Genomic DNA, 53767 nt, shown 5'->3' on the forward strand with positions numbered 1-53767 from the left:
GGGTCGTTCGCGATCGCCATCGCGATCATCGCGCGCTGGCGCATGCCGCCCGAGAACTCGTGCGGGTACGACTTCGCGCGCAGCTTCGCGTTCGGGATCCCCACGGCGTCGAGCAGCTCGACCGCCCGCTTGTCGGCAGCCTCGCGCGATACTCCCTTGTGAATCATCACCGTCTCGGCGATCTGATCGCCGATGCGGTAGACCGGGGTGAGCGCCGAGAGCGGGTCTTGGAACACCATCGAGACGGTCTTGCCACGCAGCTTCGACAGCTCGACGTCGCTCTTCGTGAGGAGTTCTTCGCCCTTGAGCCGAATCGACCCCGACACCTTGGCGGAGCCCGGCAGCAGGCCCATGACCGCGAGGGACGAGACGGACTTGCCGGAGCCCGATTCGCCGACGATCGCGAGCGATTCGCCGCGGCGCACCGAGTAGCTGAGGTTGCGTACCGCCTGCACGGTGCCGGCCTCGCTCGGGAACGAAACCGACAGGTCGGCGACTTCAAGCACCGTGTCGGTGGCCGTCGTGGATTGCAGAGTTTGAGTCGTTGTCATGATTAGTGGCCCCGTCCGCTCGTCGGGTCAAGCGCATCCCGCAGTGACTCGCCGACCATGTTGATCGAGACGACGAGCAGTGCGAGCACGATCGCAGCTGGCACCCACGTGTGCGGGAACGCGATGTTGTAGCCCTGCAGCACGGAGCCGAGGGAGAAGTTCGGGTAAAGGATGCCGAAGCCCAGGAACGAGAGGCCGGTTTCGGCAAGGATCGCGCCGCCGACCCCGAGCGTGGTGTCGATGATCATCCACGACGAGATGTTGGGGATGATGTGGCGCATGATGATCTTGCGGTTCGGCACGCCCATGAACTTCGCGGCCTGCACGTACTCCATGTTCACGAGCCCCTGCGTGAGGGCTCGGAGCACACGGGCCGTGAGCATCCACGAGAAAATCGCGAGCAGCGGCACCATGAGAATCCAGTGCGCGCCCTGCAGGATGGGGCTGAGCAGCAGCATCATGAGCAGCGAGGGCACGACGAGCAGGAAGTTGATGAGGTTGACGACGCCCCAGTCGAGCGCGCCGCCGAAATAGCCCGCAAGCGTGCCGAAGAAGGCGGCGAGCACCGTCACGACGATTGCCGTGCCGAAGCCGACGACGAGCGAGATGCGCAGGCCGACCATGATCTGCGCGAAGAGGTCTTGCCCCTGCGCGTTCGTGCCGAGCCAGTGGTACTGACTCGGGCCCTTGAGCTGGTTCGCGTAGTCGTACTCGATCGGCGTGTACTGGTACACCATCGGCATGAAGATCGCCGCGAGCACCAGGAGCACCAGCACGCTGCCGCCGATCCAGAACGACGGCATGCGGCGCATGCGGCGCCACACGAGGGTGCTGCGGCCGACCGCGGTGCGGCGGGTCATCGGCTCGGTGAGAGCGCCGACCTCGGTGTCGGACTGGCCGAGGTTGATGACGTCGGTCTCGGAGTCGGTCGCGGTGACGTTCGGCACCGAGACGCCGGTCTGCGAGGGTCCGGAGCTGTTGCGCTTGCTACGTGCCATGTTGATCACCGGATCCTCGGGTCGAGTACGGCCTGGATGAAGTCGGCCAGCGTCGCCGCGAGCAGCGTGAGGATAGCGCTGTAGAGCACCACCGCGGCCGTGCCGTTGATGTCGGCGATCTGCATCTCGACGAGGGCCCAGTTGCCGATGCCCTGCCAGTTGAACAGGCGCTCGACGAAGAACGAACCGGTGAAGGCGCCCGCGAACGCGTAGGCGAAGTACTGCCCCATCGGGATCAGCGCCATGCGGAAGCCGTGGCGCCGCATCGCCTTGCCCTTCGTGAGACCCTTCGCGCGAGCGGTTCGGAGGTAGTCGGCGCCGAGCACGTCGAGTGTCGTCACCTTCATGTACCGCGAGTAGCTCGCGATACCCATGAGCGCGAGCGCGAGGGTCGGCAGCACGAGCGCCTTGAGCTGGAACGAGATGTCGTCCCAGCTGCCGGGCACCGCGTTCGGGTCGATCGCGTTCACCGAGGGGAACCCGAACCCGGTCACGCCGCGCATCGCCATGTTCGCGCCCTGGAAGCAGAGGATGATCACGGGAGTCGGCAGCGCGAGCACGACGAAGCTGAGGAGCGACACCGTGCGGTCAGTGAAGGTGCCGCGCTTGACCGCCGACCAGGCCCCGAGGGCGACGCCGGCGACGACGCCGAGGAGGGTGCCGAGCACGATGAGACGCAACGAGATGCCGACGCGGCTCACGATCTCGGGCATGACGAGCAGTGCCTTCTTGTCGGTGCCCGTCGTGACGCCGAACTTCTCATCCCACGGCTTCGTGAAGATGTCGGTCAGCCACGTGAGGTACCGCTGCCACACCGAGACATCGGGGTTGATGTTGCGGACATCGAAGTAGGCCTGTTGCACCTCGTGCGGCACCGGTTTGCCGCCGACCAGGTTGGGTGGGTACATCACTTCCTGCGGGTGCAGGAGCGACGAGGCCAAGATGTACGCAAGCGAGGTCGCGATGAACGCGAGGATTGCGTAATTGAGGAATCGTCGAACGATGAATTTCGTGAGCGCCATTGCGTACCGGTTTCGGGGTTGAATCGTGCGCCGCCGTCGTGCAGCGACTTCACATTGAAAGCTGAGTCGATTCCCACCTGGTGTAGAGGAAACTCTCAACCAACGTTCATGTGTGGTCAGGCTAGCGCATCATTTGCCCCGTTGCGACGCATCTGCCACACGCGTTGCCAATTCGCTACGAAGAATTTGTTCAAGGAACAGAACGCTTCCGTGGGAATCCGCCAAAGGTAGCGTCCAGTTGGGGTACTCGCGGAACGTGCCCGGCTGGTTGATCGGTCGGCGGTCGCCGGCGAGGTCGGCAAGCGACACGCCGAACAGCTTCGCGCGGCCGCCCGCGAGCCGCGCGTGCAGCGCGACCACGAGGTCATCGGTGTCGGCGTCATCGTCGACCCGGCCCTCGGCCACGAGCTGCTCGCGGTACGCCTCAACGAGCTCTGCCTCGGCCGCACGCTCCTCTTCTACCGGGCGCGTCAGCAGGCCGAGCTGGTCGCGAATGTCGACGTGACGCAGCTCGAGATATCCAGCGGTCGGCGGCAGGTCGTGCGTCGTCACGGTCGCGAGGCACTCCTCGCGATAGTGCTCGGGACGCTTCGGCGTGCCGTCGTCCTCGAACTCGAACCACATGATCTGCGTGCCGTAGACGTGCCGCGCGCGCATCGTCTCGCGCGTGAGGTCGCTGACGACGCCGAGGTCCTCGCCGATCACGAGCGCGCCCGCCCGCTCCGCTTCGAGCAGCAGCACGCTGATCATTGCCTCGTGGTTGTACGTCACGTACGTGCCGTCGACCGCGTCGCGGCCCTCGGGCACCCACCACTGGCGGAACATCCCGAGGATGTGATCGATGCGCAGCGCCCCGGCCCCGGCGACCGCCGCGCGCACGACGTCGCGCAGGGGCGCGTATCCGAGCCGCTCGAGCGCATCGGGCCGCAGCGGCGGCTGCGACCAGTTTTGGCCAAGCTGGTTGTACTGGTCGGGCGGCGCGCCCACCGAAACACCGCGCGCGAGCGACGACTCGAGCGCCCAGGCATCGGCGCCCGACGGATGCACGCCGACCGCGAGGTCGTGCATGACGCCAATGCGCATCCCGGCATCGCGCAGGCGCCGCTGCGCCTCATCACCCTGCTCGCGCGCAACGAACTGCACCCAGCAGTAGAACTCGACGCGCGCCGCGTGTTGCTGACGGAACTCGTCAACGGCGGGGCTCGTCGGCGAGCGGAGCTCCTCTGGCCAGTCGCGCCAGTTGCCGCCGTGTTGCTCGCAGAGGGCCGCCCACGTCGCGAAGTCGATGAGTCCCTCGCCCTCGTCTTCGCAGAACGCTCCGAACGCGCGCCAGCGCGCCGCGTCGCCGTGGCGCGCCGCCTCGAAACAGAGGCCGAGCGCCTCGCGCTTCGCGAGCCACGTGCCGTCGCGGTCAAGCACGTCACGATCGTTGTTCTGGCGGCAGAACTGCGCGAGCTGCGCGAGCCGCTGCGCGACCTCCTGGCTCACGGGCTCGGCGGCAACGAGGTCTTCGATGTGGATCAAGCTCGGGTCGAGAAACCGCCGGGTCGTCGGAAGGTACGGCGACGGCTCGATTGGAGTGACGGGTGACGGGGTGTGAAACGGATTCACGAGCACGAAGTCGGCATCGCGCTCGGCCGCCCACTCGCCGAGCGTCGTCAGGTCGGCGAGGTCGCCAAGGCCCCACGAGCCTTCGCTGCGCGCCTGGTAGAGCTGGGCCATCACGCCCCAGGTGGGTTCGGGCACGTCGAAGCCAGACGAGTCGGGCGCGGCGATCAGGGTGCTCCGCCCCTCGAGAATCGGCTCGGTGGCGCCGCGCTGCCGGCGGGCGATCACGTCGAGCACCTCGCGCGCCTCGGTCGAAACCTCCGCCGCGTCGAGCGTAGCGACGAGTTCGTGCCAGCCCGACGGAATCGTCGCCGGGAGCAGAAACTTCGCCTCGCCGATCGCGACGCCGTCAACCGTGGTGGGGGGCACGACGTGGTCGGCCTGCTGCAGGTCGAGCCGCTCCCCCGTTTCGAGCACCGCTTCGACGCGCACGCTCGCGCCGTCGGGCACGTGCACGAGCACCTCGCCCGGCGTACCAACTCGAACCACGACGGTTGGCGGCACGACCTGCCGCCAGGCGCGGGTTGCGGCGCGCTCGAGCGCGGCGCGGGCCGACTCGTCGGTCGACGCATCGATGTCGAGGGCGGCAAGTACCGCAACGAGTGTCTCGGGTGAGACCTCGAGTCGGTGGCCTTGCCAGTCGGTGAACTCGGTCGAAATGCCGAAGTGGCCGGCGAGTTCGGTCAGCACATCAGGAGATACCGCAGCAGTCACAAGGCTGAGTGTAGGCGGATTCGGGGCACACTCGCCTAGCTGACGCTGAGATCGTCGCCCTGCACCGTCACGGTGAGTTCGGGGAGCGGGTCACGCGCGGGGCCAGCGACCGGGTCGCCCGTCGCGATGTCGAAGTAGCTGTTGTGGCAGCCGCAGTGGGCGCCGCGGTCTTGCACGTCGGCGAGCACGCAGCCCTGGTGCGTGCACACGGCCGAAAACGCGCGGTACTCCCCCGCCGTGGGCTGGGTGACGAGGGCGGAATACTGGGCGAGCACGATGCCGCCGCCGACCGGCACCTCGGCGGCTGGCACGGTAAATGGCTCGGGCGAGGGCGCGGGCTCGGTGCGCTCGAGCGTGCACGAGCTCAGCAGCGCAGCCACGGCGGCGCTGCTGCCCGCGACGGCGGTCGTGCGCACGAGCGCGCGGCGGGTCAGCAGTGGCCCCTGATCAGTTGCAGCGGTCATGCCACAAGCCTACGCAGCCGCCGCTACCGCAGGCGACGTCCCCGCTGTTCGGGGAGGAAGAGCGCCGCCGACGCCGCGACCGCGAAGGCGATCGCGAAGATGGTGAACACCGGCACGATGCTCCCGCCGCCGAGGGCGACGAGCGCCGGCACGAGCAGCGGCGCGATGATCGACGCGATACGCCCGAACCCGGCGGCCGCGCCCGAGCCGGTGCCGCGGATGTTCGTCGGGTACAGCTCTGGGCCGATCGCGTAGAGCGCACCCCACGCGCCGAGGTTAAAGAACGACAGCAGGCAGCCGGCGACGATGATCCATCCCTCGCCAAGTCCCCCGGAGATGCCGTAGAAGGCCGCGGCGGCCGCCGAGCCCGCGAGGAACACCGCGAGCGTCGAGCGTCGGCCCCAGGCCTCGATGAGCCAGGCGGCTACGGCGTACCCGGGCAGCTGCGCGAGCGTGATGATGAGCGTGAATTGGAAGGACTTCACGAGCGTGAACCCGTCGGCGACGAGCAGGCTCGGAATCCACGTGAATGCCCCGTAGTAGCTGAGGTTGATGCAGAACCAGATCGTCCACAGCGCGATCGTGCGTCGGCGCAGCCCGCGCGACCAGATGTGCGTCGCGGGCGCCGCATCCGCCTCCCCTGTATCCCCCACCCCAATGGCCTCGGCCACGTCGCGCTCCGCGGCGCGGCGCGCCTCGGCCTCGCGGATGCGCGCGAGGGTGTCGCGCGTCGGCGCCGCGCGCTCGAACTCGCGCACGATGCGCTCGGCTTCCTCGTGCCGCCCCTTGCGTTCGAGGAATCGCACCGACTCCGGCAGCCCGAGGCGCACGACGATCGCATAGGCGGCGGGAACCATGCCGAGCGCGAGTGCCCAGCGCCACCCGTTGTCGCCCGCCGCGACGACGAACGTCCCGATGAGGGCCGCAAGAATCCAGCCGACGGCCCAGAACGCCTCGAGCCAAACGACGAGCCGCCCGCGGATGCGTACCGGCGCGAACTCCGACACGAGGGTTGACGCGACGGGCAGCTCCGCGCCGAGCCCGAGCCCCACGAAGAAGCGGAGCACCATGAGCAGGGCGGCGCCGCCCGCGAGTGCTGAGGCACCGGTCGCAAGCCCGTAGATGATGAGCGTGAGTGCGAACACTTGTCGCCGCCCGATGCGATCAGCCACGAGACCGCCGAGGGTCGCGCCGACCGCCATGCCGACGAACCCGATCGAGGCGATCAGGCTCGCCTCGCCGCTCGTGACGATCTGCTGTTCGATGAGCGCCGCGATGACGAACGAGATGAGCCCGACGTCCATCGCGTCGAGCGCCCAACCGATGCCGCTGCCGAACAGAAGTCGGCCGTGGCGCTTGTTGAAGGGGAGCTGATCGAGCCGCTCCGAGCGAGTGGGGTGGTCGAGGGCCGCATCCTGTGCGGCGATATCGGTCATTCGATCAGCATATTCGCGCGCCTCCGCGCTGCGGCGCGTGTTACGCCGCGCTTCGGGCGTGATGGAATGGATCGGCCACGCGGGCGGTTACTCCGTGGGCGCGGCAGGCAGCAGGACGCGGCATGCGCGCACGATGTGCGGCACGGCCGTGAACGAGAAGGAGTGGCATGGCGGGCAATTCGATCGGGTACTCGGCGGAGCAGCGGCGCCTGCTCCCGACGATCCTCGTGCCGGCGTTCATGTCGCTGCTGAGCGTCTCGATCGTCAACGTCACGCTCCCGGCGATCGACGATTCGCTCGACGCCGGCACTTCCGGGCTGCAGTGGGTCGTGTCGGGCTACGCGCTCGTGTTCGGCGTGCTGCTCGTCGCGGCTGGCCGCGCGGGCGACGTTTGGGGCCGCGGCCGCCTGTTCGTCATTGGGCTCGCCTGCTTCGCGCTCGGCTCGCTCTTGAGCGGCCTTGCCCCGAGCATCCTCGTGCTGAATCTCGCCCGCGTCGTCATGGGCATCGGGTCGGGCATTCTCAACCCGCAGGTGACCGGCATCATTCAGCAGTTCTTCCAGGGTGAGCTGCGCGGCCGCGCCTTCGGTGCCTTCGGCGGCATCGTCGGGGTCTCGGTTGCGATCGGCCCGATTCTCGGCGGCGGGCTCATCGCCGTGTTCGGCGAGGAGATCGGCTGGCGCGCCTCGTTCCTTGTCAACGTGCCGATCGCGATCGGGGCGATCATCGCGGCCCGCTCGACGCTGCCGGCATCGGCGTGGAGCCCCGTGCCCGCGAGTGACCCGAGCGCCACAACCGGCGGGATCCCCGTCGTGACGGAACGCACGGCACATCGCGGGCGTCGCACCGACTTCGACCCCGTCGGCATGGTGCTGCTCGCACTCGGCACCCTCCTCGTCATGCTCCCGTTCATGGAGGCGGGACTCGGCTGGTGGGTGTGGAGCCTGCTCGTGCTCGGCGTTGCGATCGTGGTCGCCTGGGTGCAGTGGGAGCGGCGCTATCGCGCGCGTGGCCGGGTTCCGATGGTAGACCTCGAGCTCTTTCGCACCCGCTCGTTCGCGAACGGTGCGCTGCTGATCGGCCTCTACTTCGTCGGCAACACGAGCATCTGGCTGCTCGTCGCGCAGTACATGCAACGGGGCCTCGGGCACGACGCACTTTCGGCTGGCCTCGTCGGGCTGCCCGCCGCGCTGTTGAGCGCGATGGCGGCGCCGATCGCCGGTCGCTTCGTCGTGCGCGTGGGCCGCGTGCTCGTGCTCTGGGGCCTCGTCATCGTCGCGATCGGGCTGTTGCTCAGCGCCGGGGTGTCGCTGCTGCACGGCAGCGCCGGCATCAGCGAGTGGTGGCTGCTGCTTACCCTCGGACTCACCGGTCTCGGCCAGGGTCTCGTCGTGTCACCGAACCAGACGCTCTCGCTCGCCGAGGTGCCCCTGCGCTACGCCGGCAGCGCCGGCGGCGTGCTCCAGACCGGGCAGCGCATTGGCACCGCGATCGGCATTGCCGTCATCACGAGCGTCGCGTTCGGCATGGCGGCAGCCCACGGCTGGGATCTCGCGATCGCGATCGGATTCGGCGTGATTATCGCCGTCATCGTGCTCACGATCGCCGTCGCGCTCGTCGACCTCGCGGCCACGCGCCGGGCTCGGGGCGAAGGCCGCGCCTAGGCGCGGGAGTCGAGGGCGGCGACGCAGCTCGAGGCGGCCTTGCCACCGAGCATGCCAACGTGCACCGCGAGCACCGAGCCGTCGCCGAAGACGATAACGATGCGGCCGGGCTCAAGGAACCGCGAACGCTTGAAGACCTTCTCGATGCCGCCGCGCTCGCTCGACCACTCGATCTCGGGTTCGTCGAGGTTGTTGATGTCGACGGCCATGAGGCGCTGGTCGGTGATGAGCAGCTGGCTCGTCGGCGGCTCGAGCGCCTTGCGCAGCTGCGACGCCTGGCTCCCCCGCCAGCCGTAATACGAACCGTCGTCAAGCAGTTCGAGCACCCGGCGCTGCCAGGCCTCGTCGTCGTCGCCGTTCGCGAAGGCCGCCGTGCGGTCAGTCGCGACGTCCTCGCCCGCACGCTCGTCGGAGTCGTCGAAGCGGAAATCAGTGAGTTCAGACTCACTCTCAACGCACCGGGCCGTGTGCATCACGAGCGGGTGCTCGTCTGCACGCATGAGCTCGGCCACGTGCGGAGCAAAAGTAGGGCTTGAAGTGGACACGATGCTCAATCGTGGCACTTTTTCAGCGCGCCCGCCAGCCACCCTCAGATTCGGCCAATTCCACGCGCTCGGCGACGTACTTCTTGAGCGGGATCGCCTGGGCGAGCTGGCAGCCGGGCGACCACCGCACCACGAGCTCGCCACCGCGCACGGCGACGGGGGTCGTCCCCTCGTCGAGCTGGCCGAGGGGCCGCGCGTCGTAGTGCACCACCGTGCCCTCGGCGAAGCCGCCACGAATCGCCGCGTGCCGCAGCTCGTCGCGCTCGCGGGCCGATTCCGACGTGTAGCCGAGGATCGGCGGCGGCTCGTGGGCGCGCAGGCTCGGCCCCGCGCCGAGTAGGGTCTCGTCGTCGGTGCGAAGCAGCAGCACGCCGAGGCGCCACACCGAGGCGATCTGCTCAATCCGCGCGGGCTTCGTTCGCAGGAAGGCGCGGCGCGGCGCGATGAACTCAGCGAGCGCCTCGGGCGCGATGTGCGCCTCGCGCAGTTGAGCCGCCGCGGCCGACGCGACTTGCGCCAGCTCGTTCGCGTGCTCGTGCATCCGTTCTCGCCGCCATTCCGTGCCGTTCGCGCGCCGCTCAATAACCGGTCGGCGCGTCGTGCCAAGATTTTCACATGTCTCAGGCTGGCGGCGAATCGACCCCTCTCACGACGAACGTGCACGACACGGCACTCATCATCGAGGGTGGTGGGATGCGCGCGAGCTACACCTCGGCGGTCATCGCGATGTTCATTCGCGAGGGCATCTGGTTCGACTGGGTGGGTGGCATCTCGGCCGGGTCGAGCTGCACCGCGAATTATCTCTCGCGCGACGAGTGGCGCACGCAGCACTCGTTCGTCGACTTTGTCGGCGACCCGAACTTCGGCTCGCTGCGCACGTGGGTCGAGGGCAAGGGCCTGTTCTCGTCGGAGTACATCTACGAGCAAACCGCGGCCCCCGACCAGGCGCTCCCCTACGACTACGCGACCTACCTCGCGAACCCGACGCAGTTCGCGATCGCCGCCTTCGAGATGCGGTCGGGCCGCACCCAGTACTGGGGCCGCGACGACATCCACGAAATGCACGACCTGCTCACGCGCGTGCGAGCCTCGTCGACCCTCCCGATTCTCATGCCGCCCGTCGAAATCGACGGCGAGGTGTTCGTCGATGGTGCGCTCGGCGGCACGGGCGGCATTGCGATCGACGCGGCCCGCGCCGCGGGGTACGAGAAGTACCTGGTGGTCTGCACGCGTCCGCGCGACTACGTTAAGCCGCCGGCGCGGGTGTCGGCCTTCTACAAGCGCGCGTTCCGCAAGTACCCCGCCGTCGTGAACGGCATTCTGCAGCGGCCCCGGCGTTACAACCACACGCGGGAGCAGCTGTTCGAGCTCGAGCGCCAGGGCCGCGCGTACCTGTTCTCGCCGACGAATCTCGGGGTGTCAAACAACGAGACGAACGTGAAGAAGCTCCGCCAGCAGTACGCCCTCGGCGAGGCGCAGGCCGGTCGCGAGCTCGACGCGATGCGCGCCTTCCTCGGGTTGTAGGGCGTCGCGCGGCGGATAGGCTCGTCGAATGACCGACCTCATCTCCCGCATGCGCCGATTCGGTACGACGATCTTCGCCGAAATGTCGGCGCTCGCGCACGAACACGACGCGATCAACCTCGGGCAGGGGTTCCCCGACACCGACGGTCCGCAGGAAGTGCTCGATGCGGCGGTCGCGGGCATCCGTGATGGCGACAACCAGTACCCACCGGGCCGCGGTATCCCCGAGCTGCTCGAGGCAATCGCCGCGCACCAGCGGAAGTACTACGGGCTCGACTACGACCCTGCGAGCGAGGTGCTCGTGACGGTCGGGGCAACCGAGGCGATCGCCGCGACGCTCCTCGCCCTGTGCGAACCGGGCGACGAGGTGATCGCGTTTGAGCCGTTCTACGACAGCTACGACGCCTCGGCCGCGCTCGCCGACGCGACGCTCGTGCCCGTGCGCCTGCACGAGCCCGAGTTCCGGTTCGACCCCGCCGAGCTCGAAGCGGCCGTGACCGCGAGCACCCGGGTGATCATGCTCAACACGCCACACAACCCCACCGGCCACGTGTTCCGCCGTGCCGAGCTCGAGCAGATCGCCGACGTCGCGAGGCGGCACGACCTCGTCGTCGTCACCGACGAGGTGTACGAGCATCTCGCCTACGACGGCCTCGCACACACGCCCATCGCGACCCTGCCGGGCATGCGCGAGCGCACCGTCACGATCTCATCGGGCGGCAAGACCTTTTCCACCACCGGATGGAAGGTCGGCTGGGTGTGCGCGCCGGCGCCGCTGCTCACCGCAGTCACGACGGTGAAGCAGTTCCTCACGTTCGTTGGCCCCGCGCCCATGCAGCGCGGCATCGCGGCCGGCCTGCGTTTGCCCGCCGAGCGCATCGACGAGATTCGCGCCGCACTCGCGGCCCAGCGCGACCTGCTCGTCGCCGCGCTCGAGCGCACCGGCATGCGCGTGCACGTGCCCGAGGGCGGCTACTTCGTTGTCGCCGATGTCGCGCCGCTCGGCGCCACCTCTGCCACCGAGTTCTGCCGCGAGCTTCCCGAACGCATCGGGGTCGCCGCCGTGCCGCTTTCGGTGTTCTACCGCGACCCGAGCGGGGTCGAAACGCTCGTACGCTTCGCCTTCAGCAAGCGACCCGATGTACTCATAGAGGCCTCGAGCCGGCTCGCAAACCTCGCCAAGTAGACTCGCGTTTCTCAGCTGTCGCGGCACCTACGCCGCCTTTCGGAAGGACCCCGATGTCGGTTGGCCTCGTCGCCCTACTCGATGACATTGCCGCGCTCGCGCGTGCGGCCGCCGCGAGCATCGATGATGTCGCCGGCATGGCGGCCAAGGCCTCCGCGAAGGCGGCGGGCGTGGTCATCGACGACGCAGCGGTGACCCCGCAGTACGTCGCCGGACTCAGCCCGAAGCGCGAACTGCCGATCATTTGGCGCATCGCCCGCAACTCGATGTTGAACAAGCTGTTCCTGATTCTGCCGATCGCCCTGCTGCTCGCCGAGTACCTCCCCGTCGCGTTGCCACCCCTGCTCATGCTCGGTGGCGCGTACCTCTGCTTCGAGGGCGCCGAGAAGCTCATCGAGCGCTTCGGTGGGCACGCCGCCGAGAAGGATGCGGCGGGGGCCGAACAGCGCCGGTCCACCGACGAGAAGGCGATCGTCGCGAGCGCGACGCGCACCGACATCATCCTGAGCGCCGAGATCATGGTGATCTCGATGAACGAGGTGCTCGATCAGACGTTCTGGGCCCGACTCGCGATCATGGTGATCGTCGCGGTGCTCATGACGGTCGTGGTCTACGGTGCCGTCGCGATTCTCGTGAAGCTCGACGACGTCGGGCTCGCGATGAGCAAGTCGCAGCGCACGGCGCGGGCGCGGTTCGGCCGCGGCCTCATGAACGTCATGCCGCACGTGTTCGACGTCATCGCGTGGGTCGGCACGATCGCGATGCTCTGGGTTGGCGGCCACCTCTGGCTCGTGAACCTCGCAGAGCTTGGAGTGCACGCGCCCTACGACTTCGTGCACCACCTCGAGGGCTTCGGCGCCGCGGTGCCGGGCATCGGCGCAGCCCTCGGCTGGCTCATCAACACGGCCTGCTCGTTCGTGTTCGGCGTCGTGCTCGGCTCGATCATCGTCGGCATCGTGCACGTGCTGCCGTTCGGCAAGTCGCATGCGAAGGATGCCGAGCACGGTACGCCGGAGGCTGGCGCTCCGAAGGCCGACGGCGCACCCAACGCCTAGACGGTTGCGGGTGCTGGGAGCGCGCGCCTACGCCGGCTGGTCGAGGAAGTACTTCAGGGTTGCGAGGAACCGCGCCGGCTGCTCGGAGTGCACCCAGTGGCCCGAGTCGCGGATCACGGCCTTCCGCACGCGCGGGAAGAGCGCCCGCATGACCGGGTCGTCATCGTCGCGGACGTAGTTCGAGCGCTCCCCCGCGATCCACACGACCGGGCCCTCGTAGGCTGCGGTGTCGACGTCGGGCCAGCCGAGAATCTCCGGCAGCGCGGCGTAAAGCAGCTCGAGGTTCGGCTGCCACTCGTAGCGGCCGGCCCCCGCGGGGCGAAGATTCTGCAGCAGAAACTGCCGCACGGTGGTGTCGGGAATCAGGTCGGCGAGCTGTGCCTCGGCGTCGCTGCGGCGCCGAACCCGCTCGAGGTCGACGCGTCGCAGGCTGCCGAGCAGGTGCTCGAACCCGCTCGGCGAGGTGCCCGACTCCCCGGGCCCGATGTCGACGACCGTGAGTCGCTCAACGAGGTCGGGATGCCGCAGCGTCAGCAGCATCGCCACCTTGCCGCCCATTGAGTGCCCGACGACGGCGGCCGGCTCCACTCGACCCGAGGCGTCGCTGAGCTCTTCGCGCATGACTCGCGCCACCGCATCCGCCATGTCGAAATAGCCGAACGATTCAGTCCAGGCCGAGTCGCCGTGGTTCGGCAGGTCGACGAGCAGGCTCGTGAACTCATCGCCGAGGCCCCTCGCAATTGCGCCGAAGTTGCGACCGCGGCCCATGAGCCCGTGCAAAAACACGACCCGCCGGGGGCCCTCACCAACCGTTTGCAACGCAAGTTCCGCCATGCCCTCGAGCCTAGCCGCGCGCGACGCGCCGATCCGCGCGACCGCTTGCGGTGGGCATCGCGCAAGAGGATGATCGTCGCTCGTGAATATCGCTGGTGGCGCCTCGCGCCCCGTCAATCTCAACCTACTCGCGCTCGGTGCCCTGGGAGTCGTCTTCGGTGACATCGGCACGAGCCCCCTCTATTCCCTGCAGACCGTGTTCAGCATTCACGACGGCGCAGTTCGGCCCACCGAGACCGACGTACTCGGTGTGATCTCCATGATTACGTGGTGCATCGTGCTGATCGTGCTCGTCGCGTACAGCGGGTTTCTGCTGCGCGCCGACAACGAGGGCGAGGGCCTCGAGACGGTGAACCCGCAGCTCGACGCGTGGGTCGTGCCGCTCGCGGCGGCGATTCTCACGTGCCTGTTCGCGGTGCAGCGCTGGGGCACAGGTGTGATCGGGCGCGCCTTCGGCCCGATCATGGTCGTCTGGTTTGTGGTACTCGCCGTGCTGGGCGCCACGCACCTCGGTGCGGATCCGAGCATTCTGCGCGCCCTCTCGCCCACGTATGCGGTGCAATTCGCCATCGCAAACCCCTTCATCGGGTTCATCGCGCTCGGTGCGGTTGTGCTGGCGGTGACCGGAGTCGAGGCGCTCTACGCCGACCTCGGCCACTTTGGCCGCAGGCCGATCGTGCGCGCCTGGTGCTGGCTCGTCATGCCGTCACTCCTGCTCAACTACTACGGGCAGGGCGCGATGATTCTTGCCGACCCCGACACCGCCGCGAGCCCGTTCTTCCAGCTCACACCCGCGTGGGCCCGCGTGCCGCTCGTTGTGCTCGCAACCCTCGCAACGGTGATCGCGTCGCAGGCCGTCATCTCGGGGGCGTTCTCCGTATCGCGCCAGGCGGTGCGCCGCTCGCTCCTCCCGAGGCTCCGCGTGCGGCAGACCTCTCGGAACAGCGCGGGCCAGATCTATTTGCCCGCGGTGAACGGCATCCTCTTCGTCGGGGTGCTCTCGCTCGTACTGATCTTCGGTAGCTCGAGCGAGCTTGCCGCGGCCTACGGGCTCTCGGTGACCGGCACGATGCTGCTCGAGCTCTCGCTCTTCCTGCTGCTCGCCCTCGCGGTCTGGCAGTGGCCGCTGTGGCGCGTCGTCGCGTTTGCCGTCGTCATCGGCGGGCTCGAGCTCCTGCTGTTCGGGGCGAACGCCGTGAAGATTGCGTCGGGCGGCTGGGTGCCGATCGCCATCGCGGTCGTGCTCGTGACGGTCATGCTCACCTGGCATCGTGGCGCCGGCATTCTCTTCGGCAACCGCGCGCGGCTCGAGGGCCCGGTGCCCGACTACCTCGATGCCCTGCACGCACAGTCGCTGCGCCGGGTGCCGGGCGTCGCCGTGTATCCGCATGGCAACACCGACACCGTGCCGCTCGCGCTGCGCAGCAACGTGCGCTTCAACCGCGTACTCCACGAGCACGTCGTGATCATCACGATGGTGCACGTCGGGGTGCCATACGTGCCTAAGGCCGAAAGAGTCGTCGTCTCGTCGCTCGGCGACCCGGCCGACGGCATCGTGCAGGTGCGCTACCGCATCGGGTTCAACGATCACCAAGACGTGCCGAAGGCCCTGCGGCAGGCCATCGGCCATGCGCCCGAGCTCGACTTCGACCCGGACGAGGCGATGTACGTGCTGTCGGTGTTTCGCATCGAGCCAGGCCGCTCCCGCGTCATGCCGGCGTGGCGAAAGCGGCTGTTCCGCGCCCTCGAGAAGGCCTCGGCGAACCGCACGCACGTGCTGCGGCTCCCGCCCGAGCGCACGATTGTGGTCGGCGCCGAGGTCGAGTTCTAGGCGCCGCGCCGGATACGCGGGGTTAGTCGACCGGCCGGCGCACGAACCACGCCAGGCCGAACACGATCACCTGCACGATGGCCGCGAAGAGGAACGCCGTGTGCGCGCCCGCGAGCATCGCGGCGCCGTCGCTCATGCCAGCGGCGGTCGCCGACGCGATGCCGATGGACATGATCGACACGAAGCCCGAGTTTCCCGCGGCGCCCGCGACCTGCTGCGCCGTACTCAGCGACGCCGAACCGTGGCCGTACTGGTGATGCGGGAGCGAGCCGAGTGCCGAGGTAAAGGTCGGCGAGAACGTCAGCGCAAGCCCAATGCTGAGGAGGATGTGGAACATCAGGAAGTACCACGTCGGCGTTTCGGCGGTCACGAAGAACAGCAGCCCGAATGCGGCGGCGGCAACGGCCGTGCCTGGAATGACGAGCGGACGCGGGCCGATGCGGTCATACGCGTTGCCGACCACCGGGCCGAGCAGACCAGTGAGGAGCGACCCCGGCAGCATGAGTAGCCCGACCTCGAGTGGCGCCATCCCGAACGATCGCTGCAGCAGCAGCGGCAGCATGATGAGCACCCCGAACATGCCCATCATCGCGAGCATCATGAGCACGACCGGCACCGTGAAGCGGCCGTTGCGGAACACCCGCACGTCAAGCAGCGGCTCGCCTGTGCGGGCGAGCCGCAGCTGCCGAATCACGAACACGATAAGGCCGATACCGCCCGCGACGAGCGCTGCGGGTAGCACCCACGACGGGAGGTCGCTGTTGCCGATCGAGGAAAGCCCGTAGACGGTGCCGCCGAAGCCGACCGCCGCGAGCGGCAGCGAGAGGATGTCGAGGCGCGGGCGCTCGCCGAGCTCGTTGACGTTCGGGATCCACTTCGCACCGACGAGCACGACCGCGAGGCCGATCGGGATCATGATGCCGAAGAGCGCCCGCCACGACATGGTCTCGAGTACGAGGCCCGAGACGACGGGGCCGAGGGCCGGCGCGACCGAGATCACCATCGACACGAGCCCCATCATGCGACCGCGACGGTGTGCCGGTACGACCTCCATGACCGTCGACATGAGCAGTGGCATCGCGATCGCCGTGCCGAAGGCCTGCACGACGCGTCCGACGACGAGCACAGCGAAGCCGGGCGACAAGAACGCGATGACGGCACCGATGGTGAACGACACCGTCGACAGGCCGAACAGCTGCCGGGTCGTAAAGCGCTGCTGGAGCCAACCGGTACTCGGAATCACGACCGCCATCGTGAGCAGGAACGCGGTCGTGAGCCACGCTGCCCCGCGCTGATCGATGCCGAGGTCGGGGTCGTTGATCATGACCTCGACCGCCATGTTCATCGTCGTCTCGTTGAGCAAGACGACGAACACCGCGAAGAGCAAAATGATGATCGCCCGCAGGTGGTGCGGGCGAATGCGGTCGTCGGCGGGGTGGCCATCGGCCGGGTTGGTTTCGACCGGTTGGGTGGTCGGCTTCGTCATGTGTCCTGCTTCTTCTCATCTCGCGCCCATGCGCGCTGCGTAGCTTCGAACGCGGCCGAGTCGGGAAGTATTCCCGCGCCACGCCGCCGATCGAGCAAAGGAACATCATGCCGCATCTCACCACCCCCGAAGTGATCGATTTCCCCGGCACCCCAACTGTCGTCGTGCGCGGTATCGATGTGCCGACCGACGACCTTGCCGCGTTCATGGATGCCGCGTTCAGCGCACTCGGCGCGGCGATCGGCGCCGGCGTCTTCACGCCGTCGGGCCCAGCCTTCTCCCGCTATGAGGATGCGCCCGGTGCGACGGCGACCCTCGAGGCGGGCTTCCCTGTCGCCCACGCCATCGACGAGCCCGGCGAGCACGGCGGTCAGCAGCTCGCGGCATCGGAGCTGCCTGCCGGACGCATCGCGATCGCGAAGCATCACGGCGCGTATGACGCCCTCGGCGACTCGTGGGGCGAGCTGCTCACCTGGGTCGGCGAGCAGGGGCTCACACCAGGCGTGCCGTTCTGGGAGGCCTACGACACCGAACCGACGCCCGAGATGAACCCCGATGACCTCGTAACCGGGCTCGCGGTGCCCATCCCGTAACCGGCCGCGCGCCTACTTGGCGACAGCATCCTCGTGGGCCCCGCCGCAGGTGCACTCCACCTGCAGCGCGCGAAGCATCGCCCGCACGTCGTTGTCTTGATCGCTGTCGGTCGCCTCGGCATTCGCGGCCGCCTCGAGCGGGAACTCCCGGCCGGACTCGGCCTCGACCTCGGCTCGTTGACGCTCGCGCCACTCGGGTTCGAGCGTGCGTTGGCGCAGCAGCGAGGCTCGCCCGGCCAACCAAGCCAGGATGAGGTTGCGAGCGCTGTGCGAGGGCATTGGCGATGACTTCGTGAGTTCAAGAATTGTCTCGGAGAACCGGAACGACATCTCACCGAGGTAGGCCTGGCGCTGGTAGAGCTCGAGCAGCGCCGGGTCGCCCGTATAGGTCACGCGGCGGATGAGCTCGCGCAGCCCACAGAAGTCACAGTCGCCGGCCGTGAAGTCTTCTTGCAAGAGGTGCGCGAGTACGAGCTCGCGTGCCTGATTCCAGACGACGTCCATCGACGGGAAGTACGTGTAGATCGCGTTGGGCGCCACGCCGATTTCGCGCGCAACCTTGCGCAGTGATACGCCCTCGATGCTCTGCTCACGCTCGAGCACGCGCATCGCGGCGTCAAGAATCACTCGCTGATCGATGTCGCCCCGGGGGCCCCGTCTCGCCATAGTGACTCAACCATACTCATGCGCGCGCATGAATGCGGGCATCGGCGCCACGATCGAATTGATGAATCAGATATGAAAATGTGCTGATCTACGCGGATTCCGTCGCGGTAGAAATCGCCCACATGACGCCGAACCGGTCGAACACCTGCCCGTACCAGTCGCCCCAGGGCGCCTGCTCGAACGGCATGCCCACCTCGCCACCGGCGGCGACGAAGGCGTCGATGATCTCCCGGCCGCGATCGACCGATTCGACGGTGTAGAGGAGCGAGTAGGCGCTCCCCCGCACGTTGTAGGTGTCGCCTGGCATCGCGTCGCCGCCGGCGAGGGACCCGGCGGGAGTGGTCAGCGTGGCGTGCGCGACCGCGTTCGGGTCGGGCTCGAACGGCATCCCCTCCATTGGGGTGTCGCCGTACATGAGAATGGTGAGTTCGCCACCGAGCACCTCGTGCCAGTGGGTGAAAGCGTCGGCGGTTTGTCCGGGCAGTGCGATGTACGTCGCCAGTGACTCGTTCATGTGTTCAGCCTAGGTTTCTTGCGGCCGAGCGGGCACGACTCTGCGTGGATTGCCAGCGACGTTCAGACCCCGGCGGCGATCCCGACCTCGTCGCCGCGAAGCAGCGCGAGCCGGCTCTCGGCACGAAACAGGTCGACCGGCGGATCCGCAATGTCGACGAGCGCATCCCGCGGCACCTCCGCGAGCACCGTGAGCTGGCAGTCGCGGTCAACGAGCACGTCGAGCAGGGTCACGAGGCGCTGGCGCGCGGCCCGACTCGCGCCAGACAGCGGTGGCACACCGGTCAGCACCCAGCTGTCGAAGTCGTCGGCGAGTCGCAAAAAGTCCTCGCTCACGGCGGTCGCCTCGAGCAGATCGCCGAACGTAAACCACACCTCGCGGTCGCGCACCGCCCGAGCCCGCAGCGCGTGGTGCGCCTCGAGTACGGTTGCCGCCTCCCCCGCCTCCGGCAGCGCGAGCCCCGCCGCCCGCGCGGCGCTCGCCTCATCGGGTGACGCAACGAGCCATCGCCCCGTCGCGAAGCGCGTTGCTCGCCCCGACTCGCCGCGGCGGTAGTCGGTACCGGCGTCGAGCGTGCGCACCGCGAATCGCTCACGAATGATGCGGATGCCCGGCTCGAACACGTGGTGATACACGGGATTCGGCAGGAGCCCCTCGGGCGCATAGTTCGACGTGATGAGGCTCGGCACCCCGCGCGCGGCAAGCTCGTCGAGCAGGCGATTCAGCAGCGCCGCGCCGCCCGGATCGTGCACGTGGAGCTCATCGAAGAAGAAGAGTCGGGCGCCGTCGAGCAGCTCCGCAATCGTCGCCTCAATCGCCTCGCGGCCGCTCACGCGCATCCCGAACCGCTGCTGGAGCGTTCGGAAGAAGGCGTGGAAGTGCACGCGACGCTTCGCCGAGTCGGGCACCGGCGCGAGCGCAAACAGCTCCGACATGAGCCAGGTCTTGCCGCGGCCCGCCGGGCCGTGCACGTACATCCCGACCGACGCATCCGCGGGCGACGGCACCGCCCCGAGCTTCCCGGCGAGGAGTTCGGCCCCCTCGCTGACGACCTCGCGCTGCGCCGCGTCGAGGGTCGCGCCGGTCGATGCCTCGATGTCCGCGACCACCTTCGCGGCGTCGAAGGTGCGAAGAGTCTCGGTCGGCGCTGTCTGTTCGTGCACGATCCTCGACTTTACTCACGCGCACCCCGCATGAAGCGACCACCCACACTTCCCTACCGACCATATGGTCTGTAGAATCAACCACATGTTCGAGCTTCGTCCTCCCTCGCCCCGTGCTGGCGCCCGTGAATGGGCCTCGCTTGCCGTGCTCGTGCTCGCGGTGACCCTGCTCGCGGTCGACGCGACGGTGCTCTCGCTCGCGATTCCGTCGCTGAGCGAGTCGCTCGCCCCGAGCGCAAACCAGATCCTCTGGATCGGCGACATCTACTCGTTTGCGATCGCCGGACTGCTCATCACGATGGGCAACGTCGCCGACCGCGTCGGACGCAAGAAACTCCTGCTCACCGGCTCCATCGCCTTCGGCATCTCGTCGGCAATCGCGGCTTTCGCGCCGACCGCCGAGGTGCTCATCGCCGCCCGAGCGCTCCTCGGCATCAGCGGCGCGACCCTCATGCCCTCGACGCTGTCGATCATCCGCCACATGTTCCGCGTGCCCGCGCAGCGCACCCGCGCCATCGCGATCTGGTCGGCAGGCGCGGCCGGCGGCGCCGCGCTCGGCCCGCTCGTCGGCGGTGTGCTGCTCGAGCACTTCTGGTGGGGCTCGGTGTTCCTCATCAATATCCCCGTCATCGTCGTGCTCGTCGTGGCCGGGTTGCTCCTCCTCCCCGAATCACGCAACCCGAACGCGCAATCGATCGACTGGTTCTCGTCGGCGCTCTCGATCGCCGCGATCGTTCCGCTCATCTACGCAGTGAAGAGCGCGTTCTCGGGCGACTTCGGCGTCGTCATGCACGCTGCCGCCGCCCTCGGTATCGTCGCCGGCTGGTGGTTCGTCCGCCGCCAGCGTCGGCTCACGACGCCACTGTTCGACCTCGAGCTGTTCGCGCTTCCCGCGTTCCGCGGTGCTGTGATCTCGAACGGCATGGCGATCTTCGCGCTGAGCGGCCTGCTCTTCTTCTTCTCGCAGTACCTTCAGCTCGTGCGCGGACTCAGCCCCCTCCAGGCTGGCCTGACCGAGCTCCCCGCAACCCTCGCATCGATGGTGGTCGTGCTGCTCATCGGCGCTGTCGTCGGTCGCCTCGGCATGGGCGGCACGATCGGCATCGGCCTCATCGTCGCGGGCATCGGACTCGCCGGGCTTGCGCTCGCCGAGAGCCTCCCGGGCTACGTCGCGATCATCGCCACGCTGCTCGTCGTGGGGTTCGGTATTGGCCTCGCGATCACGGTGTCGACGGATGCGGTGGTCGGGTCGGTGCCCAGGGCGCGGGCCGGCGCGGCGTCGGGCATCTCCGAGACCGCGTACGAGCTCGGCACGGCACTCGGCATCGCGATCCTCGGTTCGATCATGACCGCGCTGTACCGGGTCTTCCTTCCCGGCCTCGAGTCACTGCCGGAGGCGGCACAGGTCGATGCGCGGGAGTCGCTCGCCGCCGGCCTTGAGACCGTCGCCGAGCCGTATCCCGCCGTCGCCGAGGGGCTGCGACTCGCTTTCACCCACGGCATGCAGGTCACCGCACTGATTGCGGCCGGTATTCTCGTCGTCACGGGCATCTTCGCCTGGCGCACGATTCCGCGCCGGTTCGAGGTGAGTGAAGATACCGGCATGCTTGAGGTGATCGAACAGTGACCAGCGGCGACAATTCGCGCAACGCCGAGCGCACTCGGCTCGAGATTCTCGCGGCCGCGCGCGACGTGCTCGCCGAGCGGGGGACGGCGACCTCGCTGCAGCACGTCGCGACCGCGGCCGGCATCTCCAAGGGTGGACTGCTGCACCACTTCGCGAGCAAAGACGACCTCCTGTTCGCCGTCGTCGAGACCTACTTCGAGAGCATCCAGCGCGGCGTGCGCGACCGCATCGATCTCTCAGAGAACCGGCCCGGCAAGGCGCTGCGAGCGTACGTGCGTGCGCTCTGTGAGGTCGACTCCCCCATTCGTCAGGAGTTCGCGCGGTTCGCCGACTTCTGGTCGTATCTCTGCAGCATCCCCGGCGTGCAGGAGCTCTCCGACGCCGACACGGCCCACTGGCACGAATTTCTCGCGGGCGACGGCCTCGACCCCGACCGCATCCTGCTCGTGCGATATGCCGCCGAAGGGCTCGCGACGGCGAGCAGTTACGACAACGCCGTGCTGCACGACGGCCTCGATCGCGCCCGCCCCATGCTGCTTGCCTTGTGTGAGCCAGCCCCGGCCCGTACGGTAGCGGAATGATCCGTCGACTCCTTGCCCGCCTCTTTTGGGCGTGCAGCCGCTGGAAGCTCGTCTCCGAACCCGCACCGACACGGCCCACCGTGCTTCTCGGCGCCCCGCACACGTCGAACTGGGACTTCGTGATCATGCTCGCGATCGCGTGGCGGCTCGGCATCGACGTGCGATGGATGGGCAAGATCAGCCTGTTCAAGGGCTGGCGCGGGCCGATCATGCGGCGCCTCGGCGGTATCGGCGTCGATCGAGCGAACCCGGGCCGAGTCGTCGGCGAGGTCGTCGAGCGGGTGCACTCGGGCGAGGTATTCGGACTCGTGATCACGCCCGACGGCACGCGCAGCGGTCACACCCACTGGAAGTCCGGGTTTTACCGCATTGCCCGCGAGACCGGGATGCCCGTCACGCTTGGCTACGTCGACCGCACGACGATGTCGGCGGGACTTGGCCCCACGATGCAGCTCACGGGGAGCGTCGCCGACGACATGGACCGCATCCGCGAGTTCTATGCCGACAAGGCGGGCGTGAAGCCCGAGCACCGGGTCGAGCCACGCCTGCGCGAGGAGTCGCGCGGCGAGTAGTCCGCGGAATGCGGCACACTGGTGGCCGTGGACGACCTGCGAATACCAGCCGGCCCGGGAGCACCCGGCGGCATTCGCGTGCCCGCAGCCGAACTTGCCGAACAGTTTTCCCACGCGTCGGGGCCCGGCGGGCAGGGCGTGAACACGAGCGACTCGCGCGTGCAGCTCAGCCTCGACCTCGGAGTGACAAGTGCACTGACCGAATCGCAGCGCACCCGGGTGCTTGCGGCGCTCGCACCCCGACTGACCGGAACCACCCTGACGGTGACCGCCGCCGAGTTCCGCTCACAGCGCCGCAATCGCGCCGCCGCGCGCGAACGGCTCGGCGAGCTCATCCGGCAGGCCGTCGCCCCGCCCGTACTACGCCGCGCCACGAAGCCAACGAAGGGCTCGCAGCGGCGCCGCGCCGACGCGAAGCAGCGGCGGTCTGAGCTCAAGCGGCAGCGACGGCGGCCGAGCGACGACTAACGGCCGACGCCCGCCTACGCCTCGCCGTCGGCGAAGACGCGGTGCACCTTGTGCGGCGCTGCCTGGGCGACGGGCTTCAGCACCATGAGGTCGATGTTCACGTGCGTCGGGCGGGTGAGCGCCCAGCCGATTGCGTCGGCGATGTCATAGGCCGTGAGCGGTTCGTCGACGCCCGCGTACACGGCGTCGGCCTGCTCCTGGTCGCCGCCGAGGCGCCGCAGCGAGAACTCCTCGGTCTGCACCATGCCGGGCGCGATCTCAATCACCCGCACCGGCTCGCCGTTGAGTTCGAGCCGCAGCGCCTCGCCAACGACCCGCTCGCCCGCCTTCGCGGCGCAGTAGCCGGCACCGCCCTCGTAGGTCGTGTGTGCCGCGATCGAAGTGAGCAGCACGACGTCGGCGCGGCCCGTCGCGAGCATGTTCGGCAGCAGCGCCTTCGTGACTCGCACGGTGCCGAGCACGTTCGTCTCGTACATCCAGCGGTAGTTGTCGAGGTCGGCCTCGGCGACGCGGTCGACGCCGCGCGCGCCACCCGCGTTATTCACGAGGGCGTGGATGGGGCCGGCCGCCTCGACGATCCGCGCCACGTCGTCATCGCTCGTGATGTCGGCGACGACATAGTCGCAACCGGTTGCGGCGGCCAGCTCGGCGAGTCGATCTTCACGGCGCGCGACCGCGAGCACCGACCATCCGGCCTCCATCAACCAGCCCACGGTCGCGGCGCCGATGCCGGTGCTCGCGCCGGTCACGACGGCCCGCAGGCGCGATTCGGTAGCTGATTGCTGGGTGCTGCTGGGGTTTGTCATATTTCCAGTCTCTCGCGCGACCGCGGTGCGGGAAAGCACTGCGCGGGTGTGTCCTCGTGAGGAGGACACACCCGCGCAGTGGTGTTAATGAGGACTAGAGGGCACGAATGTTCGTTGCCTGCAGGCCCTTCTGGCCGGGTTCGGTGTCGAACTCCACCTGCTGATTTTCCTGGAGGTCACGGCGACCAGTACCAACGATCGCGCTGAAGTGCGCAAACACGTCGGCCGAGCCGTCGTCGGGGGCGATGAAGCCGTATCCCTTTTCGGAGTTGAACCATTTGACGATGCCAGTGGCCATTACGTCATTCCTTTTTCTTGCTGTTGAATGACAAGCTGTCATTCAGTTGACCGCAGCGTAATTGCCGCTACGGAGCGATTCGGGACGATCGCCGTCCCTCCGATCAACCCTACCCGACGATGGAGGGCTCGCAGTATGGAAACGGTGAGGCGCGCCTCCCCCGCCGGCACGCTCGCGGTGCTGCTGACCGCCGTGCTCTGGGGCACGACCGGCACGGCCGCGACGTTCGCGCCCGAGGTCGGGCCGCTCGCCATGGGCGCCGCCGCCCTCGGCATCGGCGGCCTGCTGCAGGCGGCGATCGCGCTCCCCGCGCTCCGCAGCGCACGTGGGCAACTTGCTCAGCACCGTGGTGCCGTGCTCGCGGGCGCCATTGCCGTGTTTGCGTATCCACTCGCGTTCTACAGCTCGATGCACCTCGCGGGCGTCGCGATCGGCACCGTCGTGTCGCTCGGTTCGGCGCCCCTCGCGTCAGGCGTGCTCGAGCGGCTCGTGGATGGGCGCAGGCTCAGCGCGTGGTGGTCGCTCGCGGCGGCGCTCGGCATCGCCGGAAGCGCGCTCCTATGCGTCGCGGAGCTCCACTCGGCACCGACCGAGACGCTCCCCACGATTGGCGGCGTTGCGCTCGGGCTCGTCGCGGGCGTGACCTACGCGCTCTACTCGTGGTCGGTACATCGACTCATTGGCCGCGGCATCAGCCGTGCCGCGGCGATGGGTGCGGTGTTCGGGATCGGCGGCGCCGCGCTCATGCCGGTGCTCGCCATCACGGGGGCACCGTTTCTCGCGACGCCGAACAACCTCACGGTCGGGGCATATATGGCGCTCGTGCCGATGTTTCTCGGCTACCTACTGTTCGGCTACGGCCTGTCGCGCGTACCGGCGAGCACCGCGACGACCCTCACGCTCGCCGAGCCAGCGGTCGCGGCGGTGCTCGCCGTCACGATCGTCGGCGAACGACTCTCGCCGCTCGGCTGGGTTGGGATTGCCGCCATCGCCGTCGCGCTCATCGTGCTCACGCTCGCGCCGACGACCCGACGGCCCGACCCATCGAAGCTTGCGAAGTCGCCAATCTCTATGTAAAGCTTCATTTACATGTCAAGCACGCTTTACCCGGAGGTGGAGATGACTTCGCACGCCAACCCGAACGGCCGCACCCGCTGGCGACGCACCAAGTTTGCCAGAGGCCGCTTTACCGCCATGGGCGTCGCGATCCCGGCCGGGCTCGTGCTCGCCGCCGCATTCGGGAGCGTCACGCTCCTCACCGGGGTCGCGAGTGGCGACCGCGCGGCACTCTTCGCCGTCATCATGGCCGCGGCCACCGCATCCGGCTTCGTCGCGCTGATCTGGGCGCTCGTCGTCGACCGCACGACCCTGCGGGGCGCGCTCGACAAGCCCGAGGAGTCGATCGAATCGACGTGGCTCGACGCGGCACAGGCGGGCGCCCTGCGCGACACGGTGCTGCTGACCGGCCTCACGCTGATGGTGCTCGCGGTCACGCGCGTCCAGCTCGACACGGTATGGACGCTCGTGGGCGTGATTCTGCTCGCGGGCTTCAGCGTTGTCGTGCGGTATCTCGTCGCGAAGCGGCGGGGCTAGGCATGGAGAATACGCTGCGGGAGCATCGACAGACCCGCGAATGGTCGCAGCAGCGTCTCGCCGATGAGCTGGGGGTGTCGCGGCAGACGATCATTTCGCTCGAACGCGGGCGCTTTGACCCGTCGCTCCCGCTCGCGTTTCGCCTCGCCGAGGTGTTTGACTGCCGCATCGAAGACCTCTTCACACCCGACCGCGAGTCGCCGCTGTAGTCCCGCGGCGGCACACTGCGGCGGGCGGGTGCGACTGCAGGCGGATGCTCGCAGCGGCCCCGCTGTGATGGGATCGTCGGCATGATTATTTGGCGTGGCTGGGGTGTGCTCGCGGCCGTTTATGTCGGCTTGGCGATGATTCTGTTTCTCGGAGTTGGCAGCACTTTCCTCGACGATTCCGCACTTCCCTTCTCGGCCGCGATCGGCCTGATCATTGCGGGGGCCGCAACCTGGTTCACCGGCCAGGCGCTCAACGTGACCGGCCCGCTGCGCAAGGTCGAGGAGTGGCGCGTGCACCGGGAGCTGCAGCTCGCGGAGCTCGTCGAGTCAGGCCAGTTCTCGCTCGGCCCCGGCCAGCCACAGCCGCGCTCCTACGAAGAGGCGCAGCAGATGAGCGAGGCGCTCCTGCAAGAGGAGGTCAAGGTCGCGCAGCGAGTGAAGAACGTCCACACGCTGTTCTTCATCCCCATGCAGTTCTGGGCCTTTATCTTCGCCGGCATCGCCGTGTTTGCCATCGTCTCGTGCATCATCGGCATCGCGTCGTAGCCCGATGAACCTCTAAATAGGCGTGCGGGGAGTCGATATTTCGATTCCCCGCACGCCTTTTACTCAGTCGGCCTCGATCTTGTAGACGCCGGAGTCGTCGTCGAACCGCGCGGTCTCGCCAACGCGCGCCAGGCCGAGGAACCCCTCGATGAAAGGGAACCGCTCGACGAACTTACTCAAGGGCCAGATCTCGTGGTTCGAGCTGTCGTCCATGTACGCCTCCGATTCGTAGCCGGTGACCGACTGCAAAGATCGGCCGGCGTAGGTCACCCACCGTGGCGGATGCTCAGCGTGCATCTTCGACAGGATGACCGGGGTGTTGTCCGGGACGCCGCTCGGCGCGACGTCGTCGTCGCGCTCCACGTCGAGGAGCGCCTCGACTGAGCCGACCTGCGCGCGCAGCGCGTCGAATCCCTCCGTCGCGACAACGCCGGCTTCGGCATCGGTAAGCAGCCGAAGCGTCCGCACGTGGCCGACCACCGTGCCATCTTCGGCACGAACCTCGTCAAACGACGCACCCCACCGCGACCCGGTCGCGACAATCGCCGAAATCGCGGTACCGGTGAGGAACGGCTCTGAGTTGCGCCACGGCGCACCAACTGGAGGCACGCGCCGATTCTGCGCGATGTCATCACAGACGATCCGCAGCGCGATGAACCCCGCACCCTGCTGGCCGTCGAGCACCTCGACGGCGAGTTCGACCGCCTCGCCGGAGTGGGTCGGCAGGTTCGAGACGCCGGCAGTCATGAGGGTGATCGGCCCGCCCTCAGGACGCTTCTCGATAACGGTGACCGCTCCCCCGATTTTCTTCTCGAAGATGTGGGGCGGCACTCCGAGGGCGTGGAAGACATGGTCGGGGAATGCGTCGTTTCCGCTCATACCGGCAGCCTTCCAGACTGCCCTGACCGCGACATTGGAGTACTCGACATGGTCGCGACTTCGCCGCAAATGTCCGGACAAAAACGACGACTCCACTAGGCTCAAATTTTGGCTTGCGCCGCGTTCTGAATTCGCGACCTCGGGAGACCCGCTTCATGTCCACTGCGACCACCGCCGACAACCGGCGCCGCTACCGCGCGCACCCCTCAGTACTGACGGCGCTGCGGACCCCGCGCATCCTCACCCGCGAGGTGCTGGGCGGACTCGTGGTGGCGTTGGCACTCATTCCCGAGGCGATCAGCTTCTCGATCATTGCGGGCGTGGACCCCAAGGTTGGGCTGTTCTCGTCGTTCATCATGGCGGTCACGATCGCGTTCGTGGGTGGACGGCCCGCCATGATTTCGGCCGCCACCGGCGCCGTCGCCCTCGTCATCGCTCCCGTCATGCGCGACTACGGGATGGACTACCTCATCGCGACCGTGCTGCTCGCGGGCCTGCTCCAGATTGTGCTGGCCGTGTGCGGCGTGGCGAAGTTGATGCGGTTCATTCCCCGCAGCGTCATGGTCGGCTTCGTCAATGCGCTCGCGATCCTCATCTTCATGGCGCAAGTTCCCGAGCTCATCGGCGTTCCGTGGTTGGTGTATCCCCTCGTCGCTGTCGGGCTGATCATCATGATTTTCTTGCCGAAGCTCACGAAGGCCATCCCCGCCCCGCTCGTATCGATCGTGCTCATCACCGCCATCGTGGTTATCTTCGCAATCAACGTGCCGACAGTCGGCGACAAGGGTGAACTCCCCCGAAGCCTTCCCGAGCTGTTCATCCCGAACGTGCCGATCGCCTGGGAGACCCTCGGCGTCATCGCCCCGTACGCACTCGCGATGGCGATCGTGGGGCTCATGGAGTCGCTCATGACGGCGAAGCTCGTCGACGACATCACCGACACGCACTCGAATAAGACCCGCGAGTCGTGGGGGCAGGGCGTCGCAAACCTCGCGTCGGGCATCTTCGGCGGCATGGGCGGATGCGCGATGATCGGGCAGACCATGATCAACGTGAAGGCGTCGGGGTCGCGCACGCGAATCTCGACGTTTCTCGCGGGCGTTCTCCTGCTCATCCTCATCGTGGTGCTTGGCGACGCGGTCGCGATCATCCCGATGGCGGCGCTCGTCGCGGTCATGGTCATGGTGTCGGTCGGCACCTTTGATTGGCACTCGATTGCTCCGGCCACGCTCCGTCGCCTGCCGAAGAGCGAGACCGCGGTCATGCTCATCACCGTCGCGGTGGTCGTCGCCACGCACAACCTCGCGATTGGCGTCGTTACCGGCGTGTTCGTCGCGTCGGTCATGTTTGTGCGCCGCGTCGCACACCTCATCACCGTGTACCGCAGCATCATCGAACGCGACGGCGTGCAGGTCGCGCACTACACCGTCGAAGGTCAGCTGCTCTTCGCCTCAAGCAACGACCTCACCACCATGTTCGAGTATGCCGACGACCCCGACCGCATCGTGATCAACCTGACGAAGTCGCACATTTGGGACGCGTCGACCGTCGCCGCTCTCGATGCGATCGAGACGAAGTATGCCCGGCGCGGCAAGGTCGTGGAGTTCACCGGCATGAACGAGTTCACGACGACGTTCCACGCCCGGCTCACCGGCGGTCTCGGCAGCGCCCACTAGGCTCGACGCAGAACCGCAGCGCCGCCACCTCGAAGGATTCCCCGCATGACGCAGCCCGTCTTCGACGCCCACCTGCACATCACCGACCCCGCGCATCCCCTCGTGGAAAACAACGGCTTCCTGCCCGAAGCGTTCACGGTCGATGCCTACCGCGAGCGCATTCAGGGCCTCGGCATCGCCGGCGGTGCCATCGTCTCAGGCTCGTTCCAGGCGTTCGACCAGGGCTATCTCATTGACGCGCTCAAGGCGCTCGGGCCCACGTATGTCGGCGTCACGCAGATCCCCAGCGACACGAGCGACGAGGCGATCCGCGACCTGCACGAGGCGGGCGTGCGCGCGGTGCGGTTCAACGTCGCGCGTGGCGGCTCGGCTGCGCTCGACGATCTCGAGTGGCTCGCCAGGCGCGTGCACGACCTCGTCGGCTGGCACGCGGAGCTGTACATCGACACGCGGACCATCGACGAGGATCTCTCCCGGCGAATCGCCGCCCTCCCGGCCGCGAGCATCGATCACCTCGGCATGCACGAGGATGGGCTCCCGAACCTGCTGCGCCTCGTCGAGCAGGGAGTGAAGGTCAAGGCCACGGGCTTCGGCCGCGTCGAGCTTGACCCAGCCGCGGTCATTGAGGCGATCATGCACGTTGATCCGACCGCGCTCATGGTCGGTACCGACCTCCCCTCGACGCGCGCCCGCCGCCCGTTCCAGAGCGATGACTTCGACCGCATCGCGCAGGCAGTCGCGCCGGAGCACGCATCGGCTGTGTTCTGGGACAACGCCGCCGCGTTCTATCTCGGGCAGTAGCCGTCGCACGCCCCTCGCCCATCGCTAGGGTGAAGCAATGGAGGCCGCCGAGTTCTATACCGGGATCGTCCCCGACGTCTACCGCGCGCTCAGGGCGAGCCACTTCAGTGCAGATCGCTACCGAGCCTTCATCGAGGAGCACGGTCAGCCTGCGCTCGAGTTGGGCTGCGGTGACGATGGCCCGTTCTTTGAGCTAGCGGTGGCCGGGTACGAACTCGTCGGTGTCGATTCCTCGACCGACATGGTCGACCGCGGGCTCGAGCGGCTGAGGCGAGACGGAGTCACCGCTCAGATCCATCACCAGCGGATGGAACGGCTCGAGTTGGGGATGACGTTCGGCAGCATCTATCTTGCTGGTCCAACGTTTAACCTCCTCCCCGATGACGAATCCGCCCTCGACGCCCTCCGCGCCATTGCGAGGCACCTTCGAGAAGACGGCGCGGCGCTTGTCCCGCTGTGGAGTCCCACTCCCACGCCACCGGAGCGCATTGGCGTCACGTCGGTGTCCGCATCAGCGACGGCACGGGCGAAGTACACGGTCATCGGCGAAACCTATGACCTGGCGCAGCGAACGCGGACGACACAGGTTCGATACGAGCTCGTCACCGACCATGAGTCACAGACCGCCGACCGCGAGTGGATCATCCACTGGTTTTCCGACGACGTGTTCCGCGGCCTGGCCGCCATCGCGGGCCTTCGCGTCGAGTTCACGAACCGGAGCGACGACCAAGTGGATGCGGTGCTTCGCCTGGCCTGAGACCTGCTGCCCCGTACATTCAAGCCGTCCCACTCACGACGCATTCCACGGATTGAGGATCGGCACACCGAGCGACTCGAAATCTTTGACGTTCCGCGTCACAACGGTGAGCCCATGGACCGCAGCAGTCGCGGCAATGAGGGCATCGCGTTCGGGCCGAGGGTCCGGCACATGAAGGTGGGCTGCTCGGCGAGCGACTGGCACGTCAACAGGCAAGATTCGACCGGCGAACGCGTCCAGCAGCTCCTCGTCGAGCCAAGCCTGCAGCCGATCGCCCTGAGCAGGATCGCGACGCGCAATTCGGACTATGCCGACTTCTACCTCGAGCACGGTGATCGCCGAAAGATAGAGATCCGTCGGCGCACGGTTCGCAACCCACTGGCGAACGCCAACATCGGCCCGCTTCGCCGATTTGCGCAACTCGCTGATGACGTTCGTGTCGAGCAAATGGCTCACAGGTCAGGCACCTGCAGCACGATGTCAGCCGGTTCGAACTCGATATCGAGATCATCTTCCATACTCAGCCGCTCGATCAACGACGCCCCTCGTTCCCCCATCCGCCGATAGTCGTCAATAGAAAGGAGCACGTAGGCCGGCTTTCCTCGATCGGTAATCACGACCGGCTGACGACTGGCTTCGCGCTTGGCGGCGCTTACGTCACGGTTGAACTCTCGCGCGCTCATCATCGTCATCATGACCCCCTGAATCTGGGTAGGTACGTACCTACTTTATCGATCGAAGACTCCGACGACAAGGACCAGGCCTGGCGCTGACCTCGCCGGGCCTTACCGCGACGTGATGCGGTAGTCACGACGGATCGCGGCGGTGGTGCGGCCCCAATCGCTGGCTTTCACGCGTTTTTGATGGACCTCGAACGCCTCACGGCTCGCGAATAGCTCTTCCACTTCCCAGACGAGCGGATCGCGTGTTGCCCGCACCTCGAACAGCACACAGCCCGGCTCGGCCTTCGTAAGCCGCACGTGGCCTGGTAAATGCTGCGCAACGATCGCCGCTTCGGCCTCGTTCACACACACGAGGCGACCAGAAAGCGTCACTCGACTCATCGTTCCCCACCTCAACGTCGCGATTGCGGGCCAGCGTACGTTGCGCCGCTCCGCCTCACCGTGCCCACCAACAATGATGATGATGCGGTGTCGCCAGTATCGTTGATCCGATGAGTGACGACAGCAGCGAGCTCCGCAGACGCTGAACCCGCGCAAGGAGTGTTGCGCGCTCGCGGTCAGCGGTCACGCGAGTCCGAGACCGTCACACGCGTCGCCGGCAACTCTCGCCAGGTCAGCCGAACCTCGCCGGGCGTCGCCCGGAGCGCGTCGACGAGGTCGCCGGCCGCACCCTCGACGGAGTCGAAGCCATCCTCTCCCGCCGAGGCCAGGATGATCTGCCACCCGTTCCCGTCGGCCGCGAGCGCGGACTCGACGGTGAACCCGCCCCGGTAGTGGGCTCGAGCCTCACCCGCTCCGTCCGAATCCGGGGACTGCATGAGTGGCGCCAGGAACGCCTCCACCGCGTTGTCAGCCGCGGCACCGGTAACGTGCGCCTCGACTTGAACGGAGGTGTCCACGTCGAATGGCCAGTCCTCGTACCACTCGCGGCTGGGTTGGAAGAATGGGATCTCGGTCGCCTCAAACATGTGCCGCTCCCCGTTCCTGTCGGTGATGATCATCGTCGATGCCGTGGGACGCACCGCACGGCGCGGGGTCGCGCCCTGCGGCGATGGTCGTCGGCATGTCCCTGCCTTCACGACACTATCCGCCCGATGGGCATCGTACTCATGGGTCGGAGTCCCCTGCGTGACAGAGTGGGCTCCATGAATGAAGCCATCAACGAGTGGGAAGCGTCGATCCAAGCGCTCTGGGACAGATTCGATTCCCTCGGACGCGATGATGGTGTCACCGCGATGCGGACACTGGTTGCTGCGTGCCCCGCCACCGACGGCCGTGCCGCGTTCGAGCTGGCTGGCATGTACGACTCGATGGGCTTCGAAGCTGAAGCCTGTGCAGAGTACGAGCGCGCGCTCGATCTTGGTCTCGACGATGCTCGACATGCGCGGCTCGCGGTGCAGTACGGGTCAACGCTGCGCAACCTTGGCCGATTCGACGAAGCCATTAGCGTCCTGAGCGCCGCACCGACACATGAGTCGACGGGTTCCGCGCCCCGTGTCGTATTGGCCCTCGCACTCCACAGTGCGGGCCGGAAGGACGAGGCCCTGCGGGTCGCGATCGAGGCGCAGATCGAGTCGTTGCCCCGATACCAGCGCTCCATGCGCAATTACGCCGCCGCCCTCACCGACCCGGCCAGGTCAGACGCCCCCACTAGACGGTGACCCGGTTCTCCCCCCACCTCTGATTCTGCGTCGGCGCCGCGCAGCGTCATGTGAAGGATCGGATACGGGCGACCCTGATCGTCCAACTCACTCCTGCCGATGACGCTGAAGCCACGGCGGCGATAGAACGCAACCGCATGCGGATTCTGCTCGTTGACATCCACAGTTCGCGCGCCGCATTCGGCCCCGACCCGCGCCAGCAGTGCGGTTCCAATTCCCTTACCTCGCTCGCGTGATTCCACGAACAGCATCTCCAGGTTCGCTCCAGAGACACCCGCGAACCCGACTACCGCTCCGCCGGACTCGGCAACGTGCAGGTCAACCTGCGGCAGATAGCCCGACGCCAAGTGCGATTCGATGTCATCGCGGTCGGCCTTTGCGAGGAAGTCGTGCGTTGCGTCGACCGCACTGCGCCAGATCTCCACAAGGCGCGGGTACTCCGCGGGACCAGTCACCCGGCGGACAGTTAGTTGAGTTTCAGCCTCCGAGGCTGCCATTGCTTTCCTTCCTGCGCGTGGAAGCAGAACTCGGCCTATTACGTCCGTGTGAGCGCTCTCGCGCCTTCCTGCACCCGAAATCTGGTCAATTGGATTCGCATTCGACCATCCAACCAGGCAGTCGAAGGCGCCTACGACAATAGGAAGGGGAGCAAGGACTTCGTTGACCAGTTGACGGCGATCGAGATGAGTCGCTGCGAGACGTCTACGAGCCGACGTTGCAAAGGCAATTTGGCTCAGTAATGGTAGCGGGCCTGAAGAATCACGAGGTCCGCGTCGTCCACGAGGTAAACCAGTCGGTGCTCATCGGTGATGCGCCGCGACCACGAGCCCTGCGCTCCGTACTTCAGCTGTTCGGGCTTGCCGATCCCGGAGAATGGTTCGCGCAGGCATGCGTCGATGAGCGTGTTGATGCGTTTAAGGATCTTCCGGTCGGCCGTCTGCCAGTGCTTGTAGTCTTCCCAGGCCGACTCGTCCCAGACCAGACGCACTCAGGCTTCTTCGTCCGAGCGATCGAGGCCGTGGACCTCGACCTTTCCACCGCGGGCACGTTCATAGGAATCGAGCAGGCGGCGGGCGTTGGCCGGTGAGCGGAACAGGTAGGCGGTCTCCTGCCACGCGGCGTACTCGTCAGCTGGCATCAGAACAGCATTGCCGTTACGAGAGACAATCTCGACCGCATCACGATCCTCATTCACTCGCTGAATGAGAGGGAACAGGGTCTTGCGCGCCTCGCTTGCACTGATGGACATGATGAGCGCCTCCGCATTTCGACGAGTGGTACGAGCTAATGGTACCACTCGCCGTCGTCGACTCACATCACCTGCCACAGTCGCCCAGGCAGACGTCGCCGTCGCAGGCGTCGACCCGCATCAACCATCAGTCGCCTCCGCTCAGCAGAACCGGAACTCCACCGCATTCCGGTATAGACCAACCTCTGGCCGCGCGTCGCGACTAATGCCCCGTAAGACGAAACCCACCACGACCATTCCGAGTTCGGCTGAAGCTCACGCCATCAGCGGGCAGGTGCCGCTGCCCCCTCACCCAGGTGCTCCCGCCGCAGATCATCGATCCGAGATGCGAAGCCGCCGCCCTGCTGCAGGAACAACGGGAGCTGCCGCGCAGTCTCAGGATCGAAGGCCGCCCCGAACCTTGCGAGCTCCACCATCACCGGAACGGTACTGATGCCAAGTTCGGTGAGCGAGTACCGACCTTGCTTGCCCCGCGGCGAATCCACCCGCGTCAGCAGGCCAGCATCAGTTAGATCCGACAGACGCCGGGACAGGACCGGCGCACTGATGCCCTCGTCATTGGCCGTCAACAGCTCACGGAAACTGCGGCGACCGTAGGCCGCAATGTCACGAAGAATCACAAGGGTCCATCGGTCGCCCAGGACTTCCAGAGCGCGATTGACCGGGCACCCCGACCGTGGTGATGAGATCATGCCTACCTCTCACTGGTTGCATTGTGTTATCACTTCTGAGTATGGTCACTGGTAACAGTTTAGAACCACCTTGCTCGTCGGCGGAAGTGTTGCGCGAGCAGGCACAGACAGGATCACCATGAAGGCCTTCGTTCTCGAAAAGTACCGATCGCCCCTGCGGCAGATCGACATGCCAGAACCCGTCCCACGGGACCATGAGGTGCTGGTCCGGATGGCCGCCGCTGGCGTCAACCATGCCGACGAGCGCGTCCGGTCGGGCGAGTTCGCGCAGATCTTCCCCTTCACTCTGCCCATGGTGATGGGCAGCGAGCTCGCTGGCGAGGTCATCGCCACGGGCAAGAACGTCGAGGGCTTCCCGCCGGGGACGCCGGTCTTCGCTTATGTGGATCTCGCTCGAATGGGCACCTTCGCGGAGGTCGTGGCCATCGACCAGCAGTATCTGGCCCCCGCTCCGCGATCGACGACCCTCGTTCAAGCCGCCTCACTTCCCGTCGTTGCCCTGACCGCCTGGCAGGCATTCGTCAACATGGGTCGGCTGCGTGAAGGACAGACGGTTCTGATCCATGGCGGTTCTGGAGGTGTCGGAGCCGCCGCCATCCAGCTTGCCAAACATCTGGGCGCAACCGTCGCGACGACGGTCAGCGCTGCGAACGCCGATTTCGTCCGAAGCCTCGGTGCCGACATCAGCATCGACTACCGTGACGAGGACTTCACCGACAAGGTCTCCGACGTCGACCTGGTTCTGGACACCCAGGGCGGCGACGTCTTGAAGAAGTCACTCGGGGCAGTCCGGCACGGCGGGACGGTCATCGGAATCACTGGCCCACCCGACCCAGACTTCGCCGATCGGGCAGGAGTCAAGGCTCTGGTGAAGGTCGCCGTCACTGCACTCAGCAGCGGCATCCGCCGCCGTGCCCGCCGCTTGGGCGTCACCTACCGCTTCCTGTTCATCGAGCCCAACGGTGAGGAACTGCGCCGCGTCGCTGACCTCGTCGACCAGGGCGTGATTCGTCCCATCGTCGATCACGTCGAACCCTTCACACACACCCCGCAGGCTCTGGAAGCGGTTCTCGCCGGAGGGCACCGCGGCAAGGTCGTCGTGAGCAACCAGTCCGGAGACGTCGACAATGGCTGAGTAAGGACCATCGACCGCGCGCGCAAACACATGGTCGACCGCCACAACCCGGCATCTCCAAGCAGGCGGCGAGACTCTCACCTATCGCGAGCTTGGCCCATCGGGCGGCACGCCTGTTTTCCTGCTCGCGCACTTGGGCGCGACTCTGGATGAATGGGACCCGAGGTTCATCGATGCCCTCGCCCGCGCCCATGACGTCATCGCGATGGACCTGCCCGGGGTGGGCTCGTCGTCAGGACAAGTACCAGCCACCATCGAAGCGATGGCCGAAGCCACCATCGGCTTCATCGATGCCCAGGGTGTCAGCGAGTTCGACCTCTTCGGCTTCTCCTTGGGCGGGTTCATTGCACAACAGATCGCCCTCGACCACCCCGAGCGAGTCCGTCGCCTGGTCCTCGCTGGAACCGGACCCGCAGGCGGTCACGGCATCGACCGCCCCACCGGAGCGGCATACGTCTACTGGGACATGATCCGCGGTGACCTGGCCCGCTCAGATGCGAAGGAATTCCTGTTCTTCCACCGAGACAGAGAGGGAAGAGCGGCAGCGCGGGAGTATCTGCGGCGACTCAGGAAACGCGTCATGGACCGAGACGCGCCGATCTCCGTGGCAGGGTTCAAAACTCAGCTGAAGGCCATACAGACATGGGGCAGCCGTTCACCCCATAACCTCTCAGGAATTATGGCACCGACCCTCATCGCCAACGGCGACCATGATCGAATGGTCCCCACCGTGCTGTCCGAAGACGTGCACCACCGCATCCCGAACAGCACGCTCACGATCTACCCGAACTCCGGCCATGCCGGCGTATTCCAGCACGGGTGGCACTTCAACACTGAGGTACTCCGGCATCTGTCGTAGCGCACGATGCTCACGGCTTCCCGGGCGCGCAACCGCACTCGGGCTGGCCCGGAGCATCCGGACTGATCAGTCCACTCATCTCCACTCCCCTCCTCAGCCTCTGACTGCGCCCAGCCAGACACAGTCAGAGGTTAAAGTGCAAAACGAAATTCCACCGCATTCCGGTACGTACAGCCATCTGTCTGCCACCAGCGCCATTCGCTATGCATCCCTTCCCGCAGGACCTGCACGGCTCACCGCCCTTCATCAGGTCTCAGTATCCCGACTCGCGGTCCACCTCCGCGGCGCGCCTATCGTGGGGCCACGCCCCCGCCGAGCTGATAGCGTGAACGTCCATGTGCGCGATCAATCTCTGGGTGGTGAACGCCGCGGCCTTCACCACCGAGTTCCAGCGATTCACCACGGAACGGCTCAGCGTCGCGCCCGTCGCCGAAGAGATGAGCATCGGCTCAAGCCGTGTGCGCGGCTCTTCGCGCGTCTTCACCCTGACAACACGCATGTGCGACTGCGACTCGCTGATCGGCCGGCGGGCCGATCCTGCGCGCGAGGACGAGATCAGCGCGGAACGCTGGCTCGGCTGGCTTCGCGAACTGCCCGATCATGTCCCGCACGTCTCCCGCATCGCCGTCCTCCGCGCGTGGAGCCCCGGAAACGATGTCATCACGCCGCAGCGATCGCGCGGCATCCGGATCGGCGAACTCGATGAGACGATCCTGCGCGACATCCGCGACGACATGCTGCTGACGCTCGACTACCCACGAACCTGGTAGAAGACGAACGCCCCGGCCGTCATCGACGACCGGGGCAATGCACGCAGAAGCGGCAGGTCACACGTTGAAGCGGAACTCCACCAGGCTACGTCACCGTTAGCGGTGTGGCCCGGCTGCTTGCCTACTCAGAGAGCGTCCACGTGAGCGCTTCAACGGTATCAGCGAGATCAGCCACCGGCAGGCAGCCGTCCAATTCCATAGTCGCTCCTCGCCGAAGAACAGGTTCGACGTCCCGGACGTACCGGCGGACTTCAGCCTGCTGCTCCTGTGTATGCCCATACGGATTGTTCTTCCGCGCCGCGATGCGCCTGATCAGTACGTCGACGGGTGCGCTCAGGAGAACAACGTGCTCGAACCGGTCATAGAACCGTCCCTGATTCTCGACCGTTCCAGACACGACGACATCGACGTTCTCAGCAAGAAGTGCACCCATCCGAGGTTCGTCCCACAAGCCTCCGGGTAACTCCCAATCGCCGTAATCCGTATCGACGGTGAGATGTCCCCGACGCTCCAACTCGGCGAGCAGCGTGGACTTCCCCGCGCCAGACATTCCCGTGACGAGGATACGAGGCACGCTTCAGCTCCCGGGCTGGTTGGCACGGAGCGCCTTCGCGAGACGAGATAGATGAGTCTCTACGACATCGCGCACGATCTCGATACCGACGCCGAAGTACTGGTGCACGAGGATGTTGCGAAACCCGCGTATCTGAGGCCAGGCAATGTCGGGATGGGCATCCGTGATCGCAGCGGGCAAATGATTCGCTGCCTCCCCGATGATCTGGAGATTGCGTTCAATCGCATCCTCGGCCATCTCGACCAGGCTGTCATCACCATCGAGACAGCCCAAGTAGCCGAACGCGAGGCGACCGCGATCGCGCATCGATTGCGCTGCCCAGCTCATGAGTTCGCGCCCGAGACGCATCCCTCTTGCGTCAGCGGAGATCAAGACACCGCCGACTCCCGCGATCGCGAGGGTCTCCGTACCGACAGCGATCTCGCGGTGCGCCCATCCCACGTGGCCAATGACGCGGCCTTCGATCCGCGCCATGATGTGGACATCATGTGACGCGTAGCCGTATGGCTCTTGTGGATCCCACTCTCCGAACTCCTTGAGGTACTCGTTGTCGAAGAGCAGCCGAAGTTCACCCAGATCGGCCTCAGTGAGTTCCTGGTGGGCGAGGACCTCGATCGAATGACGCTTCACGCGTCCACCTTCCATGGGTCCACCAGTTCGACGCCGGTGTGCTGGAAGTCCTTCGCATTGCGCGTAGCGCAGGTGGCCCCGTGCGCCAGGCAGATCGCGGCGATCTGGGCGTCGGCGGTACTGACCGGCGCGCCTGCTGCCTCACGCGACGCCAGCACCTCCGCGTATCGCTCCGCCGCGTCAGCATCGAAGGCGAGCACCGACCGGCTCCCCCGATACGGCGCTACCGCTTCATCGATCCTCTGCGCCAGCTCGTCTTTGCGTTGGCCGTTCGGAAGCCTGCGCACACCGGCAAGCAACTCCGCGAGAGTGATGGAAGTGATCGCGACGTCGCCCGTCAAGGACACAAGCCACTCGACGACACGAGGCTCCGGAGAGGGCCGAAAGATCTCCGAGATGACGTTCGTGTCGAGGACGATCATTCGAAGTCCGCCGCCCTTGCGACATCATCGCGCATCGGAATCGGCAACTCGTCAACCCCTTCGACATCCCGTGCCGCAGACAGAAGAGCCATGCCGATGTGCGGCCGTCGAGCGGCCTTCGTGAGGATGTCGCGGACCTCGGCCTCCATGGACCGCCCGTGCTCCTTCGCCTGCGATGCGAGCTGCTGCTTCACGTGGTCATCGAGACCGCGCACGATGATGGATGACATCCGGACCACCTCCTTCTGCTATCAACCATGATAGCGCAGATGGCTGGATGCGGACAGCCCAGAACATGCCAACGAAGCCCCGCTGATCACGAAGATCGACGGGGCCCGCGGAGCAGGATCGGCTCACATCACACGTTAAACCGGAACTCCACCGAGTTCCGGCACGGACAACCATCACGGCAGGCGGAACAGGAATCGTCCGGAACGTCTGCACGTGCCCATCAGCTGCTCGCCTCGAGTCGCTCGAAACCGAGCCTCCGTCGTCGGCGCAACTCGGCCGAGCGCGAAGAAGCGGACCGCCGAGTCATCCGGCCCGGGCATCAGTTCCGTCGCCGCCCATTCGAGGACGACCCCTCCACTGCGGTCGGCTCCTCAGTGTCCGATGTGCCTCCGCTGCGCCCTCCGGGATCGGAAGCAGCCGGCATCGCCGCCGAGATGAGCAGCATCAGCTTCTGGGCGTCGTCGCTCGCAGGTTCGGGATGGTAGATGACCAGCATCTGGCCGTCCGCTCCGCTGATCGGCAGCTTCTCGCGATACAGGGTCAGGTCTCCGACTTCGGGATGGGCGAGCGTGACGACCGCGCCCTCGCGACGCACGACGTCCTGTCGCGCCCAGAGCGTGCGAAACCGCGGGCTGGCGATCGACAGGCTCCCGACGAGTTCCACGAATCGTTCATCCTCGACATCGAGTCCCACCGATGATCGGAACCCTGCGACCATCGCAGCGGTGACCAGCTCGGCAGGCCCGTAGAGCTCGCGTTCGCCGGGATCGAGGAACACGTCGCGCAGCCGGTTGCGTCCGGCGACCAGGCACGGAGACAGCGCCGCAGCTGCCGAGTTCGCCGCGAGAACATCGAGGTAGCGGCCTTCCACGAAGGCAGGGAGGTCGAGGGTGGAGATCAGCGCGTGGATCCCCCGCGGCACGACCTCGGGCCGCGACCGTTTCCGCGTGCGGTGCGGTCGCGGATCTGCGAGCGAATGCAGATACGCCGTCCCCTCGTCGTCGAGGTGGAGAACGCGCGCAAGCGCATCGAGCACCTGACGCGAAGGGCTGCGATCGCGCCCCTGCTCCAGCCGCAGGTAGTAGTCGGCGCTGATGCCGGCGAGCAACGCAACCTCCTCGCGACGCAGTCCCGGCACACGGCGGATTCCGACGGGCGCGATCCCGACCTGCTCAGGGGAGACGAGCTCGCGCCTGGCGCGCAGATACGCACCGAGCAGGTTCTGATCGTCCATGCTCACCAGGCTACGCACGACCACGACGGTGCGGGGTGGCCCTGGCACCCCCAGGAACATCGGGGTACTGCCGCTGCAGCGCGCATCGGCGAAGACTCGAAGCATCCCGGAAAACGGGCACCGCTTCGAAAGGAGAACTCAGATGAGCAAGATCGCACTTGTCACCGGCGCGACCTCCGGAATCGGTCGGGCGTTCGCCGATCGACTGGCTTCTGATGGGCACGACCTGATCGCGGTCGGCCGCGACGACGTCCGCCTCGGTGAACTCGCCACGGCATACCCCGAGGTCGCCGTGCGCACGGTTGCCTCGGACCTGTCGACAGCACACGGAGTCGAGTCGGTCATCTCGTCGATCGGCGACGTTCCGATCGACCTGCTGATCAACAATGCTGGTGTCGCCCACTACGGCTCGCTTGCCAATCTCCTCCCACGACAGGTGTCGGAGGTGCTCGGCGTGAAGGCGATCGCCCCCGTCATGCTCACCCATGCCGTCGTCGGGGGCATGATCGCGCGGGGCCGCGGCTCGATCGTCAATGTCGGCGGCATGATCGCCTTCAGCGGGCCCGCCCCCTCATCCGTCCGGCCGAACCGTTCCGTGTACGGCGGCACGCTCGCCCATCTCCTCGCGTTCTCGCAGCTCATGTCAACGGAACTGCAGGGAACGGGCGTGCACGTGCAGGCGCTCCTGCCCGGTGTCGTCGCGACGGAGTTCCACACCCGACAGGGGATGGATCTCAGCGGAATCCCGCGCATGTCCGCCGCCGATGTTGTGACTGCGAGCCTGCGCGGCCTCGAGCTCGGCGAAACCGTCACCGCTCCGGGCGTCGAGGACGCATCCCGACTCGATGCGGTGTTTCGAGCGGATCTGGACGCCTTCGCCTCCCAGTCCGTCGAGCTCGCTTCCCGATACCGCTCGTGATCGACCACGGGAGAAGCGATCTCGCTCTCGTGACGGCGGCTCCGTCGCACGTGTGCCCAGCTACACGTTGAACCGGAACTCCACCGCATTCCGGCACATACCAACCTGAGGTTGCGTGTCTGGCTGGCATCGCCTCGGCCCCCACCTCGCCCCTTCCGGAGACGCAGAAGGTGGGGCAGCGGGGGCACGCGACCCGATCTCGCGTCCGCCTCTGTCGGCAGCCCCTGATAGGACATAATGACAGGTGACTGCGACCCACAGGGAGGTGACTTGGTGCTGCCTGCACTTGACGAGCAGACGGGCCTGCTTCCGCTGGGCCGATTCGGCGCGTCGTTGGAAGAGATCAAATCCCACTACGTTGACGATCCCCGGTTCGCGAAGTCGGCGACCCGCGCCGAGATCTGGCAGCACTTCGAGTCCGCTACCGACGGCATCCGCTCTGTCGTCCCCGTGGTGTGCGTATGGGTGGGTGGCAGCTTCCTTACCGACAAGATCGATCCTGACGACATCGACCTCGTCTACTGGTGCGAAGACGTGCTCGTTGACCAGGTGACCGACCCCAAGGATCGGTACATCCTGCAGATGTTCGGGATGAACCAGGTCCGGCCAGCGACGGGCCTGCGCGTTGATACTCGATACTGCCTATGGCACGTGTTCCCCGAGGCGGACCGCGCCCACTCAGTCGAGCACCAGTCATATGCGTTGAATCGTGGCTACTAGGATGACTTCTGGATGCGCAAGCGCAACGGCGCGAAGGAAGATCCTCCGCAACGGCCGGATGCCCTACCGCAGCGCGGCTACTTCGAAGTGACTCTGGACGGTTTCCATGGCGTTTGACTGGGAGCAGTTCAAGGCCAACGTCCAAGGCGAAGCTGAGTGGCAGGACGCAGATGATCTTGCGCGCATGAGCATCGAGACTCTGCGCGCTGAGCACGGCTTGCTGCGGCGCGACGCTTCTTCAGGGTCTCTGCGCCTGACTGGGCCAGGAATCACGATCCACTCGGGAGCGATCGACGGGATTGCTGACACGCTTCGCAATTTTCAGCGCCTGGTGCTTGCGACAGGCCTCGCGGTGAAGGGGCACAAGTCGTTGCGTGGGCAACCGCCCGCCGACGTCGTCTCGAAGACCCGACTGAACCTCAACGGTTCACCACTGCCGGGAAGCCTCATCCTGCAGATCGTGCCGACGACTTCGCCAGCGGACGAGATCTCACCCGATGGCCAAGTCGGGCTGTTCGGAGACGACAATGCAGAGCCCCAGTTGATCGACACCGCCATGAAGCGAGCACTGGGACTGCTCGAGGACGGACGTCGTCTCGGCCCAGATGCCGACACCAGTGACTTCTTGGCGCGCATCCGCGAGTACGGACCGCGCGTCGCCACGACGTTGCGCGACTTCTCGACAGGTCTGGTGAAATCAGGGTTCGAGCCTGATCTCACTTGGTCCCAGCCTCGCCAGGCGCGCCTGCGCACGCGCCTCTCCACGGCTGAACTCGCTCACATTGGAGAGCTCATCGCTTCTCGGGAACTCGAGCTCGAGCCGACCACCATCCGCGGCATCTTGCGGACTGTCAGCGAGATCAGCGCTTGACAGCTGGAGATCGAGGACGGCGAGATCGTCAAGATCGACGCGAAGAAGATCCCTGCGGCGAACACTGCAACGCTGCGCACCGGCATGTCAGTTTCAGTCGATGTGTCAGTCACGGAAGAAACCGGCCCTGCCGACGAAGTTAAGCCCAAGTACACGGCGACGTCGTTCACAGTGCTGAGCAACCCGTAAGGCCGAGTCGTTACACCACATCTAGTCCAACGGCTGGATCCGGAGGTTGGTCCGCGGCGGCAAATCCCAGCCGTGACGCGCATGAATTTCCCTAACCAACTCTTCCGCGTTGACCTGGAGCTTGGCAAGTGCAGCCGCGTCGTGGCCGACTGATCGTAAATGGCGCAGGTTGCTGCTCAGCGCGTGCGCCCAACTCATCAGCGGGTCGAGGTTCGCCACCCGCCGCTCAACGGTGTCGCCGGGCTTGGCGGCCTCCATCACCTGGCGGCCGATGGTCGCGCCCAGCGTGCGCTCGGCCTCCAGCCACGAGTCGATACCATCCCAGCCGTCGAGCTGGTCGACGAGCGCGATCGACGTGATGCGCAGGTTGGCGAGCCGCTCCCCCACCGGCTCGGCCGTCGGATCGAACCCGATTAGGCGCTGCACGGCTTCCTGCACCGCGAACCAGCGTGCGTCCTCGGCCGCCTTGCGCGACTCGGCGAGTGCCTCGTTCGCGCGCTTGTTCGCTTGGTAAGTGCCGACGCCGGCGATCAGCAGCGACAGGGCCGAGATCACCAGCGCGAGGACATCCATGGCTCGATCCTGCCACTACAAGAAACAGTTCCTGAAGCACTTCCGGCTATTGCTTGCCCGAGGCGCGTCAGCCGACTAACCCGCGCTCACTACGATGCTCCGCGCGGCGACCAATCCCTACAGCGCGAATCTCCACTCCACCGATTTCCGGTACATACCACCCTCTTGAGGTGTGCAGTGAAGCGCTCGGCCCCGCGTCCGGGACCGACAGCTTGCGTTCGACGTCAACGATAGGTCTCGTGCAACGCCTCCTCGATCTGAGACGGAGTCGGTGCACCGGCGTACCCGCGCTCAGTCGCGTAGACCCGGCACGCGAGCGAGCGAACCGGTTGCGTCGGAAACAGGTCGACGCCGTCGACGAGGATCGTGGGCGAGCCTCCGAATCGGGTGTTCACCGCTTCGGTCTCGGTGTGGATCGTTACCAGCTCGATGGGCACTTCCGCGAGCTCGGCGGCATCCAGCGCGGCGCGCGCGTTTGCTTCGGCGATGGCCGTGTTCGGGCAGTCGACGATGTGCAGCAGTTCGACCTTCATACGATCTGCTCCTTCCGGGTCCGGGCCGCGCGCAAGCCATTGAGGATCACGATGACCTCCGCGATCTCGTGCACGAGCACCACGGCAGCGAGTCCCAGGACGCCGAAGAGGGCGAGCGGGAGCAGGGCGGTGATGATCAGCAGGGACAGGATGATGTTCTGGTTGATGATGTGCCTGCCGCGGCGGGCGTGGTCGAACGCCCGCGGGAGGAGCCGCAGGTCGTGGCCGGTGAAGGCGACGTCGGCGGACTCGATCGCGGCATCGGAGCCGGTCGCGCCCATCGCGATGCCGATGTCCGCGGCCGCCAGGGCGGGGGCGTCGTTGATGCCGTCGCCGATCATCGCGACCGAGCCGTGCCTGCCCAGCTCGCTGATCGCGGCGGCCTTGTCCTCGGGACGCAGCTCGGCGCGCACGTCCCCGATCCCGGCCTGCGCGGCCAGCGCGCGGGCGGTGCGGGCGTTGTCGCCGGTGAGCATGGTCATCCCGACGCCCTGGGCCGCGAGGGTGCGCACGACCTCTGGGACCTCGGGGCGCAGCTCGTCGCGGACCCCGATCGCGGCGACCGGGACCCCGTCGAGGTGCACAATGACGACGGTCATGCCCTGCTCCTCCAGGCCCGCGACCTGGTCCTTGAGCGTCCCCGAGTCCAGCCAGCGAGGGCTGCCGACGGTGACCCGGGCCCCGTCGAGGGTGCCTTCGATGCCGTGCCCGGCCTGCTCGGTGACGTCCAGGGCGGCGGGGGCTCCGGGTGCGGCGGCGGTGATCGCGGCGGCCAGCGGGTGGGTGCTGTGCTGCTCCAGGGATGCCGCCCAGGCCAGGGCCTGCGCCTCGGTCACGCCGTCGGCGGTGAGGACGGCGGTGACGGCGGGCTCGTTGCGGGTGAGGGTGCCGGTCTTGTCGACGGCGACGTGGCGGATCACGCCGAAGCGCTCGAACACGGCACCGGACTTGATGATCACGCCGAACCGGCTCGCCGAGCCGATCGCGGCGACGACGGTGAGCGGGACGGAGATCGCCAGCGCGCACGGCGACGCGGCGACGAGCACCACGAGGGCGCGGGTGATCCACAGCTCCGGGTCGCCGAGCAGCGAGCCGATGATCGCGACGAGAGCGGCGAGGATCAGCACGCCGGGCACGAGGGGTCGGGCGATCCGGTCGGCCAGCCGAGCGCGGTCTCCCTTCTCGGCCTGCGCCTGCTCGACCAGCTCCACGATCGTGGTCAGCGAGTTGTCCGTACCCGCCGCGGTCGCCTCGACCTCCAGGGCACCGGCGGTGTTGATCGCCCCGGCCGACACCGCGTCGCCGGGCTCGACCTCGACCGGGATCGACTCGCCGGTGATCGCGGAGGTATCCAGGCTCGACCGACCTGTGCGGACGATGCCGTCGGTCGCGATCCGCTCACCGGGGCGCACCAGCATGAGCTGCCCGACCTGGAGGTCTTTCGCGGCGACCTCGACCGTCGCGCCGTCGCGGCGGATGGTCGCTGTCTCAGGGACGAGCTTGAGCAGCGCCCGGAGCCCGCCGCGGGCGCGGTCCATCGCCTTGTCCTCCAGCGCCTCAGCGATCGAGTACAGGAACGCCAGGGCCGCGGCCTCCTCGACGTAGCCGAGGATCACCGCGCCAATGGCGCTGATCGTCATCAGCAGGCTGATGCCGAGCTTGCGCTTGAACAGTTTGCGGATCGCGCCCGGGGTGAACGTCGACGCTCCCAGCAGCAGACCGAGCCAGAACAGCACCAGCGCCAGGATCTCGAGCCCGGACCACTCCAGGACGAGACCGGTCAGGAAAGCGACGCCGGAGAGGACCGGGACCATGATCCCGCGGTCCCGCCACCAGGGTCGCTCCTGCACCTCCTCAACTGCTTCGCCGACCGTGGTCTCGGGCTCGTCGCAGCCGCACGCCGCGCTCATGCGCCTGCCCCCGTCCCGCAGCAGCCCGGCACCGGGCACTGGTCATCAACGCATGGCGCGTGCTCGTCGACGGCCAGCGTCACATCCACGAGCGCCGTGAGCGCCGCAGCGAGGTGCGGGTCGGCGATCTCGTAGCGCGTCTGCCGTCCCTCGGGCTCGGCGGCCACGATGCCACAGTCGCGCAGACAGGTCAGGTGGTTCGACACGTTCGACCGGGTCAGCTCCAGCTCGCGCGACAGCACCGCCGGATAGCTCGGGCCGTCGAGCAGGGTCATCAGGATCCGGGATCGCGTCGGGTCCGCCATGGCTCGGCCGAGCCGGTACATGACGTCGAGGCGTGAAGCAATGGTCAGCATGCACTGAACTATACAGTGACTGCTGACCTATTTTGGTCATCGCATCGGCAGGTCAGACCGCTCAATCGACGCGAGAGGTTATACGGCGAAACGAAATTCCACCACGTCGCCACACGTACCAACCTCATGACGCAGCACTCTTAGCCAAAGACTGCGTCCACCTCTGCGACGGTGGCGTGCTGACTCCAGCGCCGCCGTGACGGAACCCGTCGAGCACGTATTCGGCGAACCGCCTCCATCCGTCGGGTGCGACGCGCTGGGTGCCCTGCAGCACACCGCGGTTGGCGTTGGTGAGCAGGTACAGGTCGCTGTGATGGAAGCCGGGCCGGAGCGCCCCGGCCTCGCGAGCACGCTCGACGAGCACCACGGACGCGCGGAAGGCCCGCTCGTTGTGCTCGTGGAAGAGCTCGCTCATCCCGCGCGGGGAGACGATCAGGTCGCTGAAGGCGAGGTCGTCGGCCTGCTGTTCGAGGATGAACATCACGTAGTCGCGGAACGCCTCCCAGGGCTCGGTCCGTGCCTGCTCGGCGGCTTCTTCGCTGCGGTCGGCGTAGCGGCGCATCTTCTCTTCGAGCACGACGGCCACGAGCTCGTCGACGGAGGCGAAACGGCGGTAGATCGTGCCGACTCCAACACCTGCGGCCTCGGCGATGCGCTCCAGGGTGACGTCCGTGCCCTCCTCGGCGAAGACGGTTCCTGCGGCGCAGATGATCGCCTGCCGGTTGCGCTCGGCGTCGGCGCGCAGGGGTCGGGGCTGGTTCGTCATGACTCCATCCTACCGAACTGGAATAGATCCTCCACTTATGTGGTTGACTGTATGTGGAGCGACTGCTCCGCTTACTTTCGATCTTGGAGGAGACACGATGACGATGCAGGCTCTCGCGCTCGGCGCGTTCGACCAGACCCCGGCCCTGACCCAGGTGGCCACGCCCGAACCGGCAACCGGCGAGGTGCGTGTGCGGGTGCACGCGGCGTCGGTGAACGGCTTCGACCTCTCGGTGGGCAAGGGCATGCTGCAGGGCATGATGGAGCACCGCTTCCCCGTGGTGCTCGGCAAGGACTTCGCCGGCACTGTCGACGCCGTCGGCGAAGGCGTCGAGGACTACGCGATCGGTGACCGGGTGTTCGGCGTGGTGACCAAGGACTTCCTCGGCGACGGCTCGTTCGGCGAGTACGTGACGGTCCCCGCCCAGGTGGGGATCGCGAGGTTGCCGGAGGACGTCGACTTCGAGCGCGGCGGCGCGCTGGGGCTGGCCGGCACGGCCGCGCTCAACGCGTTCGACGCCGCCGGCATCGAGGCCGGGCAGACGGTGCTGGTCGTCGGCGCGACGGGCGGCGTGGGCCAGCAGGCCCTCCAGCTCGCCGCCCGCACCGGGGCGACGGTCATCGCGACTGCGCACACAGAAGCCGAGATCACCGTCATCACCGATCTCGGCGCGGCGCGCACGGTCGATCACACCGCCGATCTGCCGGCGCAGGTGCGCGAGATCGCCCCGGACGGGGTGGACGCCGTGCTGCACTTCGCCGGTTCCCCCGACACCGTCGCCGCACTGGTCAAGCCGGGAGGCGTGTTCGCCTCCACGATGCTGCGCAGCCCCCAGGACGTGCAGGCCGAGGGCGTCCGGGTGGAGTCGATCTACGCCCACCCCGCCCCGGAGACCCTGGAGCGCGCCGCGGCCAACGAGGCGAGCGGGCACACCCGCGTGACCGTGCAGGAGGTGTTCGAGCTCGCAGAGGCCCCCGCTGCCTTCGAGCGCTTCGCGCAGGGCACGCTCGGCAAGATCGTCGTCCGCATCGCCTGACCACACGGCAACCGGCTTGAGGCGGGACAGGGCCACGGCCCCGTCCCGCCAGATGCCTATGAAAGGAAAGACCTCATGGAACTCGGTGTCTTCTCGCTCACCGACATCTACCCCGGCAGCGGCGACACGGCCCAGTCGCGGATGGACGACATCATCGGCTACGGGATCGAGGCCGAGCGGCGCGGCCTGGACGTGTTCGGCATCGGCGAGCACCACTCCCGCCAGTTCGCCGTCTCCTCCCCAGCGGTCGTCCATGCCGCGATCGCGCATGCGACCAGCCGGATCACGCTGACCACCACCGCGACCGTGCTCAGCGTCCTCGACCCGGTCCGGGTCTACCAGGACTTCGCGACCCTCGACCTGATCAGCCACGGCCGCGCCGAGATCATCGCCGGGCGCAGCGCCTTCGCCGAGCCCTTCGCGCTCTTCGGCGAGGACCCCGCCACGCTCGACGACCTCTTCGCCGAGAAGCTCGATCTGCTGCTGCGCCTCCGTGACGAGGACGCCGTGACCTGGGAGGGTCGGTTCCGGCCCGCCCTGCGCGAGGCCGCGCCGAACCCGCGGCACATCGGCGCGCTCCCGGTGTGGGTCGCAGTCGGCGGGACGCCGGCCAGCGCCGCCCGCGCCGGACGCCTCGGCCTGCCGATGGCGCTCGGCCTCATCGGCGGCACCCTCGACCACGCCAAGCAGCTCGTCGACCTCTACCGCCGCTCCGGCCGCGACGCCGGGCACCCGGACGAGCGGCTGCAGGTCGGCATCACGAGCCACTTCTACGTCGGCGAGACCCACGAGCAGGCGCTGGAGGAGTTCTTTCCCTACTACCGGCGCTACCTCGCACCGGAGACCAACAACGGACGCGGCTGGCGCGTCGACGAGGCATCGATGCGACAGATGGCCGCGCGCCGCGGCGCGCTCATGGTCGGCGGGCCCCGCGAGGTCGTCGAGAAGATCCTCGACCTCGCCGGCGAACTCGGAGCCGACCGCTTCCTCGGACAGGTCGACCCGGGCGGCATACCCGCCGACATGGTCCGGGCCTCGATCGCCCGCTTCGGCGACACCGTCGCCCCCGCCGTCCGCCACATCCTCAACTGAACCCAACAGGAGAACCATGAACGTCACCGTCTTCGGCGCGACCGGAGCCATCGGCCGCCTCACCGTCGCCGAGCTCCAGGACCGCGGCCACACGGTCACCGCCTACGTCCGCAACCCGAACAAGATCCCCGATACGTGGGGCGATGACGTGCGCGTCGTGGTCGGCGAGATGTCCGACGCCGCAGCCATCGATGCTGCTGTCCAGGGTGCGAACGCTGTCGTGAGCGCGCTCGGCCCGAGCATGGACCGCAAGGCCACCGGCACGCCGCTGGTCGCCGGCACCCGGCACATCCTCGACGCGATGGACCGCCACGGCGTCCGCCGCTACATCGGCCACGCCACCCCGGCGATCCTCGACCCGCAGGAGAAGCCGACCCCCGTCACCAGGCTGATCCGCTTCATGCCGCGCACCTTCATGCCCCGCGCCTACGAGGAGATCGTCGGCATGACCGACCCGGTCAAGGCCTCCAACCTCGACTGGACCATCGTGCGCTTCATCCGCCCCACCGACAGACCGAGGACCGGCACGGTGCGCTCCGGGTTCTTCGGAACCGACAAGCTCGGGTTCGCTGTCTCGCGCGCCGACATCGCCGCCTTCACCGCCGCGCAGGTCGACGACACCCGCTACATCGGCCGCGCGCCCGCGATCAGCAGCTGACCGGGAGGCCCATCATGGACATCGCGCTCTGGATCGTCTCCGGCGTCCTCGCCGCCGCCTACGTGCTGGCCGGGACGATGAAGACCTTCCGCCCCCAGGAAAAGCTCGCTGATCTGCCGTGGACGCAGCACTACAGCGCAGGCACGGTCAAGTTCATCGGCATCGCGGAGCTCCTCGGCGGCATCGGACTGATCCTTCCCTGGCTGACCGGCATCGCTCCCGTGCTGACGCCGCTCGCCGCCAGCGGCCTGGCCCTCGTCCAGGCGCTGGCGATCATCCACCACCTCCGACACGGCGAGCGGAAGCCCCTGCCGATGAACGCAGGTCTCCTGCTGGCAGCCCTCTTCGTCGCGGTCTTCCGATTCGCATCCCTCTGACCCCAGCACACCGCTACAGGAAGAAGACCATCATGACCATCGCCATCATCGGAGCCACCGGTAAGTACGGCGGCCACGTCATCGACGCCCTCCTCGAGCGCGGCGTCACACCTTCGGACATCCTCGCCCTCGGCCGCGACGGCGGCCGCCTGGAAGCTCTGGCCTCCCGCGGCCTGCGCACCGCACCACTCGACCTCGACGACGCAGCAGGCACCGCCGAGACCCTCCGGGGAGCAGACAAGCTGCTGCTCGTGTCGATCGGAGCACCCGGTGCGGCCCTCGCACCCCGCACCGCAGCCATCGACGCCGCGACCGCTGCCGGAGTGCCCCACATCGTCTACACCTCCGCGCTCGGCGCGCCCACCACGACCTTCGCGCTGGCCGCCGAGCACAAGGCCACCGAGGACGTCATCACCGCCTCGGGCATGTCGGCGACGTTCCTGCGCAACGGCTGGTGGACCGAGAACCTGCAGCAGGACTTCGAGACCGCCCGCGCCCGCGGCGTCATCGCCAACAGCATCGGAGACGGCCGCCTGGCCACCGCGACCCGCCGCGACACGGCCGAGGCCGCCGCCGTCGTCCTCACCACGCCCGGGCACGAGGGGCACGCGTACGAACTCTCCGGCGACACTGCTTGGAACTATGCGGAGTTCGCGCAGACCGCTCAGGACGTCCTCGGAACGCCGGTGCGCTACGAGCCGCTCACCCCCGAGCAGGAGCGCGACATGCTCCTCGGGGCCGGCCTGGACGAGGCGACCGTCGGATTCCTCGGCGTGCTCCACCAGGGGATGCGCGAGGGAAGTCAGGCCATGACAACCGGGGAGCTGTCTCGACTGATCGGGCGGCCCACTACATCAATGGCCGATACCCTCAGCGCCTGGAACTAATCAGGTCAATCCGATGTGCCGCGCCGGCTTACTCGGCGCGGCACACCGCACCGCAGACGTTAAAGCGCAAAACGAAATTCCACGACGTCGCCGTCCTGCATGACGTAGTCCTTGCCCTCCATGCGCACCTTGCCAGCTGCCTTCGCATCCTGCATCGAGCCGGCGGCAATGAGGTCGTCGAACGACACGATCTCGGCCTTGATGAAGCCGCGCTCGAAGTCGGTGTGGATGACCCCGGCGGCCTGCGGCGCCTTGTCACCCTTGCGAATGGTCCAGGCGCGGGCCTCCTTCGGCCCGGCCGTGAGGTACGTCTGCAGCCCAAGCGTGTCAAAGCCGACGCGCGCGAGCTGGTCGAGCCCCGACTCATCTTGGCCGAGCGCCTCGAGCAGTTCGGCAGCCTCGTCGGCGGGCAGGTCGATGAGCTCCGACTCCGTCTTGGCGTCGAGGAACACCGCCTTCGCGGGCGCGACCAGCGCGGCGAGCTCGTCGAGCTTCGCCTGGTCGCCGAGCACGTCTTCGTCGACGTTGAAGACGTAAATGAAAGGCTTCGCGCTGAGCAGCCCGAGCTCGCGAATCGGCGAGAGGTCGAGGTCGCTGCTCGACAGGAGCTTGCCCTCGTTGAGCACCTCGACGGCCTCCTTCGCGGCAGTGAGCACGGCCGCGTCGAGCTTCTTGCCCTTCACTTCCTTCTCGTAGCGAGGCAGCGCCTTCTCGAGCGTCTGCAGGTCGGCCAAAATCAGCTCGGTGTTGATCGTCTCCATGTCGCTCGCGGGCGACACCTCACCGTCGACGTGCACGACGTCGGGGTCGGCGAAGCCGCGCACGACCTGCGTGATCGCGTCGGCCTCGCGGATGTTCGCGAGGAATTGGTTCCCGAGACCCTCGCCCTCGCTCGCGCCCTTGACGATGCCGGCGATGTCAACGAACGACACGGTCGCGGGCAGGAGTCGCTGCGAACCAAAGATTTCGGCAAGCTTCGCGAGCCGCGCATCGGGCAGCTCGACGACGCCGACGTTCGGTTCGATCGTCGCGAAGGGATAGTTCGCGGCGAGCACCGTATTCTTCGTGAGTGCGTTGAAGAGGGTGGACTTGCCGACGTTGGGCAGTCCGACGATTCCGAGAGTAAGAGCCACGGCAGGCAAGTCTACCGGGCGGCCACGGTACGGCCGGTGTCAGGGGTGCGTGCGACCATTGACGGGTTATGACTGTGAGTTTCACCGCCGTCGACTTCGAGACCGCCAACCGCTCCCCCGCATCCGCCTGTGCGGTCGGGGTCGTGCGCGTCCGCGACGGTGAATTCGTCGAGCGTGACACCTGGCTGATCCATCCACCGGCCGGTCACGACGAGTTCGAGCCGTTCAATATCCAGCTGCACGGCGTGAGCCCCGAACGGGTCTCGGCGGCGCCCGAGTGGCCCGAGAGCCTGCAGCGCCTCATCGACTTCATCGGCGACGACGTCGTGGTGGCGCACAACGCCGGGTTCGACATCGGCGTCATCGTGGCGGCCACACGCGCCAGCCTGCTCGCGGTGCCGGGGCTTCGCTACTTCTGCTCCCTCCGGCTCGCGCGCCGCAGCTACACGCTGCCGTCCTACAAACTTCCGAGCGCCGCAGCCGCCGCGGGCTACACCCTCGATCGGCACCACGACCCGCTCGCCGACGCCGAGGCGTGTGCGGCGATCGTCGTCGATGTCGCCCGCACGGGTGGGTTCACGACGATGGACGACCTCGCGAGCTCGAGCAGCGTGCAGATCCGCGAACTCGAGCCCGAAGACGCACCCGACCACGACCGACTCGTCGCCGACGCCACGTTCTGACGCAGCTAGGAGAAACCCCTTGACGACGCCCCGCTGGCAGGAGCTCCTCGCCCACCCCGACAACATCGACGCGACCGGTATCGCCGTTGCGATCATCGCCGACGGCGGCGATGCGGCCTACCGACGCGCGCTCGCCCGCTGGAATGCGCTGCGGGGCGGTACCGATCGAGACGCGCACGCCGGCATCGCGATCATCCTCGCCGAGTCGTTCGACGACCACCGTGCCATCGACGAGATCGCGCAGACCTGGCCCGAGG

Annotated in this window: 66 protein-coding genes (2 of these 66 only partly in view); 31 read left to right on the plus strand and 35 right to left on the minus strand. The window is 67.2% G+C overall.

Annotation, left to right across the window (positions count from 1 at the left end):
* The 6 genes from G328_RS0110960 to G328_RS0110985 all read right to left on the minus strand — a co-directional run.
* Window positions 1-551 carry the 5' end (the start) of an ABC transporter ATP-binding protein gene (locus G328_RS0110960; protein ID WP_019619401.1) on the minus strand. It extends 1576 nt beyond the left edge of the window, so only the first 551 of its 2127 coding nucleotides appear in the window; its start codon is at window positions 549-551; the stop codon falls past the left edge of the window.
* A gap of 2 nt (window positions 552-553) precedes the next feature.
* The gene (locus tag G328_RS0110965) at window positions 554-1549 is read right to left on the minus strand and encodes an ABC transporter permease (RefSeq protein ID WP_235619878.1); all 996 of its coding nucleotides are present in this window, start codon (window positions 1547-1549) and stop codon (window positions 554-556) included.
* 5 nt (window positions 1550-1554) lie between these two features.
* Entirely contained in the window at window positions 1555-2571 is a 1017-nt protein-coding gene (locus G328_RS0110970) for an ABC transporter permease (RefSeq protein WP_019619403.1), read from the minus strand.
* Window positions 2572-2700: 129 nt separating this feature from the next.
* On the minus strand, window positions 2701-4893 hold the full coding sequence (malQ, locus tag G328_RS0110975; protein WP_040905600.1) for a 4-alpha-glucanotransferase: 2193 nt from the start codon (window positions 4891-4893) through the stop codon (window positions 2701-2703).
* A 35-nt stretch (window positions 4894-4928) separates the two neighbouring features.
* Window positions 4929-5357, minus strand: a complete 429-nt coding sequence (locus tag G328_RS0110980; RefSeq protein WP_019619405.1) for a Rieske (2Fe-2S) protein — start codon at window positions 5355-5357, stop codon at window positions 4929-4931.
* 23 nt (window positions 5358-5380) lie between these two features.
* Window positions 5381-6793, minus strand: a complete 1413-nt coding sequence (locus tag G328_RS0110985; RefSeq protein ID WP_019619406.1) for an MFS transporter — start codon at window positions 6791-6793, stop codon at window positions 5381-5383.
* A 167-nt stretch (window positions 6794-6960) separates the two neighbouring features.
* On the opposite strand from G328_RS0110985, the gene G328_RS0110990 reads away from it, so the two are divergent.
* On the plus strand, window positions 6961-8457 hold the full coding sequence (locus tag G328_RS0110990; protein WP_019619407.1) for an MFS transporter: 1497 nt from the start codon (window positions 6961-6963) through the stop codon (window positions 8455-8457).
* Here the strand turns inward: G328_RS0110990 and G328_RS0110995 are convergent.
* Together G328_RS0110995 and G328_RS15190 are read right to left on the minus strand one after the other, a co-directional pair.
* Window positions 8454-8969 carry a hypothetical protein gene (locus G328_RS0110995; RefSeq protein WP_019619408.1) on the minus strand — a complete coding sequence of 172 codons (516 nt, stop codon included), beginning with the start codon at window positions 8967-8969 and terminating at the stop codon, window positions 8454-8456. The two genes, G328_RS0110990 and G328_RS0110995, sit on opposite strands and share 4 nt — an antisense overlap.
* Before the next feature lie 55 nt (window positions 8970-9024).
* Window positions 9025-9543: a hypothetical protein gene (locus G328_RS15190; protein WP_019619409.1), complete on the minus strand. Its 519-nt coding sequence runs from the start codon at window positions 9541-9543 to the stop codon at window positions 9025-9027.
* A 74-nt stretch (window positions 9544-9617) separates the two neighbouring features.
* On the opposite strand from G328_RS15190, the gene G328_RS0111005 reads away from it, so the two are divergent.
* From G328_RS0111005 to G328_RS0111015, 3 genes are read left to right on the plus strand one after another with little or no spacing between them, the layout of a single operon-like run.
* On the plus strand, window positions 9618-10526 hold the full coding sequence (locus G328_RS0111005; RefSeq protein ID WP_019619410.1) for a patatin-like phospholipase family protein: 909 nt from the start codon (window positions 9618-9620) through the stop codon (window positions 10524-10526).
* Between the two features lie 28 nt (window positions 10527-10554).
* Window positions 10555-11712 carry a pyridoxal phosphate-dependent aminotransferase gene (locus G328_RS0111010; RefSeq protein WP_019619411.1) on the plus strand — a complete coding sequence of 386 codons (1158 nt, stop codon included), beginning with the start codon at window positions 10555-10557 and terminating at the stop codon, window positions 11710-11712.
* 53 nt (window positions 11713-11765) lie between these two features.
* Complete coding sequence (locus tag G328_RS0111015) at window positions 11766-12767, plus strand: DUF808 domain-containing protein (RefSeq protein ID WP_019619412.1); 1002 nt, start codon at window positions 11766-11768, stop codon at window positions 12765-12767.
* A 27-nt stretch (window positions 12768-12794) separates the two neighbouring features.
* Here the strand turns inward: G328_RS0111015 and G328_RS0111020 are convergent, their stop codons facing one another.
* Window positions 12795-13601: an alpha/beta fold hydrolase gene (locus G328_RS0111020; protein ID WP_019619413.1), complete on the minus strand. Its 807-nt coding sequence runs from the start codon at window positions 13599-13601 to the stop codon at window positions 12795-12797.
* 82 nt (window positions 13602-13683) lie between these two features.
* Between G328_RS0111020 and G328_RS0111025 the strand changes: the two genes are divergently transcribed.
* Window positions 13684-15432 (plus strand): potassium transporter Kup, encoded by a 1749-nt coding sequence (locus G328_RS0111025; protein ID WP_019619414.1) that lies wholly within the window; start codon window positions 13684-13686, stop codon window positions 15430-15432.
* Window positions 15433-15454: 22 nt separating this feature from the next.
* On the opposite strand, the gene G328_RS0111030 is transcribed toward G328_RS0111025, so the two are convergent.
* Entirely contained in the window at window positions 15455-16918 is a 1464-nt protein-coding gene (locus G328_RS0111030) for an MDR family MFS transporter (protein WP_019619415.1), read from the minus strand.
* Window positions 16919-17025: 107 nt separating this feature from the next.
* Between G328_RS0111030 and G328_RS0111035 the strand changes: the two genes are divergently transcribed.
* Window positions 17026-17511: a GyrI-like domain-containing protein gene (locus G328_RS0111035; RefSeq protein ID WP_019619416.1), complete on the plus strand. Its 486-nt coding sequence runs from the start codon at window positions 17026-17028 to the stop codon at window positions 17509-17511.
* A 12-nt stretch (window positions 17512-17523) separates the two neighbouring features.
* On the opposite strand, the gene G328_RS0111040 is transcribed toward G328_RS0111035, so the two are convergent.
* From G328_RS0111040 to zapE, 3 genes are all read right to left on the minus strand, one after another.
* Complete coding sequence (locus G328_RS0111040; RefSeq protein ID WP_083919634.1) at window positions 17524-18177, minus strand: TetR/AcrR family transcriptional regulator; 654 nt, start codon at window positions 18175-18177, stop codon at window positions 17524-17526.
* A gap of 88 nt (window positions 18178-18265) precedes the next feature.
* Entirely contained in the window at window positions 18266-18691 is a 426-nt protein-coding gene (locus G328_RS0111045) for a VOC family protein (protein ID WP_019619418.1), read from the minus strand.
* Between the two features lie 62 nt (window positions 18692-18753).
* Window positions 18754-19854: a cell division protein ZapE gene (gene zapE, locus G328_RS0111050; RefSeq protein WP_019619419.1), complete on the minus strand. Its 1101-nt coding sequence runs from the start codon at window positions 19852-19854 to the stop codon at window positions 18754-18756.
* 85 nt (window positions 19855-19939) lie between these two features.
* Between zapE and G328_RS0111055 the strand changes: the two genes are divergently transcribed.
* The 4 genes from G328_RS0111055 to arfB are packed head-to-tail and all read left to right on the plus strand — an operon-like array spanning window position 19940 to window position 23102.
* The gene (locus tag G328_RS0111055; RefSeq protein WP_019619420.1) at window positions 19940-21481 is read left to right on the plus strand and encodes an MFS transporter; all 1542 of its coding nucleotides are present in this window, start codon (window positions 19940-19942) and stop codon (window positions 21479-21481) included.
* Window positions 21478-22062, plus strand: coding sequence for a TetR/AcrR family transcriptional regulator (locus G328_RS0111060; protein WP_019619421.1), 585 nt, complete (start codon window positions 21478-21480; stop codon window positions 22060-22062). The genes G328_RS0111055 and G328_RS0111060 overlap by 4 nt, the downstream gene beginning before the upstream one ends.
* Window positions 22059-22634 (plus strand): 1-acyl-sn-glycerol-3-phosphate acyltransferase, encoded by a 576-nt coding sequence (locus G328_RS0111065; RefSeq protein ID WP_026339832.1) that lies wholly within the window; start codon window positions 22059-22061, stop codon window positions 22632-22634. Before G328_RS0111060 ends, G328_RS0111065 begins: the two co-directional genes overlap by 4 nt.
* 27 nt (window positions 22635-22661) lie before the next feature.
* The gene (arfB, locus tag G328_RS0111070) at window positions 22662-23102 is read left to right on the plus strand and encodes an alternative ribosome rescue aminoacyl-tRNA hydrolase ArfB (RefSeq protein ID WP_026339833.1); all 441 of its coding nucleotides are present in this window, start codon (window positions 22662-22664) and stop codon (window positions 23100-23102) included.
* 14 nt (window positions 23103-23116) lie between these two features.
* Here arfB and G328_RS0111075 read toward each other — a convergent pair whose 3' ends face one another.
* Together G328_RS0111075 and G328_RS0111080 are read right to left on the minus strand one after the other, a co-directional pair.
* On the minus strand, window positions 23117-23908 hold the full coding sequence (locus G328_RS0111075; protein ID WP_051082904.1) for an SDR family NAD(P)-dependent oxidoreductase: 792 nt from the start codon (window positions 23906-23908) through the stop codon (window positions 23117-23119).
* A gap of 94 nt (window positions 23909-24002) precedes the next feature.
* The gene (locus G328_RS0111080) at window positions 24003-24206 is read right to left on the minus strand and encodes a cold-shock protein (protein WP_019619425.1); all 204 of its coding nucleotides are present in this window, start codon (window positions 24204-24206) and stop codon (window positions 24003-24005) included.
* 135 nt (window positions 24207-24341) lie between these two features.
* Here G328_RS0111080 and G328_RS0111085 point away from each other — a divergent pair, with 135 nt between their 5' ends.
* The 4 genes from G328_RS0111085 to G328_RS0111100 all read left to right on the plus strand — a co-directional run bounded on the left by G328_RS0111085 (window position 24342) and on the right by G328_RS0111100 (window position 26554).
* Window positions 24342-25283 carry a DMT family transporter gene (locus tag G328_RS0111085; protein WP_019619426.1) on the plus strand — a complete coding sequence of 314 codons (942 nt, stop codon included), beginning with the start codon at window positions 24342-24344 and terminating at the stop codon, window positions 25281-25283.
* A gap of 12 nt (window positions 25284-25295) precedes the next feature.
* Window positions 25296-25799, plus strand: a complete 504-nt coding sequence (locus G328_RS0111090) for a hypothetical protein (RefSeq protein ID WP_187325758.1) — start codon at window positions 25296-25298, stop codon at window positions 25797-25799.
* A gap of 2 nt (window positions 25800-25801) precedes the next feature.
* Entirely contained in the window at window positions 25802-26008 is a 207-nt protein-coding gene (locus G328_RS0111095) for a helix-turn-helix transcriptional regulator (protein ID WP_019619428.1), read from the plus strand.
* An 81-nt stretch (window positions 26009-26089) separates the two neighbouring features.
* The gene (locus G328_RS0111100) at window positions 26090-26554 is read left to right on the plus strand and encodes a hypothetical protein (protein WP_019619429.1); all 465 of its coding nucleotides are present in this window, start codon (window positions 26090-26092) and stop codon (window positions 26552-26554) included.
* Between the two features lie 63 nt (window positions 26555-26617).
* Here the strand turns inward: G328_RS0111100 and G328_RS0111105 are convergent, their stop codons facing one another.
* On the minus strand, window positions 26618-27433 hold the full coding sequence (locus G328_RS0111105; protein ID WP_019619430.1) for a suppressor of fused domain protein: 816 nt from the start codon (window positions 27431-27433) through the stop codon (window positions 26618-26620).
* A gap of 155 nt (window positions 27434-27588) precedes the next feature.
* Between G328_RS0111105 and G328_RS0111110 the strand changes: the two genes are divergently transcribed.
* Genes G328_RS0111110 through G328_RS0111120 form a run of 3 tightly spaced genes read left to right on the plus strand, consistent with a single transcriptional unit; the run spans window position 27589 to window position 30667 of the window.
* Window positions 27589-29109 (plus strand): SulP family inorganic anion transporter, encoded by a 1521-nt coding sequence (locus G328_RS0111110; RefSeq protein WP_019619431.1) that lies wholly within the window; start codon window positions 27589-27591, stop codon window positions 29107-29109.
* A gap of 45 nt (window positions 29110-29154) precedes the next feature.
* The gene (locus G328_RS0111115) at window positions 29155-29910 is read left to right on the plus strand and encodes an amidohydrolase family protein (RefSeq protein WP_019619432.1); all 756 of its coding nucleotides are present in this window, start codon (window positions 29155-29157) and stop codon (window positions 29908-29910) included.
* A 37-nt stretch (window positions 29911-29947) separates the two neighbouring features.
* Window positions 29948-30667 (plus strand): class I SAM-dependent methyltransferase, encoded by a 720-nt coding sequence (locus G328_RS0111120; RefSeq protein WP_019619433.1) that lies wholly within the window; start codon window positions 29948-29950, stop codon window positions 30665-30667.
* Window positions 30668-30700: 33 nt separating this feature from the next.
* Here G328_RS0111120 and G328_RS0111125 read toward each other — a convergent pair whose 3' ends face one another.
* From G328_RS0111125 to G328_RS0111140, 4 genes are all read right to left on the minus strand, one after another.
* Window positions 30701-31123: a type II toxin-antitoxin system VapC family toxin gene (locus G328_RS0111125; RefSeq protein WP_026339836.1), complete on the minus strand. Its 423-nt coding sequence runs from the start codon at window positions 31121-31123 to the stop codon at window positions 30701-30703.
* Window positions 31120-31362 (minus strand): type II toxin-antitoxin system Phd/YefM family antitoxin, encoded by a 243-nt coding sequence (locus G328_RS0111130; RefSeq protein WP_019619435.1) that lies wholly within the window; start codon window positions 31360-31362, stop codon window positions 31120-31122. The genes G328_RS0111125 and G328_RS0111130 overlap by 4 nt, the downstream gene beginning before the upstream one ends.
* Before the next feature lie 90 nt (window positions 31363-31452).
* Entirely contained in the window at window positions 31453-31731 is a 279-nt protein-coding gene (locus G328_RS0111135) for a putative quinol monooxygenase (protein ID WP_040905605.1), read from the minus strand.
* A gap of 176 nt (window positions 31732-31907) precedes the next feature.
* On the minus strand, window positions 31908-32351 hold the full coding sequence (locus G328_RS0111140) for a hypothetical protein (protein WP_019619437.1): 444 nt from the start codon (window positions 32349-32351) through the stop codon (window positions 31908-31910).
* Between the two features lie 144 nt (window positions 32352-32495).
* Between G328_RS0111140 and G328_RS0111145 the strand changes: the two genes are divergently transcribed.
* The gene (locus G328_RS0111145) at window positions 32496-33011 is read left to right on the plus strand and encodes a tetratricopeptide repeat protein (RefSeq protein ID WP_040905661.1); all 516 of its coding nucleotides are present in this window, start codon (window positions 32496-32498) and stop codon (window positions 33009-33011) included.
* Here the strand turns inward: G328_RS0111145 and G328_RS16225 are convergent.
* The 4 genes from G328_RS16225 to G328_RS15195 form a co-directional block, all read right to left on the minus strand.
* Window positions 32957-33508 (minus strand): acetyltransferase, encoded by a 552-nt coding sequence (locus G328_RS16225; protein ID WP_083919635.1) that lies wholly within the window; start codon window positions 33506-33508, stop codon window positions 32957-32959. The two genes, G328_RS0111145 and G328_RS16225, sit on opposite strands and share 55 nt — an antisense overlap.
* Before the next feature lie 236 nt (window positions 33509-33744).
* Complete coding sequence (locus G328_RS0111150) at window positions 33745-33999, minus strand: Txe/YoeB family addiction module toxin (RefSeq protein WP_019619439.1); 255 nt, start codon at window positions 33997-33999, stop codon at window positions 33745-33747.
* Window positions 34000-34260 carry a type II toxin-antitoxin system Phd/YefM family antitoxin gene (locus G328_RS0111155; RefSeq protein ID WP_019619440.1) on the minus strand — a complete coding sequence of 87 codons (261 nt, stop codon included), beginning with the start codon at window positions 34258-34260 and terminating at the stop codon, window positions 34000-34002.
* A gap of 263 nt (window positions 34261-34523) precedes the next feature.
* The gene (locus tag G328_RS15195; protein ID WP_040905607.1) at window positions 34524-34952 is read right to left on the minus strand and encodes a winged helix-turn-helix transcriptional regulator; all 429 of its coding nucleotides are present in this window, start codon (window positions 34950-34952) and stop codon (window positions 34524-34526) included.
* Between the two features lie 118 nt (window positions 34953-35070).
* Here G328_RS15195 and G328_RS0111165 point away from each other — a divergent pair, with 118 nt between their 5' ends.
* The 3 genes from G328_RS0111165 (at window position 35071) to G328_RS0111180 (ending at window position 37716) form a co-directional block, all read left to right on the plus strand.
* Window positions 35071-36087: an NADP-dependent oxidoreductase gene (locus tag G328_RS0111165; protein WP_019619442.1), complete on the plus strand. Its 1017-nt coding sequence runs from the start codon at window positions 35071-35073 to the stop codon at window positions 36085-36087.
* Between the two features lie 133 nt (window positions 36088-36220).
* Window positions 36221-36946, plus strand: a complete 726-nt coding sequence (locus G328_RS15200) for an alpha/beta fold hydrolase (RefSeq protein ID WP_235619879.1) — start codon at window positions 36221-36223, stop codon at window positions 36944-36946.
* Between the two features lie 335 nt (window positions 36947-37281).
* Entirely contained in the window at window positions 37282-37716 is a 435-nt protein-coding gene (locus tag G328_RS0111180; protein WP_040905609.1) for a hypothetical protein, read from the plus strand.
* A 121-nt stretch (window positions 37717-37837) separates the two neighbouring features.
* Here the strand turns inward: G328_RS0111180 and G328_RS0111185 are convergent, their stop codons facing one another.
* From G328_RS0111185 to G328_RS0111210, 5 genes are all read right to left on the minus strand, one after another.
* Window positions 37838-38290 (minus strand): AAA family ATPase, encoded by a 453-nt coding sequence (locus G328_RS0111185; protein WP_019619446.1) that lies wholly within the window; start codon window positions 38288-38290, stop codon window positions 37838-37840.
* Between the two features lie 3 nt (window positions 38291-38293).
* The gene (locus G328_RS16230) at window positions 38294-38920 is read right to left on the minus strand and encodes a GNAT family N-acetyltransferase (RefSeq protein WP_019619447.1); all 627 of its coding nucleotides are present in this window, start codon (window positions 38918-38920) and stop codon (window positions 38294-38296) included.
* Entirely contained in the window at window positions 38917-39342 is a 426-nt protein-coding gene (locus G328_RS0111200) for a type II toxin-antitoxin system VapC family toxin (protein ID WP_019619448.1), read from the minus strand. The genes G328_RS16230 and G328_RS0111200 overlap by 4 nt, the downstream gene beginning before the upstream one ends.
* On the minus strand, window positions 39339-39572 hold the full coding sequence (locus G328_RS0111205) for a FitA-like ribbon-helix-helix domain-containing protein (RefSeq protein WP_019619449.1): 234 nt from the start codon (window positions 39570-39572) through the stop codon (window positions 39339-39341). Before G328_RS0111205 ends, G328_RS0111200 begins: the two co-directional genes overlap by 4 nt.
* Before the next feature lie 320 nt (window positions 39573-39892).
* On the minus strand, window positions 39893-40807 hold the full coding sequence (locus tag G328_RS0111210; protein ID WP_019619450.1) for a helix-turn-helix transcriptional regulator: 915 nt from the start codon (window positions 40805-40807) through the stop codon (window positions 39893-39895).
* Between the two features lie 142 nt (window positions 40808-40949).
* Here G328_RS0111210 and G328_RS0111215 point away from each other — a divergent pair, with 142 nt between their 5' ends.
* The 3 genes from G328_RS0111215 (at window position 40950) to G328_RS0111225 (ending at window position 43317) form a co-directional block, all read left to right on the plus strand.
* Window positions 40950-41726 carry an SDR family NAD(P)-dependent oxidoreductase gene (locus G328_RS0111215; RefSeq protein ID WP_019619451.1) on the plus strand — a complete coding sequence of 259 codons (777 nt, stop codon included), beginning with the start codon at window positions 40950-40952 and terminating at the stop codon, window positions 41724-41726.
* Window positions 41727-41999: 273 nt separating this feature from the next.
* A complete protein-coding gene (locus G328_RS0111220) occupies window positions 42000-42446 on the plus strand; it encodes a DUF6932 family protein (protein ID WP_390295662.1) in 447 nt (148 codons plus the stop codon).
* A 106-nt stretch (window positions 42447-42552) separates the two neighbouring features.
* Window positions 42553-43317 (plus strand): hypothetical protein, encoded by a 765-nt coding sequence (locus G328_RS0111225; protein WP_019619453.1) that lies wholly within the window; start codon window positions 42553-42555, stop codon window positions 43315-43317.
* 210 nt (window positions 43318-43527) lie between these two features.
* On the opposite strand, the gene G328_RS0111230 is transcribed toward G328_RS0111225, so the two are convergent.
* From G328_RS0111230 to G328_RS15215, 5 genes are all read right to left on the minus strand, one after another.
* Window positions 43528-44079, minus strand: a complete 552-nt coding sequence (locus G328_RS0111230) for a hypothetical protein (RefSeq protein WP_012397802.1) — start codon at window positions 44077-44079, stop codon at window positions 43528-43530.
* A gap of 224 nt (window positions 44080-44303) precedes the next feature.
* Window positions 44304-44612 carry a hypothetical protein gene (locus G328_RS0111235; RefSeq protein WP_019619454.1) on the minus strand — a complete coding sequence of 103 codons (309 nt, stop codon included), beginning with the start codon at window positions 44610-44612 and terminating at the stop codon, window positions 44304-44306.
* Complete coding sequence (locus G328_RS0111240) at window positions 44609-46522, minus strand: heavy metal translocating P-type ATPase (RefSeq protein ID WP_051082907.1); 1914 nt, start codon at window positions 46520-46522, stop codon at window positions 44609-44611. Before G328_RS0111240 ends, G328_RS0111235 begins: the two co-directional genes overlap by 4 nt.
* Window positions 46519-46878: a Cd(II)/Pb(II)-sensing metalloregulatory transcriptional regulator CmtR gene (gene cmtR / locus G328_RS0111245; RefSeq protein WP_019619456.1), complete on the minus strand. Its 360-nt coding sequence runs from the start codon at window positions 46876-46878 to the stop codon at window positions 46519-46521. The genes G328_RS0111240 and cmtR overlap by 4 nt, the downstream gene beginning before the upstream one ends.
* 124 nt (window positions 46879-47002) lie before the next feature.
* The gene (locus tag G328_RS15215; protein ID WP_019619457.1) at window positions 47003-47644 is read right to left on the minus strand and encodes a TetR/AcrR family transcriptional regulator; all 642 of its coding nucleotides are present in this window, start codon (window positions 47642-47644) and stop codon (window positions 47003-47005) included.
* Between the two features lie 97 nt (window positions 47645-47741).
* On the opposite strand from G328_RS15215, the gene G328_RS0111255 reads away from it, so the two are divergent.
* From G328_RS0111255 to G328_RS0111275, 5 genes are all read left to right on the plus strand, one after another.
* Complete coding sequence (locus tag G328_RS0111255; RefSeq protein WP_019619458.1) at window positions 47742-48680, plus strand: NADP-dependent oxidoreductase; 939 nt, start codon at window positions 47742-47744, stop codon at window positions 48678-48680.
* Between the two features lie 75 nt (window positions 48681-48755).
* Window positions 48756-49772, plus strand: coding sequence for an LLM class flavin-dependent oxidoreductase (locus tag G328_RS0111260; protein WP_019619459.1), 1017 nt, complete (start codon window positions 48756-48758; stop codon window positions 49770-49772).
* 16 nt (window positions 49773-49788) lie between these two features.
* Window positions 49789-50430 carry an NAD(P)-dependent oxidoreductase gene (locus tag G328_RS0111265; protein WP_019619460.1) on the plus strand — a complete coding sequence of 214 codons (642 nt, stop codon included), beginning with the start codon at window positions 49789-49791 and terminating at the stop codon, window positions 50428-50430.
* A gap of 14 nt (window positions 50431-50444) precedes the next feature.
* Window positions 50445-50807: a DoxX family protein gene (locus G328_RS0111270; protein WP_019619461.1), complete on the plus strand. Its 363-nt coding sequence runs from the start codon at window positions 50445-50447 to the stop codon at window positions 50805-50807.
* A gap of 32 nt (window positions 50808-50839) precedes the next feature.
* On the plus strand, window positions 50840-51694 hold the full coding sequence (locus G328_RS0111275) for an NAD(P)H-binding protein (protein ID WP_019619462.1): 855 nt from the start codon (window positions 50840-50842) through the stop codon (window positions 51692-51694).
* A 59-nt stretch (window positions 51695-51753) separates the two neighbouring features.
* On the opposite strand, the gene ychF is transcribed toward G328_RS0111275, so the two are convergent.
* Complete coding sequence (gene ychF, locus G328_RS0111280) at window positions 51754-52827, minus strand: redox-regulated ATPase YchF (RefSeq protein WP_019619463.1); 1074 nt, start codon at window positions 52825-52827, stop codon at window positions 51754-51756.
* 68 nt (window positions 52828-52895) lie between these two features.
* Between ychF and G328_RS0111285 the strand changes: the two genes are divergently transcribed.
* Window positions 52896-53510, plus strand: a complete 615-nt coding sequence (locus G328_RS0111285) for a 3'-5' exonuclease (RefSeq protein WP_019619464.1) — start codon at window positions 52896-52898, stop codon at window positions 53508-53510.
* 19 nt (window positions 53511-53529) lie between these two features.
* A protein-coding gene (locus G328_RS0111290) for a hypothetical protein (RefSeq protein WP_019619465.1) crosses the window boundary here: on the plus strand, window positions 53530-53767 show its 5' end (the start). Its footprint extends 1166 nt past the window's final position; only the first 238 of its 1404 coding nucleotides appear in the window; its start codon is at window positions 53530-53532; the stop codon falls past the right edge of the window.

It is taken from the genome of [Zimmermannella] faecalis ATCC 13722, assembly GCF_000381765.1.
Taxonomy (GTDB): domain Bacteria; phylum Actinomycetota; class Actinomycetes; order Actinomycetales; family Microbacteriaceae; genus Gulosibacter; species Gulosibacter faecalis.

Excerpts from the sequence above, each read along its gene's own strand:
- G328_RS0110965 (WP_235619878.1), bottom strand. The coding sequence starts at position 1,549 with ATGGCACGTAGCAAGCGCAACAGCTCCGGACCCTCGCAGACCGGCGTC.
- G328_RS0110970 (WP_019619403.1), bottom strand. The coding sequence starts at position 2,571 with ATGGCGCTCACGAAATTCATCGTTCGACGATTCCTCAATTACGCAATC.
- G328_RS0110980 (WP_019619405.1), bottom strand. The coding sequence starts at position 5,357 with ATGACCGCTGCAACTGATCAGGGGCCACTGCTGACCCGCCGCGCGCTC.
- G328_RS0110985 (WP_019619406.1), bottom strand. The coding sequence starts at position 6,793 with ATGACCGATATCGCCGCACAGGATGCGGCCCTCGACCACCCCACTCGC.
- G328_RS0110990 (WP_019619407.1), top strand. The coding sequence starts at position 6,961 with ATGGCGGGCAATTCGATCGGGTACTCGGCGGAGCAGCGGCGCCTGCTC.
- G328_RS15190 (WP_019619409.1), bottom strand. The coding sequence starts at position 9,543 with ATGCACGAGCACGCGAACGAGCTGGCGCAAGTCGCGTCGGCCGCGGCG.
- G328_RS0111005 (WP_019619410.1), top strand. The coding sequence starts at position 9,618 with ATGTCTCAGGCTGGCGGCGAATCGACCCCTCTCACGACGAACGTGCAC.
- G328_RS0111010 (WP_019619411.1), top strand. The coding sequence starts at position 10,555 with ATGACCGACCTCATCTCCCGCATGCGCCGATTCGGTACGACGATCTTC.
- G328_RS0111015 (WP_019619412.1), top strand. The coding sequence starts at position 11,766 with ATGTCGGTTGGCCTCGTCGCCCTACTCGATGACATTGCCGCGCTCGCG.
- G328_RS0111020 (WP_019619413.1), bottom strand. The coding sequence starts at position 13,601 with ATGGCGGAACTTGCGTTGCAAACGGTTGGTGAGGGCCCCCGGCGGGTC.
- G328_RS0111030 (WP_019619415.1), bottom strand. The coding sequence starts at position 16,918 with ATGACGAAGCCGACCACCCAACCGGTCGAAACCAACCCGGCCGATGGC.
- G328_RS0111035 (WP_019619416.1), top strand. The coding sequence starts at position 17,026 with ATGCCGCATCTCACCACCCCCGAAGTGATCGATTTCCCCGGCACCCCA.
- G328_RS0111040 (WP_083919634.1), bottom strand. The coding sequence starts at position 18,177 with ATGGCGAGACGGGGCCCCCGGGGCGACATCGATCAGCGAGTGATTCTT.
- G328_RS0111045 (WP_019619418.1), bottom strand. The coding sequence starts at position 18,691 with ATGAACGAGTCACTGGCGACGTACATCGCACTGCCCGGACAAACCGCC.
- G328_RS0111055 (WP_019619420.1), top strand. The coding sequence starts at position 19,940 with ATGTTCGAGCTTCGTCCTCCCTCGCCCCGTGCTGGCGCCCGTGAATGG.
- G328_RS0111065 (WP_026339832.1), top strand. The coding sequence starts at position 22,059 with ATGATCCGTCGACTCCTTGCCCGCCTCTTTTGGGCGTGCAGCCGCTGG.
- G328_RS0111075 (WP_051082904.1), bottom strand. The coding sequence starts at position 23,908 with ATGACAAACCCCAGCAGCACCCAGCAATCAGCTACCGAATCGCGCCTG.
- G328_RS0111080 (WP_019619425.1), bottom strand. The coding sequence starts at position 24,206 with ATGGCCACTGGCATCGTCAAATGGTTCAACTCCGAAAAGGGATACGGC.
- G328_RS0111085 (WP_019619426.1), top strand. The coding sequence starts at position 24,342 with ATGGAAACGGTGAGGCGCGCCTCCCCCGCCGGCACGCTCGCGGTGCTG.
- G328_RS0111090 (WP_187325758.1), top strand. The coding sequence starts at position 25,296 with ATGTCAAGCACGCTTTACCCGGAGGTGGAGATGACTTCGCACGCCAAC.
- G328_RS0111095 (WP_019619428.1), top strand. The coding sequence starts at position 25,802 with ATGGAGAATACGCTGCGGGAGCATCGACAGACCCGCGAATGGTCGCAG.
- G328_RS0111100 (WP_019619429.1), top strand. The coding sequence starts at position 26,090 with ATGATTATTTGGCGTGGCTGGGGTGTGCTCGCGGCCGTTTATGTCGGC.
- G328_RS0111105 (WP_019619430.1), bottom strand. The coding sequence starts at position 27,433 with ATGAGCGGAAACGACGCATTCCCCGACCATGTCTTCCACGCCCTCGGA.
- G328_RS0111110 (WP_019619431.1), top strand. The coding sequence starts at position 27,589 with ATGTCCACTGCGACCACCGCCGACAACCGGCGCCGCTACCGCGCGCAC.
- G328_RS0111115 (WP_019619432.1), top strand. The coding sequence starts at position 29,155 with ATGACGCAGCCCGTCTTCGACGCCCACCTGCACATCACCGACCCCGCG.
- G328_RS0111120 (WP_019619433.1), top strand. The coding sequence starts at position 29,948 with ATGGAGGCCGCCGAGTTCTATACCGGGATCGTCCCCGACGTCTACCGC.
- G328_RS0111130 (WP_019619435.1), bottom strand. The coding sequence starts at position 31,362 with ATGATGACGATGATGAGCGCGCGAGAGTTCAACCGTGACGTAAGCGCC.
- G328_RS0111135 (WP_040905605.1), bottom strand. The coding sequence starts at position 31,731 with ATGAGTCGAGTGACGCTTTCTGGTCGCCTCGTGTGTGTGAACGAGGCC.
- G328_RS0111140 (WP_019619437.1), bottom strand. The coding sequence starts at position 32,351 with ATGATCATCACCGACAGGAACGGGGAGCGGCACATGTTTGAGGCGACC.
- G328_RS0111145 (WP_040905661.1), top strand. The coding sequence starts at position 32,496 with ATGAATGAAGCCATCAACGAGTGGGAAGCGTCGATCCAAGCGCTCTGG.
- G328_RS16225 (WP_083919635.1), bottom strand. The coding sequence starts at position 33,508 with ATGGCAGCCTCGGAGGCTGAAACTCAACTAACTGTCCGCCGGGTGACT.
- G328_RS0111155 (WP_019619440.1), bottom strand. The coding sequence starts at position 34,260 with ATGTCCATCAGTGCAAGCGAGGCGCGCAAGACCCTGTTCCCTCTCATT.
- G328_RS15195 (WP_040905607.1), bottom strand. The coding sequence starts at position 34,952 with ATGATCTCATCACCACGGTCGGGGTGCCCGGTCAATCGCGCTCTGGAA.
- G328_RS0111165 (WP_019619442.1), top strand. The coding sequence starts at position 35,071 with ATGAAGGCCTTCGTTCTCGAAAAGTACCGATCGCCCCTGCGGCAGATC.
- G328_RS0111180 (WP_040905609.1), top strand. The coding sequence starts at position 37,282 with ATGTGCGCGATCAATCTCTGGGTGGTGAACGCCGCGGCCTTCACCACC.
- G328_RS0111200 (WP_019619448.1), bottom strand. The coding sequence starts at position 39,342 with ATGATCGTCCTCGACACGAACGTCATCTCGGAGATCTTTCGGCCCTCT.
- G328_RS0111205 (WP_019619449.1), bottom strand. The coding sequence starts at position 39,572 with ATGTCATCCATCATCGTGCGCGGTCTCGATGACCACGTGAAGCAGCAG.
- G328_RS0111210 (WP_019619450.1), bottom strand. The coding sequence starts at position 40,807 with ATGGACGATCAGAACCTGCTCGGTGCGTATCTGCGCGCCAGGCGCGAG.
- G328_RS0111215 (WP_019619451.1), top strand. The coding sequence starts at position 40,950 with ATGAGCAAGATCGCACTTGTCACCGGCGCGACCTCCGGAATCGGTCGG.
- G328_RS0111225 (WP_019619453.1), top strand. The coding sequence starts at position 42,553 with ATGGCGTTTGACTGGGAGCAGTTCAAGGCCAACGTCCAAGGCGAAGCT.
- G328_RS0111230 (WP_012397802.1), bottom strand. The coding sequence starts at position 44,079 with ATGGATGTCCTCGCGCTGGTGATCTCGGCCCTGTCGCTGCTGATCGCC.
- G328_RS0111235 (WP_019619454.1), bottom strand. The coding sequence starts at position 44,612 with ATGAAGGTCGAACTGCTGCACATCGTCGACTGCCCGAACACGGCCATC.
- G328_RS0111240 (WP_051082907.1), bottom strand. The coding sequence starts at position 46,522 with ATGAGCGCGGCGTGCGGCTGCGACGAGCCCGAGACCACGGTCGGCGAA.
- cmtR (WP_019619456.1), bottom strand. The coding sequence starts at position 46,878 with ATGCTGACCATTGCTTCACGCCTCGACGTCATGTACCGGCTCGGCCGA.
- G328_RS15215 (WP_019619457.1), bottom strand. The coding sequence starts at position 47,644 with ATGACGAACCAGCCCCGACCCCTGCGCGCCGACGCCGAGCGCAACCGG.
- G328_RS0111255 (WP_019619458.1), top strand. The coding sequence starts at position 47,742 with ATGACGATGCAGGCTCTCGCGCTCGGCGCGTTCGACCAGACCCCGGCC.
- G328_RS0111260 (WP_019619459.1), top strand. The coding sequence starts at position 48,756 with ATGGAACTCGGTGTCTTCTCGCTCACCGACATCTACCCCGGCAGCGGC.
- G328_RS0111265 (WP_019619460.1), top strand. The coding sequence starts at position 49,789 with ATGAACGTCACCGTCTTCGGCGCGACCGGAGCCATCGGCCGCCTCACC.
- G328_RS0111270 (WP_019619461.1), top strand. The coding sequence starts at position 50,445 with ATGGACATCGCGCTCTGGATCGTCTCCGGCGTCCTCGCCGCCGCCTAC.
- G328_RS0111275 (WP_019619462.1), top strand. The coding sequence starts at position 50,840 with ATGACCATCGCCATCATCGGAGCCACCGGTAAGTACGGCGGCCACGTC.
- G328_RS0111285 (WP_019619464.1), top strand. The coding sequence starts at position 52,896 with ATGACTGTGAGTTTCACCGCCGTCGACTTCGAGACCGCCAACCGCTCC.